At 65.5% G+C, this 53,797-nt stretch carries 42 protein-coding genes, 1 tRNA gene, 1 pseudogene and 1 riboswitch (1 of these 45 cut by a window edge); of the genes and pseudogenes, 16 read left to right on the forward strand and 28 right to left on the reverse strand.

Annotated elements, in window-relative coordinates:
- The 4 genes and pseudogenes from EH231_RS10870 to EH231_RS10885 form a co-directional block, all read right to left on the reverse strand.
- A protein-coding gene (locus tag EH231_RS10870) for a glycerol-3-phosphate 1-O-acyltransferase (protein WP_090431879.1) crosses the window boundary here: on the reverse strand, positions 1 to 1,712 show its 5' portion. It extends 664 nt beyond the left edge of the window; the window shows 1,712 of its 2,376 coding nt (coding positions 1-1,712); it begins with the start codon at positions 1,710 to 1,712; its stop codon lies beyond the left edge, outside the window.
- Complete coding sequence (locus EH231_RS10875) at positions 1,709 to 3,334, reverse strand: HAD-IB family hydrolase/lysophospholipid acyltransferase family protein (protein WP_124712400.1); 1,626 nt, start codon at positions 3,332 to 3,334, stop codon at positions 1,709 to 1,711. Before EH231_RS10875 ends, EH231_RS10870 begins: the two co-directional genes overlap by 4 nt.
- Positions 3,331 to 4,818 (reverse strand): wax ester/triacylglycerol synthase family O-acyltransferase, encoded by a 1,488-nt coding sequence (locus EH231_RS10880; protein ID WP_124712401.1) that lies wholly within the window; start codon positions 4,816 to 4,818, stop codon positions 3,331 to 3,333. Before EH231_RS10880 ends, EH231_RS10875 begins: the two co-directional genes overlap by 4 nt.
- A gap of 108 nt (positions 4,819 to 4,926) precedes the next feature.
- A pseudogene (locus EH231_RS10885) lies at positions 4,927 to 5,453 on the reverse strand (group I intron-associated PD-(D/E)XK endonuclease).
- Positions 5,454 to 5,484: 31 nt separating this feature from the next.
- On the opposite strand from EH231_RS10885, the gene EH231_RS10890 reads away from it, so the two are divergent.
- Positions 5,485 to 5,560 (forward strand) — tRNA-Arg (locus EH231_RS10890).
- Between the two features lie 427 nt (positions 5,561 to 5,987).
- Here the strand turns inward: EH231_RS10890 and EH231_RS34580 are convergent.
- Positions 5,988 to 6,122, reverse strand: coding sequence for a hypothetical protein (locus EH231_RS34580; protein ID WP_277425628.1), 135 nt, complete (start codon positions 6,120 to 6,122; stop codon positions 5,988 to 5,990).
- 143 nt (positions 6,123 to 6,265) lie between these two features.
- Here EH231_RS34580 and EH231_RS10900 point away from each other — a divergent pair, with 143 nt between their 5' ends.
- Complete coding sequence (locus EH231_RS10900) at positions 6,266 to 6,754, forward strand: universal stress protein (RefSeq protein ID WP_090431886.1); 489 nt, start codon at positions 6,266 to 6,268, stop codon at positions 6,752 to 6,754.
- 12 nt (positions 6,755 to 6,766) lie between these two features.
- Here EH231_RS10900 and EH231_RS10905 read toward each other — a convergent pair whose 3' ends face one another.
- On the reverse strand, positions 6,767 to 7,600 hold the full coding sequence (locus EH231_RS10905; protein WP_090431887.1) for an MBL fold metallo-hydrolase: 834 nt from the start codon (positions 7,598 to 7,600) through the stop codon (positions 6,767 to 6,769).
- Between the two features lie 82 nt (positions 7,601 to 7,682).
- Here EH231_RS10905 and EH231_RS10910 point away from each other — a divergent pair, with 82 nt between their 5' ends.
- The 8 genes from EH231_RS10910 to EH231_RS10945 all read left to right on the forward strand — a co-directional run bounded on the left by EH231_RS10910 (position 7,683) and on the right by EH231_RS10945 (position 17,230).
- Complete coding sequence (locus EH231_RS10910; RefSeq protein WP_090431889.1) at positions 7,683 to 8,465, forward strand: FadR/GntR family transcriptional regulator; 783 nt, start codon at positions 7,683 to 7,685, stop codon at positions 8,463 to 8,465.
- 58 nt (positions 8,466 to 8,523) lie between these two features.
- Positions 8,524 to 10,149, forward strand: a complete 1,626-nt coding sequence (locus EH231_RS10915; protein ID WP_124712402.1) for a class I adenylate-forming enzyme family protein — start codon at positions 8,524 to 8,526, stop codon at positions 10,147 to 10,149.
- Entirely contained in the window at positions 10,136 to 10,909 is a 774-nt protein-coding gene (locus tag EH231_RS10920) for a class II aldolase/adducin family protein (protein ID WP_090431894.1), read from the forward strand. The genes EH231_RS10915 and EH231_RS10920 overlap by 14 nt, the downstream gene beginning before the upstream one ends.
- Positions 10,910 to 10,938: 29 nt before the next feature.
- Positions 10,939 to 12,207 (forward strand): amidohydrolase family protein, encoded by a 1,269-nt coding sequence (locus EH231_RS10925; RefSeq protein WP_124712403.1) that lies wholly within the window; start codon positions 10,939 to 10,941, stop codon positions 12,205 to 12,207.
- Positions 12,208 to 12,210: 3 nt separating this feature from the next.
- The gene (locus EH231_RS10930) at positions 12,211 to 13,170 is read left to right on the forward strand and encodes a D-2-hydroxyacid dehydrogenase family protein (protein WP_206429649.1); all 960 of its coding nucleotides are present in this window, start codon (positions 12,211 to 12,213) and stop codon (positions 13,168 to 13,170) included.
- A 157-nt stretch (positions 13,171 to 13,327) separates the two neighbouring features.
- The gene (locus EH231_RS10935; RefSeq protein WP_420891959.1) at positions 13,328 to 13,768 is read left to right on the forward strand and encodes an MmpS family transport accessory protein; all 441 of its coding nucleotides are present in this window, start codon (positions 13,328 to 13,330) and stop codon (positions 13,766 to 13,768) included.
- Positions 13,765 to 16,641 (forward strand): MMPL/RND family transporter, encoded by a 2,877-nt coding sequence (locus EH231_RS10940; protein ID WP_124712404.1) that lies wholly within the window; start codon positions 13,765 to 13,767, stop codon positions 16,639 to 16,641. The genes EH231_RS10935 and EH231_RS10940 overlap by 4 nt, the downstream gene beginning before the upstream one ends.
- Before the next feature lie 22 nt (positions 16,642 to 16,663).
- Positions 16,664 to 17,230, forward strand: coding sequence for a TetR/AcrR family transcriptional regulator (locus tag EH231_RS10945; RefSeq protein ID WP_090431900.1), 567 nt, complete (start codon positions 16,664 to 16,666; stop codon positions 17,228 to 17,230).
- Between the two features lie 19 nt (positions 17,231 to 17,249).
- Here EH231_RS10945 and EH231_RS10950 read toward each other — a convergent pair whose 3' ends face one another.
- The 10 genes from EH231_RS10950 to prpD form a co-directional block, all read right to left on the reverse strand.
- A complete protein-coding gene (locus EH231_RS10950) occupies positions 17,250 to 17,897 on the reverse strand; it encodes a dihydrofolate reductase family protein (RefSeq protein ID WP_124712405.1) in 648 nt (215 codons plus the stop codon).
- A gap of 79 nt (positions 17,898 to 17,976) precedes the next feature.
- A complete protein-coding gene (mbtM, locus tag EH231_RS10955) occupies positions 17,977 to 19,542 on the reverse strand; it encodes a long-chain-fatty acid--ACP ligase MbtM (RefSeq protein ID WP_124712406.1) in 1,566 nt (521 codons plus the stop codon).
- Positions 19,539 to 19,802 carry an acyl carrier protein gene (locus EH231_RS10960; RefSeq protein ID WP_124712407.1) on the reverse strand — a complete coding sequence of 88 codons (264 nt, stop codon included), beginning with the start codon at positions 19,800 to 19,802 and terminating at the stop codon, positions 19,539 to 19,541. The genes mbtM and EH231_RS10960 overlap by 4 nt, the downstream gene beginning before the upstream one ends.
- 107 nt (positions 19,803 to 19,909) lie before the next feature.
- Positions 19,910 to 20,506 carry a GNAT family N-acetyltransferase gene (locus EH231_RS10965; RefSeq protein WP_124714246.1) on the reverse strand — a complete coding sequence of 199 codons (597 nt, stop codon included), beginning with the start codon at positions 20,504 to 20,506 and terminating at the stop codon, positions 19,910 to 19,912.
- A gap of 628 nt (positions 20,507 to 21,134) precedes the next feature.
- The gene (gene folP / locus EH231_RS10970) at positions 21,135 to 21,959 is read right to left on the reverse strand and encodes a dihydropteroate synthase (protein ID WP_241177926.1); all 825 of its coding nucleotides are present in this window, start codon (positions 21,957 to 21,959) and stop codon (positions 21,135 to 21,137) included.
- Positions 21,960 to 21,970: 11 nt separating this feature from the next.
- Positions 21,971 to 22,867, reverse strand: a complete 897-nt coding sequence (locus EH231_RS10975; protein WP_124714248.1) for a mycobacterial-type methylenetetrahydrofolate reductase — start codon at positions 22,865 to 22,867, stop codon at positions 21,971 to 21,973.
- Positions 22,868 to 22,922: 55 nt separating this feature from the next.
- A complete protein-coding gene (locus tag EH231_RS10980; protein ID WP_124712408.1) occupies positions 22,923 to 26,315 on the reverse strand; it encodes a pyruvate carboxylase in 3,393 nt (1,130 codons plus the stop codon).
- Between the two features lie 25 nt (positions 26,316 to 26,340).
- Positions 26,341 to 27,474, reverse strand: a complete 1,134-nt coding sequence (locus tag EH231_RS10985) for a bifunctional 2-methylcitrate synthase/citrate synthase (RefSeq protein ID WP_090431910.1) — start codon at positions 27,472 to 27,474, stop codon at positions 26,341 to 26,343.
- Complete coding sequence (gene prpB / locus EH231_RS10990; RefSeq protein ID WP_090431912.1) at positions 27,471 to 28,391, reverse strand: methylisocitrate lyase; 921 nt, start codon at positions 28,389 to 28,391, stop codon at positions 27,471 to 27,473. Before prpB ends, EH231_RS10985 begins: the two co-directional genes overlap by 4 nt.
- A gap of 124 nt (positions 28,392 to 28,515) precedes the next feature.
- The gene (gene prpD / locus EH231_RS10995; RefSeq protein ID WP_164480844.1) at positions 28,516 to 30,021 is read right to left on the reverse strand and encodes a 2-methylcitrate dehydratase PrpD; all 1,506 of its coding nucleotides are present in this window, start codon (positions 30,019 to 30,021) and stop codon (positions 28,516 to 28,518) included.
- A 120-nt stretch (positions 30,022 to 30,141) separates the two neighbouring features.
- Between prpD and EH231_RS11000 the strand changes: the two genes are divergently transcribed.
- Complete coding sequence (locus tag EH231_RS11000; RefSeq protein ID WP_090431916.1) at positions 30,142 to 31,548, forward strand: short-chain fatty acyl-CoA regulator family protein; 1,407 nt, start codon at positions 30,142 to 30,144, stop codon at positions 31,546 to 31,548.
- A gap of 42 nt (positions 31,549 to 31,590) precedes the next feature.
- Entirely contained in the window at positions 31,591 to 32,298 is a 708-nt protein-coding gene (locus EH231_RS11005; protein ID WP_164480845.1) for a zf-HC2 domain-containing protein, read from the forward strand.
- A gap of 4 nt (positions 32,299 to 32,302) precedes the next feature.
- Here the strand turns inward: EH231_RS11005 and EH231_RS11010 are convergent, their stop codons facing one another.
- On the reverse strand, positions 32,303 to 32,935 hold the full coding sequence (locus EH231_RS11010; protein ID WP_090431921.1) for a DUF5134 domain-containing protein: 633 nt from the start codon (positions 32,933 to 32,935) through the stop codon (positions 32,303 to 32,305).
- 163 nt (positions 32,936 to 33,098) lie between these two features.
- Between EH231_RS11010 and EH231_RS11015 the strand changes: the two genes are divergently transcribed.
- The gene (locus EH231_RS11015; protein ID WP_420891960.1) at positions 33,099 to 35,054 is read left to right on the forward strand and encodes a cytochrome c oxidase assembly protein; all 1,956 of its coding nucleotides are present in this window, start codon (positions 33,099 to 33,101) and stop codon (positions 35,052 to 35,054) included.
- A 380-nt stretch (positions 35,055 to 35,434) separates the two neighbouring features.
- The gene (locus EH231_RS11020; RefSeq protein WP_124712410.1) at positions 35,435 to 35,920 is read left to right on the forward strand and encodes a hypothetical protein; all 486 of its coding nucleotides are present in this window, start codon (positions 35,435 to 35,437) and stop codon (positions 35,918 to 35,920) included.
- Here EH231_RS11020 and EH231_RS11025 read toward each other — a convergent pair.
- A complete protein-coding gene (locus EH231_RS11025) occupies positions 35,884 to 38,196 on the reverse strand; it encodes a heavy metal translocating P-type ATPase (protein WP_124712411.1) in 2,313 nt (770 codons plus the stop codon). The two genes, EH231_RS11020 and EH231_RS11025, sit on opposite strands and share 37 nt — an antisense overlap.
- Positions 38,197 to 38,280: 84 nt before the next feature.
- Between EH231_RS11025 and sigC the strand changes: the two genes are divergently transcribed.
- Positions 38,281 to 38,847 (forward strand): RNA polymerase sigma factor SigC, encoded by a 567-nt coding sequence (sigC, locus tag EH231_RS11030; protein ID WP_090431938.1) that lies wholly within the window; start codon positions 38,281 to 38,283, stop codon positions 38,845 to 38,847.
- A gap of 37 nt (positions 38,848 to 38,884) precedes the next feature.
- Here the strand turns inward: sigC and EH231_RS11035 are convergent, their stop codons facing one another.
- From EH231_RS11035 to EH231_RS11065, 7 genes are all read right to left on the reverse strand, one after another.
- Positions 38,885 to 39,247: a cation transporter gene (locus EH231_RS11035; protein ID WP_234927220.1), complete on the reverse strand. Its 363-nt coding sequence runs from the start codon at positions 39,245 to 39,247 to the stop codon at positions 38,885 to 38,887.
- Positions 39,248 to 39,250: 3 nt separating this feature from the next.
- Positions 39,251 to 43,474, reverse strand: coding sequence for an AMP-binding protein (locus EH231_RS11040; RefSeq protein ID WP_124712412.1), 4,224 nt, complete (start codon positions 43,472 to 43,474; stop codon positions 39,251 to 39,253).
- A complete protein-coding gene (locus EH231_RS11045; RefSeq protein ID WP_090431942.1) occupies positions 43,461 to 43,694 on the reverse strand; it encodes an acyl carrier protein in 234 nt (77 codons plus the stop codon). The genes EH231_RS11040 and EH231_RS11045 overlap by 14 nt, the downstream gene beginning before the upstream one ends.
- A 4-nt stretch (positions 43,695 to 43,698) precedes the next feature.
- A complete protein-coding gene (gene fadD10 / locus EH231_RS11050; RefSeq protein ID WP_124712413.1) occupies positions 43,699 to 45,270 on the reverse strand; it encodes a fatty acid--CoA ligase FadD10 in 1,572 nt (523 codons plus the stop codon).
- A gap of 28 nt (positions 45,271 to 45,298) precedes the next feature.
- On the reverse strand, positions 45,299 to 45,853 hold the full coding sequence (locus EH231_RS11055) for an FcoT family thioesterase (protein WP_090431944.1): 555 nt from the start codon (positions 45,851 to 45,853) through the stop codon (positions 45,299 to 45,301).
- A gap of 2 nt (positions 45,854 to 45,855) precedes the next feature.
- The gene (scoE, locus tag EH231_RS11060) at positions 45,856 to 46,725 is read right to left on the reverse strand and encodes a (3R)-3-[(carboxymethyl)amino]fatty acid oxygenase/decarboxylase (RefSeq protein ID WP_124712414.1); all 870 of its coding nucleotides are present in this window, start codon (positions 46,723 to 46,725) and stop codon (positions 45,856 to 45,858) included.
- Between the two features lie 79 nt (positions 46,726 to 46,804).
- Positions 46,805 to 48,274 (reverse strand): PPE family protein, encoded by a 1,470-nt coding sequence (locus EH231_RS11065; RefSeq protein ID WP_124712415.1) that lies wholly within the window; start codon positions 48,272 to 48,274, stop codon positions 46,805 to 46,807.
- 189 nt (positions 48,275 to 48,463) lie between these two features.
- Between EH231_RS11065 and EH231_RS11070 the strand changes: the two genes are divergently transcribed.
- Positions 48,464 to 49,273: a class I SAM-dependent methyltransferase gene (locus tag EH231_RS11070; protein ID WP_124712416.1), complete on the forward strand. Its 810-nt coding sequence runs from the start codon at positions 48,464 to 48,466 to the stop codon at positions 49,271 to 49,273.
- Positions 49,274 to 49,351: 78 nt separating this feature from the next.
- Here the strand turns inward: EH231_RS11070 and metE are convergent, their stop codons facing one another.
- The 3 genes from metE to EH231_RS11085 form a co-directional block, all read right to left on the reverse strand.
- Positions 49,352 to 51,634, reverse strand: a complete 2,283-nt coding sequence (gene metE, locus EH231_RS11075; RefSeq protein ID WP_164480848.1) for a 5-methyltetrahydropteroyltriglutamate--homocysteine S-methyltransferase — start codon at positions 51,632 to 51,634, stop codon at positions 49,352 to 49,354.
- 144 nt (positions 51,635 to 51,778) lie between these two features.
- Positions 51,779 to 51,958: riboswitch (cobalamin riboswitch) on the reverse strand.
- An 83-nt stretch (positions 51,959 to 52,041) separates the two neighbouring features.
- Positions 52,042 to 52,716 carry a sensor domain-containing protein gene (locus EH231_RS11080; RefSeq protein ID WP_090431950.1) on the reverse strand — a complete coding sequence of 225 codons (675 nt, stop codon included), beginning with the start codon at positions 52,714 to 52,716 and terminating at the stop codon, positions 52,042 to 52,044.
- A 58-nt stretch (positions 52,717 to 52,774) separates the two neighbouring features.
- Positions 52,775 to 53,368 (reverse strand): Rv2240c family protein, encoded by a 594-nt coding sequence (locus tag EH231_RS11085; protein ID WP_234939962.1) that lies wholly within the window; start codon positions 53,366 to 53,368, stop codon positions 52,775 to 52,777.
- Between the last annotated feature and the right edge of the window lie 429 nt (positions 53,369 to 53,797).

The following is a 53,797-nucleotide window of genomic DNA, read 5'->3' on the forward strand; positions in this document are numbered from 1 at the left end:
TTGCGGTAGAACGCCGCTTCCAGTTCATCCTCGGGGGCAATCCGCCACACCGGTTCGCGCCCACTGTCGACCAACGTCACCGGGTGACCGCCGGAGAGAGCGTCGACGGCCGAGCGCACTCCCTCTGCAGTCCGCAGCCGCAGTGCACTGTTGGTCATCGGGGTGTTCTTGCGTTCCAGGTAATCCAGTGAGTCCTGCAGCGTGTGGTGCAGCTGATCGAGGGTCAGGGCGACCCCTCGGGCGCCCAGCAGCAGCGCCGAGACCAGGTTGGTCGCGCTGACCGGGGTGACCCGCAGAATCCGCCAGGCCACCTCGAACGCCATCTTCTGCATCGCCAGGCGTTTGGCCGCCTCGTCGTGGGCCATGTCGCCGCCCGGCTCACCGAGGTGCTCACGCATCGAAACCGCTTCGGGGAAGCGGACATAGATCTTGCCGTAGTTGCGTTCGCCCTGCGCCTTGATGAAGTTGTACAGCCAGCTCAGGCCCTCGGGCGTCTTCTCGCCGCCGCGGGCGTACGCGGCGTACTCGGCGGTCTCGTGCAGCTGGTCGAAACTGATCGACACCGGCTGCAGCAGGATGTCCTCACTGCGGCCGTCGAGGTAGGCATTGGCGACATAGGCGAGCAGACCGAGCTTGGGCGGCAACATCTTTCCGGTCCGTGACCGGGTGCCCTCGATGGACCAGTTCAGGTTGAACCGCTTCTCCACGATGTAGCCGACGTACTGGCGCAGCACGTACTTGTACAGCGGGTCATCGAGTTTGCGCCGCAGGAAGATGACGCCGGAATGCCGGAACAGCGGACCCATCAGGCCGAACGACAGGTTGATCCCGGCGAATGTGTACACCGGCGGCAGCCGGTTCTCCTGCATGGCCACCGGGACGATCACCCCGTCGAGATACGAACGGTGGGAGAACAGCAGCACCGCCGGATGTTGTTCCAGGGCATGGCGCATCGACTCGATCTCGGAGCGGTCGTAGTCGATGCGCGGATCGAATCCGCGGCTGAAGATGGCCCGGCCCAAAGTTGGGATCAGGTCCACCGAGAACCGGCTCCACCCGGTGGAGAGCTCGTCGAGCATCTCCCCGGCCTTCTCCACCGTCGCGCCGGGAATCTGTTCCAGGCCTTGACGGAAACGTGCGGAGTCGAGCATCTCCGGCTTGACCAGCCGCGGCGACTTGTACTCGGGGCCGAGCAGGCGAAGCTCCACCCGCTCGATCGCCAGCGCCGCCCGCCGAAGGACGAATCGTGCGAATTCCCTTGGGTTTTCCGCGACCGTGGTCTCGCTCCACTGCTTACGCAGCTCCGATACCTTGGCCGGCTCACCGGCGACGACCCGGGCCCGCGTCGGGTTCTTGCGCAGGATGCGCCGCTGCAGGATTTCCGGCGGCCGGTAGGTGTCGCGGCCCGAGATCAACCCGACCACTTTCAACCGGGTGGGCAACCCGGCGGGCACCCAGAACACCCGGACCGGGACCACCAGCCGGTCCTCGTCCGATTCCAACTCCTCGACCAGCCGGGCCACCACCCCGGGCGCGGGCTCGTCGGTGGCCGGCAGCTGCAGGACCTCGACGGTCGAGTCGGGGTGTTCGCGCCGCTGCGTCTTGAGCCAGTCGTTGAGCAGTTCCAGTTCGGCCGGCGACGACACCGATGCCAGCACCAGTGCATCGTCGGTGGTGCTGAAGCTGGGGAAATCGTCGAGCCCCGCGGTCACGGTCGACCCTTGGAGGTCGATCGCGACGACGAGGTATCCGGTTTGGGCGCAGCCTTTTTCGCGGGCGCCTTCTTCGCCGGTGCCTTCTTGGCGGCCCGGCGCGGTGCGGCCTTCTTGGCCGGGGTGGCGCGGGCGTAGACGTCGAACACCGGCAATTCGTCCTCCGGCCAGGATTTCAGTGTGTCGAGGTAGATCTGACGGACCTCGGCGATGCGGTCGGACAGGTTGTCGACGGTCCAGTCCTCAACCGATATCGGCGGGTACACCGCGACATCCACCTTGCCGGGGTTGAACGTGCTGGAATCGCGGGCAGCGATCACCTCGGCGTTGCGGATCACGATCGGGACGATCGGAATACCCGCAGCCATGGCGATGCGGAACGGGCCCTTTTTGAACGGGCCGACCTCAGTGGTGTCGAGCCGGGTGCCCTCGGGGGCAATCAGGATCGACAAGCCTTTGCGGGCAAGCTCTTCGATCCTGTGCAGGCTTTCGACGGCCTTCTCCGGATCGTCGCGATCGATGAACGCCGCGTCCATCACCTTGCCCAGTGGTCCCATCAGCGGGTTCTTCTCGAGCTCCTTTTTCCCGACGCCGGTGAAGTCCACCCCGACCAGCCGGCCCGCGATCATCGGGTCGGCCTGGTTGCGGTGATTGAAGATGAACACCGCGGGGCGCTGCGCGGTCAGGTTCTCCTCGCCGAGGATGTTGAGCTCGATGCCCGTGGTGAGCATCAGCAGCTTGCTCCAGTTCGACGTGAAGAAGTTGACCCCGGTGCGCTTGTTGCGGGTGAGCAGCCCGAGTCCGATCGCGCCGGCGGCGACGGTCGGAATGGTGGCCAGACTGGCGAGCGTGCGTAGTTGCGCGACGGGGCTGCTGCCACTGCGGCTGCTGAACTTCAGGACGGGCCAGCCACGTTTGGCGGCCACGGCGGCCAGCTTGCCTGCCGGATTGGTCGGCCGCGGATTGCCCACCAGGTACATCAGGGCGACGTCCTCGTCACCATCGGCGTAGAAGTAACTCTTGGTCAGGTCCACCCCGTTGGCCGCCGAGAAGTTCTGCACCGCACGGGCTTTGCCGGGACCCCAGATGACCGGCCTCATCACCTCCCCGGTGATCAGGCCGTCCTCGTCGGTCTCGAACTTGTTGCAGAGCACGTTGTCGATGCCGAGAAAGCGCGCCACCGGCTCCACCTGAACCGTCAGCGCAGAAGAACTCAGCACCACGGTGTGGCCACGGGCCATGTGGGCGCGCACCATCGCGCGCATCTCCGGATACATGCGGCCCTTCACGTGCTGGACGAACAGCCGCTCGCCCAGCTCGTCGAGGTCGCTGAGCGAGTTGCCGTTCAGCATCCGGGCGCCCTTGCCGATCAGGTCCTCGAACTCTGAGCGCCCCAGCTGGTGATTGAGCCCCGCCTGCACCATCCCGATGAACTCGCCGATGCTCATCTGACCGCGACGCAATCGATCCTGCGTCATCAGCACGCCCGTGAACCCGGCTACCAGTGTCCCGTCGAGGTCGAAGAAGGCCCCGATCTCCGGGCCTTCCGGACTCGCCTCGATCTCAGCCAGCGACCCCGGCAGCCTCTGCTTGGATTTGCCTGTCTGCCCTGGTGACGTCACTGTGCGGCGCTCCCGTTCGACGACGCGTTTTCAGCCTCTGGTGGCACCGTGGCCGCGAAGGTGACCGGTTCGGCGCGCCCGTCGCCCCCGAGCGCGAGCACCTCGTTGAAGCCGTCGAGCAGGCACTGCGCGAACAGGGCCTCGTCGGTGATCGCCGCGCGGTCGTAGCGCGTGGTCACGGTGAAGTACCCCGATCGCGAGATCAGCACCGCCATGATCGCGACACCGGGCAGCGGGCCAATTCCGTAGTGCCGCAAGATCTTCGCTCCGGCGATGAACGTGTCGCCGGCATACATCGCGACGTTGCTGGCCTGCACGTCGGAGTTCACCACCGAGCCGGCGACCGACTCCAGGATGTTGTCCGGTAGCAGACTCAGAACCGGAGCGATGGCGCCCACGATGTCGATCGCACGTTCTTCACGCTTGGTGGTCATCTGGGCCCGAACGGCTCTGATCCGTAGCTCCGGATCGGCGATGCCGACCGGGGCGGCCAGATTGACTCCCGCGAATCGGTTGCCACCGGCCGGGTCATCCTCGGAACGCAGGTTGACCGGCACCGCCATCGGCAAGTCCTCGATCGGGACTCCCATCGCCTCGTGGTAGAGCCGCAGCGCGCCGCACAGGCCAGCCAGGTAGGCGTCGTTGATCGAACCACCGGCGGCCTTGGCGGCACTCCGCAGGTCACCGAATGGGATGTCGATCGCCTCGGTCCGCGAGGACAAGCTGCGCCGACGCAGCAGCGGCGACCGTTCGGCCGCAGGCCGATTCACCCGGGCTCCCGACATCGCGTACTCGACGACTCCGCTGACCGCCGATACCGGGTCCCGCACCGTCCGGTTGGCGGCGCGCGCGGCCCCGCCGATCAGGCCGAGCACACCACCGGCGATCTTGCCGGGAAGCCGCCCGAGCCCTTCCCGCATGAGATCGTTGGGCGACAGGTCCTGAGGAATGGGCAACGGCGCCATCTGCCGAGGCTCGGGGTCGCGTTCCAAGTCGTAGATGTTGGCGAACATCTCGATGGCGCCCACCCCGTCGGTCACCGCATGACTGAGGTGCAGGATCGTGGCTGCGCGCCCGCCTTCGAGCCCTTCGACCAGCGTCGCACTCCACAGCGGGCGCGTGATGTCCATCGGTGTCTGCAGCGCGATCTCGGCCAGGTCGAACAAGTCCCGGAGTGTGCCCGGGGAAGGCACTCTCATGCGCCGGACATGGAAGTCGAGGTTGAAGTCAGGATCGACCACCCACCGGGGCGACGCCGTCGGCAGCGTCGGCATGACGACCTTCTGCCGCAGCCGTAGGACATTGCGGGACGCGTTGTCGAACCGGGTGCGGAACCGCTCCCAATCTGGGGTGGTGTCGAGGATTTCGAGGCCGACGATGCCCGATCGCGTCCGGGGATTCGCCTCGCCGCGATGCAGCAGCTGGTCCACTGCACCCAGTTTCTCGGGCAGTCCGGCCGCGTCCACCTCCGGCACGTCGCTCATAGCGTGGTCCCTCTCCCCTCCCCTGGCCACCAAGTGCAGCGTCCACGCTAGTCCGCCTCCGGCTCCGCGGGAGGGCTTTGCCGGTCGTCCGTCGCGCGTCACCGCCCTTCACGCCGAGGTACGAGTTTCGCCGATCGGCGGGAGGTGTTTGTCCGGTAGGTCGCGAAACGAGGCGGCCGCCAAAATCCGTTTCTGCTGACCGTTCTTAGTCGGCGTGATCCGGAGATTGACGGAGACGCCGTGATCGGTGGGCCGGATGTAGTAGCACTCGTCGGTGTCCGGACAGTAGATGAAGATGACGTCGATCGCGTCCTTGTCGATGGGCGTGCTGTGCGCGCCGTGGCGATCGGCCCAGGTGGACCGGAGGTTGAGTTTGACCGCTCCCGCTCGTGCCGACCGGTGTACTTCACCTGAATGCGGTGAAAGGTGCCTGCCGCGTACGCCACAAGGTCGAACGGCGCATGCTCGGTCGCGGGGAACAGCACGTAAAAACCCTTGCCTACCAGGTCGGCATGCGCTTTGGCGACGCCGAGGTCGCCTTTGTCTTTGGTGTGATGTCGACCCACTGACCCGCTCGTTTCATCGGTCGCGGTTCGAGCAGCCCACGTGCTGCATATCCGTTTCGGCAACGACACCGACGCGGTGTAAATTGTGGTGGTCCGACTTGCCCCCGTGGCGCAACGGATAGCGCATCCGGTTTCTACCCGGTCGGTTGCAGGTTCGAATCCTGTCGGGGGTGCCATGTCTCGTTCGTTTGACGTGTGCTTCTCGTTCTTGAGCGCACCGTACCCCGCACATCCGACAACTCCATGTCGGTCGACTGCTCGCTCAATACGAGGGTGAGCCTGAATCTCACGTCGCTCGTCTGATTAACGCGCTAGCCAGCAGGCTCGTTTCGACGTTAGCCTCGCCGGCGTTCCCGTTCGGCGAAAGCGTCAAGCGCAGCAAGAACTTCAGATGACCGCCCCACTCGGTTGTGCGGTCCATTGGAGCTCTTGCGCCAAGAGCACAGCGCTCACAGGGCGGCGGGTCAGCAAATCGGCGACCTTCCACACCGCGGAATCGGGCCGTGCGGCGATTACGTCGTTCCACTTTCCCGGATATCGCGCAGATCGGTGACTATTTGTCGCCCGTTGGCGATAGCCAGAACGGTAGCTTCCGGGAAGCGCTCAACGAACGGCGCTGCGTCCCCCGTCGCGGTAGCTCGTCAGCGCCGCGAAGTTTGCGCCGGTGTCGGCCAGCAGTCCGGCGGAGACCGGAAGCGTGACCTGACCGTTTACTCGGCGCATATGCCCGAGAACCACTCTCCATCTGTATGACGTCGGCTGATTGTTGACACCTGTGTCGGTTGATCCTTGACACGGCGCGGGGCAGAAATTCCATCGGCGGACGATTGGCGTGCGTTAATGTCCTGTTTGTCCTGGTAAGCCGACAGTTCGGAGCTGACATGAGCACGTATCGGACGATTGTGGTCGGGACCGACGGGTCCGACTCGTCGTTACGTGCGGTCGACCGCGCCGCCATGGTCGCCGCGCAGGAGAACGCGAAGCTCATCGTCGCGAGTGCTCATCAACCCGTGGCCGAAAAGGGCGGCTGGTCGCGACCGCCGTCGCCCGATCATGTGGTCGATACCCGTGCGGAGGACAGCCTCAAGAGCGAGGGCTACCGGATGCACGGCGCCGCCCCGGTCTACGAGATCCTCCAGGTGGCGCGCGACCGGGCCAAGGCCGCCGGCGCCTCGGACATCGTCGAGCGGGCGGTCGAAGGTGCCCCGGTCGACGCCCTGGTGAAACTCGCCAAAGAGGTCGATGCGGATCTGATCGTCGTCGGCGACATCGGCCTGGACTCCGTCGCCGGCCGCCTGTTGGGCTCGGTGCCCGCCACCATCGCCCGCCGGGTCAAGATCGACATCCTCATCGTCCACACCGCGGTCTGAGACGCTCGCGGTCTAGGCCGACACCCAGATCAGCCTGTCGTCGTCGGCGACGACGGTGCCCGCGGTCGGGGCCGCGAAATGCGTTCCGAACAACAGTGCCTGCTCATCGACGATGCCCTGCAGCAGACGGGCGCGGGTCACCGCGGCAGCTGCCGGATCGTCATCGGGAAGGGCCTGCACCTCGGGGTGGGTGATCTGGATCGGATGGTGGATGACGTCACCGCCGATGATCGCCACCTCCCCATCGGATTCGATCCGAACCGCGGCATGCCCCGCGGTGTGACCAGGGGTGGCCAACAGCCGGATCTCGTCGGTGATCGCGTGGTCCGAGTCGGTCAGACGCAGGACATCGTGCGCGACAAGCGGTTCGACGGTCTCGGAGGCGGCGCGGTTCGGCGCCGAGGACTGGAGCCATGACGTGTACTCGTCGGCGGTGAGCAGGTATGTCGCGTTGGGATAGGTGGGGACCCAGGCACCGTCACGCTGGGAGGTATTGCGCCCGGCATGGTCGAGGTGAAGGTGAGTGCAGACGACGGTGGTCACATCGCCGGGGGTGAATCCGGCCGCGGCCAACGACTGCCCGTACTGGTCGGGATCCATGGGGATCTGATACGGCAGTTCGTGGCCCTCCCCGAAACAGCAGTCCACCACCACGAGCTCGTCACCGGATTCGATGACGAACGACTGGATCGCCACCAGCAGGTTGCCCGCGTCATCGACATAATGCGGCTGAAGCCAGCTCGGGAGCTCGGACGGAAGCCCGCGAAACAGCCGGTCAGGCCGGGTCGGCACCACCGTCTCCAGCACGGAGTGAACCGTCAACGCGCCGATCGTCCACTTCTGCATGGCTCACCGTATGAGACAAATCATTTGGATACAAGGCTCCGCGTGGCCCCATCAACGGCACACCATCTGGCACACTCGATACGTGGCGCAGCCAAACGTCCGGTTCCAGCGACTTGCCGAACAGGTCGCCGACCAGTTGCGGCGCCGGATCCTCACCGGGGAACTGCCCGACGGCACGATCCTGCCCAAGGAAGACGAACTTCTCGTCGAGTATCCGATCAGCAAGCCGTCCCTGCGCGAGGCGATGCGCATCCTCGAGGCCGAGGGGCTGTTGACGGTACGGCGCGGCAAGCTCGGCGGCGCGGTGGTCCACCGACCAGACGCAGCAAACCTCGCATACACAATGGGGTTGGTGCTCGGCGCCGGGCAGGTCGGCCTCGCCGACGTGGGCACGGCCCTGCTGCAGGTCGAGCCGGCATGTGCCGCGCTCTGCGCCCAGCGCCCGGACCGGAAGCGCACCGTTGTACCTATTCTCCGCGAATTGCACGAAGAATCGGTCAGATCGGTTGCCGATCTGCTGCAGGCCACCTCGGCGAGCCGCCGGTATCACGAAGCGCTGGTGCGCCATTGCGGAAACGAGACGATGATCATCCTGGCGGGCGCGCTGGAGGCGCTGTGGTCAGCTCATGAGCAAAACTGGTCGGCGCAGGTGACGGACCACTCGACCGTGCCCGTCGAGGAGCGCCGAGCGGTACTGGAAGACCACCGGCAGGTGATCGACGCGATCGACATGGGTGACGCACAGCGAGCCCGCGATCTGGCCGCGGCTCATCTGATCAACGCCCAGCAGTACCCGGGAGTCGACGGGGTCGTCGATCCGACGATGGTGCGCACATGGGCGCAGTCCAGTCCCCGACGACCGTGATCACAGCCGACAACGATGTGACCGTTGACACAAGTTCTTATTTTCATATGATTTGGTGATGAAGGTCGGCGACGTCGCCGTTGACGTAGTAGACGCGGCCCACTATCGGTCGGCCGGGTGGTGGTCGGACCGCACGATCTCGCAGACCGTGCGCGGTCACGCACTGGCCCACCCCGACAAGCCGGCCTATGTGGACCACCCTGCCGCCACCTATACCTGGCGTGAATTCGACGAGGCCGCAACGTCACTCGCGGCCCAGCTGGCGGGCGCCGGGGTTCACCCGGGTGACCGGGTCGCCGTGTGGCACGGCGACACCGCCGCCATTCATGTGCTGTTCGTGGCGATCGAACGATGCGGCGGCGTCGTTGTCGGGATCGGCGCCCGCGCCGGGACGCGCGAGGCCACCCAGATCTTGCGCACCACCGAGCCGCGCCTGCTGATCAGCGACGCGGCGCGGCAGGCCTCGGCGCAGGCCACCGTCGCCGGCCTCGCTCCGCAACTCGACCTCGCCGCCGTGGTCCTACGCTCCGAGCGCGATGGCCTGTCCATCGACACCCACACTCCCCCGTGTGCGCCCGACGACGCCGCGGCGGTCGGCCCCGACGACGTGTTCCTGATCAACTCGACCTCGGGGACCACCGGCCTACCCAAATGTGTTGTACACACCCAGAACCGGTGGCACTACTTCCATCAGCAGGCGGTCGCCAACGGCGCACTGAGCGCCGACGACGTCTTCCTGCCCGTCATCCCGGCCCCGTTCGGGTTCGGCATCTGGACCGCCCACACCACCCCGATCTACCTCGGCGTCACCACGGTCCTGCTCGAGCGATTCGACGCGGCGGCCGCGTGCGAGGCGATCGCCCATCACCGCGTCAGCGTGTTGTGCTGTGTCAGTACCCAATTGATGATGATCATGGCCGACCGGGCATCGCGCGAGAACGACCTGAGCTCGTTGCGCGTGGTCTTCACCGGGGGTGAGGCGCTGCCCTATCAGCGCGCCGCCGACTTCGAGGAACTCACCCGCGCCACCATCCTGCAGTTCTACGGCTCCAACGAAACCGGCCTGCTGAGCGGGACGACGCTGCACGATTCCCGGGAGCGCAGGCTGCGCACCGCCGGAAGGCTGGTGCCGGAGATGGCGGTGCGCCTGTTCGACGGCGATGACGACGTGACCTCGACGGGCCGTGGGCAACCGGCCTGCCGCGGACCGGCCACCAGCCTGGGCTATCTCGGCGGCGTCGACCACGACAAGCTGTACACCCCGGACGGCTGGATGAGGATGGGCGACGTCTGCGAGGTCGACTCCGACGGCTACCTTTCGGTCACCGGTCGCACCTCGGACTTCATCGTGCGCGGCGGCAAGAACATCAGTGCCGGCGAGGTCGAGGATGCGGTGACGACGCATCCGGCCGTGGCCGTGGCTGCTGCGGTGGCGATGCCCGACCCTGTCTTCGGCGAGAAGGTCTGCATCTACATAGAACCCGTAGCACCTGCCAACAACCACGTCATCGATCTCCCTGGGCTCGTCGAACACCTCCTGGCCCAGGGCATGTCGAAGGAACTGCTCCCCGAGCGGCTCATCGTGCTCGACGAGTTGCCCCGGTCGTCAGGCGGGAAGATCGCCAAAGGGCAACTACGCGAAGATATCCGGACGCGGTTGGGAGACGACTATGAACGTCGGTGAGATGCGCCAGGGCGGGTTGAAAGTTTGGTCGCCATCGGTCACCCCTCCGATCGGCGTCGACCTGTCCGAAGAACAGGCGCTCGCCGTAGCGTTCCGGCACCTGGCCGCCATCGGATTCGCCGAGAACATGGCCGGCCACATCACCTGGCAGCCTGAGGGCCGCACCGAGATGCTGGTCAATCCGTGGGGACTGTGGTGGCAGGAGCTCACCGCATCCGACATCTGCGTGGTCGACGAGAACGCCGCCGTGGTGCGCGGCCGCTGGGATGTCACCCCGGCCATCCACATCCACACCGAACTGCACCGAATGCGCGATGATGCCCGCGTCGTCATCCACAACCACCCCTACTACGTGAGCCTCATCGCCGCGTTGGGGAAGCTGCCGGACCTGGTGCACCAGACCGGATCGCTGTTCCTCGACGACATGTGCTTCGTCGAAACCTATGACGGCGAGGTCGATTCGGCACCGAGGGCGCGCGAGCTCGCCGAACGGATCGGCACCGCCAATCTCACCATCCTGGCCAACCACGGCGTCATCACCACCGGAGGCACCGTGGCCGAGGCCGTGTACCGGGCCGCGTCGATCGACCGGGTGTGCAAACTGGCCTACCAGGTGATGCTCACCGGCCGGGAGTCGACGGCGATGAACCGCTCAGACATGTACGGCATGAAGGCCTCGCTCATCGAGCGGGCCGCCGACGTCTACTGGGCCGGCGCGGCCCGCATGACCATCAAGGCCGACCCCGACGTGCTCAGCTAGTTCCCGGACCCTGAAGGAGACCACGCCCCATGAAGTCCATCGACGAGCTCGCCGGCAATCTCAACTTCACCACCGCGCAGCAAGGTGCCGAACGCACGGTCACATTTCTTCCCGAACCGCAACGGGCCGAACGTCTGTACACCGTGATCTCGGTCGACGATCACATCGTCGAGCCGCCCGACACATTCACCGGCCGGGTGCCACGCAAGTTCGCCGACCGTGCCCCGAAGGTCGTCGACACCGAGAACGGCGGGCAGACCTGGATGTACGACGGGCAGTCCTTACCCAATGTCGGCTTCAACGCCGTGGTCGGCCGGCCGGTCTCCGAATACGGTTTCGAGCCGGCGCGGTTCGACGAAATGCGCCGCGGCGCCTGGGACATTCACGAACGCGTCAAAGACATGGATCTCAACGGCGTCTACGCGTCGCTCAACTTCCCGTCGTTCCTCCCCGGGTTCGCCGGCCAGCGACTGCAGCAGGTGACCAAAGACCGGGATCTGGCGATGGCCGCGGTGCGGGCCTGGAACGACTGGCACCTCGAAGCGTGGGCCGGGTCCTATCCCGACCGGATCATCCCGTGCCAGCTGCCGTGGCTACTCGACCCTGAAGTCGGCGCCCAGATGATCTACGAGAACGCCGAACGCGGTTTCCACGCCGTGACATTCAGCGAGAATCCCGCCATGCTCGGGCTGCCGACCATCCACTCCGGCTACTGGGAGCCGATGATGGCGGCATGTGCCGAGACGGGCACCGTTGTCAATCTGCACATCGGGTCCTCGGGCTCGGCACCATCCACCACCGACGATGCTCCGCCGGATGTTCAGGGTGTGTTGTTCTTCGCCTACGCCATCACCGCCGCGGTCGACTGGCTCTACTCAGGTCTGCCCAGCCGCTACCCGGACCTCAAGATCTGCCTGTCCGAAGGTGGAATCGGTTGGGTGGCAGGCCTGCTCGACCGGCTCGACCACATGCTCAGCTACCACCAGATGTACGGAACCTGGAAGGCGCTGGGCGAGAGCCTCTCCCCTGCCGAGGTGTTCACCAGGAACTTCTGGTTCTGCGCGGTCGAAGACCAGTCATCGTTCGTGCAGCACGAACGGATCGGCACCGGCAACATTCTGCTCGAAGCCGACTACCCGCATTGCGACTCCACCTGGCCGCACACCCAGGCCACCATCCACGAACAGATCCAGGGCCTGCCCGCCGAGGTGATCCGGAAGATCACCTGGGAGAACGCATCCCGGCTCTACCAGCATCCGGTGCCACCGGCGGTGCAGAGCGATCCGAACGCCTACTGATCCATGACCCGACCGCTGCGCATCGCCGTTCTCGACGACTACCAGGGGATCGCCGACACCGTCGACTGGACGCCCATACCCCGCGCCCCCGAAATCACGTCACTGCGGGAACACATCGCACCCGGCCCGGCCCTGGTCGAGACTCTGGCCGGCCACGAGGTCGTCGTCGCGATGCGGGAACGCACCCCGATCGACGCGACGCTGCTCGCCCAGTTACCCGACCTGAAGCTTCTCGTGACCACCGGACCGTTCAACGCCGCCATCGACGTGGCCGCCGCGCACCGACTCGGTATCACCGTGTCGGGCACCGGCGGGGCGATCACCCCGACGGTCGAACACACCTGGGCACTGATCCTGGGACTGCAGCGACATCTGGTCGTCGAGGATCAGCGCATCCGCGACGGGCTGTGGCAGAGCACGATCGGCGGCGACCTGCACGGGGCGACCCTGGGGCTGGTCGGAGTGGGCCGGATCGGCAGTCGCGTCGCCGCGATCGGGACGGCATTCGGCATGAACGTCATCGCGTGGAGCCCCAACCTCACCGACGAGCGTGCGGCCACAGCCGGCGTGGTCCGGGTGGAGCGGGAGGCGCTGTTCGCCGACGCCGACGTAGTGTCGCTGCACATGGTGCTCGCAGAGACGACCCGCGGCCTGATCGGCACCGCCGAACTGGGCGCGATGAGGCCGTCGGCGATCCTGGTGAACACCTCGCGCGGCGGTCTGATCGACGAGCCCGCGTTGGTCGACGCACTGCGCGGCAGCCAGATCCGCGGTGCGGCCCTCGATGTCTACCAGCAGGAGCCCCTGCCCGCGCAGCACCCCTTGACCACTCTGTCCAACACTTTGCTGACCCCGCACCTCGGCTACGTCACCGAGGGCGTGATGAAGACCTTCTACCGGGACATTGTCGAGGACATAGCGGCTTATTGCGCGGGTTCCCCGGTGCGTTTGCTCCCCGGCTAGAGGGCTGAAAAATTCCCCTCAAAAGGTAACTGTGAGGAAGATCAACATTCCTGAATGGAACGTTGTCGATCCACTAAGGGACTGTTACGTTCAGCCGGTTAAAAGCGCGGTCGGAGGGTTCCGTCGGCGTGCGCCGTACCGGAGAGGTGGATTTACCGTGGCTGCGGTGTTTCGGCTTGCGAGCCGCTTCTGGATCCCATTGGTGCTCGTGGCCGCGCTTGCGATCAGCGGATTCGCGATGAACCGCATGCACGGAATCTTCGGTACCCACATCAACACCGAACCGGGACAGTCCGCCGGTGACGACATCGTGGAGTTCAACCCGAAGCGCGTCGTCTACGAGATCGAGGGTCCCAGCGGCACGAGCGGCCATGTCAGCTACCTGGACGCCGACGCCCAGCCCCACACCGAGAATTTCACCTCGCTGCCGTGGCGGCACGAGGTTGTCACCACCCTGCCCACGGTGTTCGCCAATGTGGTTGCCCAAGGAGATAGCGAAGTGATCAGCTGCCGGATCGTCGTCAACGGCGAAGTCCGCGACGAGCAGACCGTGAACCAGCACGACGCGCAGGCCTTCTGCTTGGACAAGGCAGCATGAGCAACCACAGCGCCGCCCCCGCACACTCGGACAACCCCTCGCACAAGGGCATCGCCCGCGTCATCCGCGTCGCCGCGATCCCGATCATCCTGGCGTGGGTCGTACTCGTCGTCGTCCTCAACGCCCTGGTCCCCCAACTCGAGGTCGTCGGCCACGAGCACGCTGTGTCCCTGTCGCCCCAGGACGCACCGGCCCTGGTGGCGATGAAGAAGATCGGCGATCGCTTCGATCAATTCGACTCCGACACGATCGCGATGGTTGTACTGGAGGGCGAGCGGCCGCTCGGCACCGAGGCTCATCACTACTATGACGAGTTGGTCCGCACACTGCAGGCCGACACGAAACACGTTCAGCACGTGCAGAATTACTGGGGCGACCTGATCACCGCGGCCGGATCCCAGAGCACGGACGGCAAGGCCGCCTACGTCCAGGTGAACCTCGCAGGCAACCAGGGCGAGACACTGGCCAACGAATCGGTCGCCTCCGTCCGCAAGATCATCGACGAATCCAATCCGCCCGCAGGCGTGAAAGCCTATGTCACCGGCCAAGGTCCGCTCACCACGGACATGAACGAAGCCGGCGACAAGAGCATGGTCAAGATCACCTTCGTCACGATCGCCGTGATCGCGGTGATGCTGATCGTCGTGTATCGGTCGATCGCCACGATGCTGCTGATGCTCATCGTGGTGCTGCTGGAGATGTCGGCCGCGCGCGGTGTCGTGGCGGCCATCGGCCACGCCGGCCTGCTCGGCCTGTCGACGTTCTCGGTGAGCCTGCTGACGTCGTTGGCCATCGCGGCCGGAACCGACTACGCGATCTTCCTCGTCGGCCGATATCAGGAGGCGAGACAGAAGGGCGAGGAACGAGAAGACGCCTACTACACCGCGTTTCACGGTGTCGGGCACGTCATCCTCGGCTCGGGTCTCACCGTTGCCGGCGCCATGCTGTGCCTGCATTTCACCCGGTTGAACTACTTCAGTTCGATGGGTATCCCCAGTTCCATCGGCATGTCAGTGGTGGTGCTGGCCTCACTCACACTCGCACCGGCGATGCTGGTGGTCGGCAGTCGATTCGGTCTGCTCGACGCCAAACGTGAGATCCGGTCGCGCGGTTGGCGCAGGCTCGGCACCTCGGTGGTGCGCTGGCCCGTTCCGATCCTGGCCGCGGCCATCGCGGTGGCACTCGTCGGACTGCTGGCCCTGCCCGGTTATAAGACCTCCTACAACGAGCGCCTCTACATCCCCAAGGATCTGCCGTCCAACGTCGGATACGCCGCCGCCGAAAGACATTTCACCGCGGCGCGGATGAACCCCGATCTGCTGCTGGTCGATGCGGGCCGGGATCTGCGCAACCCCGCCGACATGATCGTGCTGGACAAGATCGCCAGGGAGCTGATCCGCGTCCCCGGCGTCGCACGCGTACAGAGCATCACCCGGCCGCTGGGCCGCCCCATCGCGCACAGCTCCGTGCCGTTCCAAGTGAGTATGCAATCGGTGTCCATGACCGAGAACCTGCAGTTCCTGCGTGAACGCATGGGCGACATGAACACGCTCACCGACGATCTCGGCCGGATGATCGTGATCATGGAGAACATGCTGGGCCTGATGAACCGGATGACCGACATCACCCATGAACTCACGGCCAGCATGAACGACATGCAGGTCAGCACCAACGAAATGCGGGATCACATGGCTGATTTCGACGATTTCATGCGGCCGATGCGGAACTATCTGTACTGGGAACCGCACTGCTATGACATCCCGATGTGTCATTCCATGCGTTCGTTGTTCGACGGGCTCGACGGCATCGACACCATGACCGAAACCCTCTCGGAATCGGTGAAGAACATGAACGAGATGGATCAGCTGATGCCGCAGTTGGTGGCGCAACTGCCACCGATGATCGCCATCTCGAAGTCCATGCAGGGCACGATGAAAACAATGTTCAGCACGTTCAACGGGCTGATCGACCAGATCGGCAAGATGACCGACACCGCGTCGGTGATGGGCCAGGCGTTCGACGACGCCCGCAACGACGACTCCTTCTACCTGCCGCCCGAGGCCTTCGACAACCCGGACTTCAAACGCGGTCTGGCTCTGATGGTTTCGCCAGATGGCCAGGCTGCACAGTTCATCATCACCCACGACGTCGATCCGGCCACCTCAGAAGGCATTTCGCATGTCGAGCCGATCCTGAAGACGGCCAGGGAGGCGATCAAGACGACGCCGCTGGCCGACGCCAAGATCTACCTCGGCGGCACCGCGGCGACCTACAAGGACATCCAGGTCGGCGCCCAGTGGGATCTGCTGATCTCGGCCTGCGGCGCGATCACGTTGATCTTCATCGTGATGCTGTTGATCACCCGCGCGCTGATCGCGTCGTTCGTCATCGTCGGCACCGTGATCGTGTCCCTGGCCGCATCGTTCGGCCTGTCGGTCCTGGTGTGGCAGTACCTACTCGGGATCGACCTGCACTGGATGACCTTGGCGTTCTCGGTGATCATCCTGCTAGCGGTCGGATCGGACTACAACCTGCTGGTGGTCTCGCGGATGAAGGAGGAGATCAGCGCGGGTATCAACACCGGCATCATCCGGGCCATGGGCGCCACCGGCGGCGTGGTCACCGCGGCCGGCCTGGTGTTCGCGTTCACGATGGCCTCGATGGCCACCAGTGATCTGATCGCGATCGGACAGGGCGGGACCACCATCGGCCTGGGCCTGCTGTTCGACACCCTCGTCGTTCGCTCGCTGATGACACCGACGATTGCCGCGATCCTCGGCCGCTGGTTCTGGTGGCCGCTGCCGGTGCGTCAGCGTCCGGCGCGTTTCCTCTCCGATCGGACCGCACCGATACCGGTGGCGAGAATGTCGTGACCCGCGTCGATACCATCGACGCATGAGCACAGGCGAGCTCTCGGCCACCCAGTCGCGCACCCGTGGTGCGATCATCGAGGCCGCCGCCGTCGTCCTAGCTGACGACCGGACCGCGACGTTGCCCGATATCGCCAAGGCGGCCGGGGTCGGCCGCACCACGGTGCACCGTTATTTTCCCGACCGGGAAAGCCTGATCAACGCGACAATTCTCGACTCGGTGCAGGTGGTGACCAACGCCGTGGCCGCTGCCGCACCTGAGGACGGCTGCGCGATCGAGGCGATGCGGCGCGTCATCAACGCGATGATCTCGGTCGGTAACCGGCTGCTGTTCCTTTTCGACGACCCCAACGTTCTTCGTGGCCTGCCACCCGAGGTGGTGCCCGACAACAGCTATCTCACCACCCTGATCGAACGCGGCCAGGCCGAAGGCGTGTTCGATCCGGAATCGAGCACACAATGGCTCGAACACGCGCTCTACGGTCTGGTGATGTGGGCGTGCCAGGACTCCAAGGACGGCCTGATGCCGCAGCACGCGGCCGCGCCCGCCGTCATCCGCACCTTCGAGCGCGGGGTGCGTTGCCGCGATTGACGCGGTACCTGCCGGACAGTCACCTCCGCCAGAACAGGTGATGGGTGACCGCGCCTCCGGGGCTGGGCACGACGTCGTGGTGGAACCGGTCGTTCAACTCATCGGGTGACTCCCACAGACGCGACCCGCTGCCCAACTCGGCGGGCGACACCGCCACATGCAAGGTGTCGACCAGGTCGGCGTCGAGGAACTCCCGGATGGTGCTCGCTCCCCCGCCCAGCCGAACATCCTTGTCCTGCGCGGCGGCCCGGGCCTGCTCCAGCACGGTCGCCGGATCGGCGTTGACGAAGTGGAACGTGGTGTCGGACAGGCTGAACGACGGCCGCTCGTGGTGGGTCAGGACGAACACCGGGGTATGGAACGGCGGCACGTCACCCCACCAGCCCTGCCAATCGTGGTCCTGCCATGGGCCACGGTAGGGACTGAACTTGTTGCGGCCCATGATCTCGGCGCCGATGTTGTTGGCGAAGTCCCGGGTGAGGTAATCGTCGAGGCCCCGACTGCCGCCAGGCTCCGTCCGGTTGGGCCAGCTTGCCGTCGCGCCGGCCCAGGCGAACATCTTGCCCGGGTCGGCATGACCGAACGGGCGCTCAAAGCTCTGATCGTCGCCGGCGCCGAATCCGTCGCTGGAGACGTTGAAATTCTGGACTTTGAGCAGTTGGGTCACGTGGTCTCTCCCGTTCGGTCAGCAGTGGATGCTGATTGGACTCGGGACGAGGGTAAAACTCATCGCGCGGACCAGGCGGCTACCGCGCCGCCTCCAGTTGGCGACGGACCTCGAGGCGCCGGAGTTTTCCTGACGACGTGCGTGGCAACGATCCCGGCGACATCAGCACGACGTCGGCAGGCGTGACGCCGCACACCGACACGACCCGCCGGATCACCGCGCTGCGGGTGGTGTCCTGCTCGGTCCCGATGAACTCCGCTGCCACCAGAAGCCGCGATTGCGCGGCGCCGGATTCGGTGCCGACCGCGACCACCGCTCCTTCACGGACGCCGTCCACCTCGCCGACGACCTGCTCGATCTCGGTCGGGAAAATGTTGCGCCCAGCGATCGTGATGATCTCTTTCAGGCGGCCACAGATCACCAGCGCACCGTCGACGAGGTAGCCGATGTCGCCGGTCGGGAACCATTGGCCGTTGCTGCCCGCGTCGGCAGGTGTATCCCCCAGGTAGGACGTCATCATCGACGAACCGCGGATTTCGACTTCCCCGGATTCACCGGTCTCGTCGTGTGCAGACGGGACGATACGAATCTCCATGCCCGGCACCGGACGACCCAGCAGTGCGTAGCGCCGGGCGGTGTCCGCAGCGTCCGGAATGTCGATGCGCAGGCCTTCCCCGGGCGCGGGGATGGTCACCGCGCAGGTCGACTCGGCCATTCCGTATGAGGGCGCCATGGCGCCCGCGTCGAAGCCGAACCGGCTCATGCCGATGGCAAATCGATCGACTCCCGCACAGTCGACGGGTTCACCACCGTTGATCGCTATCCGCAGTGCGCCGAGATCGACGTCGGAGACGCGGTTGGCGAATCGGCCGAGCACTGAGTAACCGAAGTTCGGACCCGCAGTCAGGGTGGCGCGTGATTCGGACAGCCATTCGGCCCACCGGAGCGGCGCGGCCGAGAACGCGCCCGTCGGGGCCAGCCACAGTGACCCGCCGGACATTGTCGATGTCAGCACCATCGCCAGGCCCATGTCGTGGTAGATCGGCAACCAGGAACACCCGACGTCGTTGTGGCCCAGCGATAATCGCTGGCTGACGGACAGGATGTTGTTGAGCACGGCCTCCGGTGCCAGCACTGCAGTGCGTGGAGTTCCGGTGGATCCGGCGGTCCCCTGCAGGATGGCCACGTCGGCACTGTCGGGATACCGCAGATGCGTCGATGTCGGCGTGCGGGCGGCATCGGCGATGTCGCACACCGCCAGCGGGGACCCTGCGTCCTGAAGCAGTTGCAGGGTGGCGCCGTAGCTGAACACCGTGGTCACGCCGATACTGCGGAACCGGGCCAACGTCGCCTGCGCCCACTCCGATGGTTCGGCGCCGCGTTGGGGACGCGGAAGGATGGACACCCCCGAACCTGCCAGCCACGAACCCTGAATGGCGGCAATCAATTCCACTGTCGGTTCGCCGACCAGTCCCACCGCACCAGGCTGGTCCCGGCCCAGCAGATAGGCCGCAATGCTCTCGGCGATTCCGTGCACCTCGGGCCACGGACGCCGCTGCCAGGTATCGGTCTCGCGATCCAGGACCACCAGGTCGTGCGGTGAGCCGACCATTGCCTCGCGCAGGGCTCCTGCGAGCGGGTTCACGCTGCGCTCCTGCGGTCGATCACCGACTGCAGATCGCCGACGGTCCGGCAGGTGATGAGGTCTTCCTCGCTGAGTTGCACACCGAACTTCTCCTCGATGCTCACCAGGCCCACGGCGAACGACACCGAGTCCATCCCGAGGTCGTCGACGAGGCGCGTACTGGCACTGAGTGACTGACATGGCAGTTCGAGATCGTCACGCAGGATGGAGACCAGCCCGTCGGTAACAGCGGGCGATGTCGGTGAATTGGTATCGGTCATATGTGAGTATCCGGCTGGTCGATGAGACCAAGCCTCACCTTTCGTTTCCGGTACGGATCAATTGATTTGGAACCGGCTGTCGAGCAGCCGGATTGAACAATCTGGCCTCAAGCCATCCATTTCCGGGCGGTGTCCCGGTCGAGTTGGTAGAGCGCCATCCTGCGGTTGGGCATCTCATGCTCGCCGAGGAACCGGCACCCGGCGAATTCGCACAACCCCCGCACCGTTGCGTTGCGGTGATCCGGGTCGAACATGATCCGCTGACAGTCGGGATCGGCGGCCAGGACGCTTGCGACGATTTTGGGCAGCAGCATCGGTCCGAGTCCCCTGTTGACCAATTCCTCGTCGGCAATCGCGCCGTGCAGCCCCAGATCGTGCGGCTCACTGTCGTACCGATCGGCGATGGAATCTTTGGCGGCACGGTAGATTTCGAGGTAGCCGCGGTCCACCCCGCCGATGCTCAGGACGAGTGGTAGTGAATAGTCGCCCTCGACCTGCGCTTTCAGATGATTGCGCCAGCGCTCGACCGGCCAATCATATTCCCAGGTCTCGGCCAGGTGCGGCCGATTCATCCACTCGGCGATCAGCGTGGCGTCGTCATCGGTGGCCACCCGAACCTTGCTCGGCCGCAACAGTTGTGGAACTGGTGGCCCCGGGGCTTGCCGTACAGCGTCGGAAACGTCTGTGAGTTCCCGTGGAAGCACCGGATAGTCCGGTGAGTCGCCATCGTGGCGCACCAGGGATTCGGCCATAGCGCCTCCTGTCCGCGATGACACGTCGGTCACGCGCCGCGCTGCGTTCGAGCACGCGCATCACCAATTACGCTGTGCTGCAGCACTTCATCGCACGTCAAATGCCCATCCCCCTATGTTCGGCGCAGGTCAGAGGACGCCACCCATGTGTGTGCGCCACGCCCAGACCGCAGCCTCCTCAGATCAGCGAGGGTGACACTAACCAAATCTCGTCCAGTGGTGGGAAGTCCCTTTCCGCACACAGTCCGAGCGCTGATGAAACCAAAAATATCCGTCAATATTCGGTGTGGTTTCAAAAACGCAGTACAACAGCTCTTTTCGCACCCTCAGGGGTGCTGCAAGCGTCAGTCCACGACGGCCACACTTCGACTCGCGGGCGAGCCCGATGCGATGCAATCGGTATATCTCCGCGAACGCCCCCGCCAAACGAGTGGGGTGGTTGTGGTCGGTTTTCTCCGTCGGGGGCGCGTCTCAGCCAATTCCGCATCGGCGCACCCACACCAGGTGTGGGCTATCCCACACTTCGCGGCTCGCGTTCGCCCGAATCGGCTCTCAGTCGCCATCCAGGATCTATCCGGCGTCACGGTACCGGCGGCGATCCCCAGATCGCCTGCAGCATTGCGATGGTGTCCATTGTCTCGACGACATCATGAACTCGGATGACATCGACGCCCGCCGACCATGCGGGCGCGACAACGGCCAGCGATCCCGCCAGGCGGCCGTCCACTGCGCGTCCGGTGACGTTGCCGACGAACGATTTTCGGCTCACCCCGACCAACACCAGAAAACCGTGATCGCAGAGCTCAGGAAGCCGGCGCAGCAACTCCAGGTTATGTCGAGGGGATTTGCCGAATCCGATGCCCGGATCGATCCACACCGGAGCGGCACCGCCTGCGGCAGCCGTCTGCGCGACACCGGTGACAAAGCCCGTCACCTCGCTGACCACATCCTCGTACTCCGGGAAGCCTTCGGCGAGGACGGGAACCGTGTGCGCGTGCATGCTCACGTAACCGACGCCGAGCCGCCCCGCAACGTCGCAGAGCTTGCCCGAGACGTCGTTGATGATGCCGGCACCGGCCCGCACCGCTTCTTCGGCCACCTCACGATTGCGCGTGTCCACCGAGACCGTGCCCAGGTGGGCGAGCCCAGCGACGACTGGAAGCACGCGGTTGCGTTCCTCATCGATCGACACCGGTGTCGCACCCGGGCGAGTGGACTCTCCACCCACGTCCACCGCCCACGCCCCGGCTTCGAACATCCTTTGCCCTGCCGCGATCGCCAGTGCGGTGACGTCGAATCTGCTGTCGACCCAGAAAGAATCGGGAGTCGCGTTCAGCACCCCCATCACTTTCATCCGGGCCGGGCCGGTACGCGGCGATACCGTGACGCGACGGCGCTGGTTCATCTGCGACCCGATCACGACATCTGGGCGGGCGACCAGTAGGCCAACATCTCGGCGAACGTTTCGAACGCCGGCCGGGAAACACCGTATGGGGCCTCAAAATGAAGACTCAGCGGGTATCCGAGATCGACCACCCCGTCGATGACCCGCTTGTACAGGTCGATCAGTTGTCTCCGCTTTGCGTCGGGCTCGCTCGCCGCCAGCCCTTTCACGAAGGCCTGCTCCTGCACAACGGCGCGATTGCCCGGGTCCTGGATCAGCCAATCGATGAGGCCGACCCTGTCCTCCAGCTTCGGAACGAAACCGAACGACAGCAAGATCTCCGGCCGGTGGTCGCTCTCTCGGGTGAACTGCTTCAGGAACCCGACCACCGCATCCGAATAGAGGAGCTGGGTCATGGCGAACGTGGCTCCCTTGTCGCATTTGAACGCGAAGCGGGCCTGCTCAGCGGTCCGGGTCGGGATCAGGATCACCCCGCGGTTCTCGACGAGACCGTCGAATTTCGACAATGCGTCCGTCGGTGCGACGCCGGAACCTTCGCCGTCGCTCATCGTGCGTGGCACGCCGACGAAGATGACTCCATCGAAACCCGCCGCAGTCAAGTCGTTCAGCCGATCCCGCAATACCGCCTCGTCGGAGAATGACGTGACCTGTGTGCACAACCCACGCACGCCCGGGAGGTGGGGCTGGATGGCCGACCAGTGATCGAGGACGTCCATCTTGGGCTTCATCTCGATGGGGCGGTCACCATCCTCGGCGATCATCGCCGGGATCATGACGTGGCCGAGCTGTCCCCCTACACCGCTCTCCGTGGCCAGTCGCGCCACCTTGTGCGCCTCGTCCGCCGCATGGCCGGCTCCACGGTCGAGGTTCGGTGGCACCAACTCGAGCGCAACGGTATTCAAGGGCACAGCTACCTCCGATTGCAGCAGCGAATCCTCCAGCCGGGTCAAAGCGTTCACCGGGCTAGCTGACAACGACGAGTAGATCGCCGCCTTCGACTTGCGCGGTCCGCGCGACCGCGATCCGCTTCACCGTGCCGGATTCAGGCGCGGTGATGGCGGCTTCCATCTTCATGGCCTCGATCGTCGCGATGGATTGGCCCGCCTCGACGACCTGGCCCTCAACAACATTGACGGACACCACCCCGGCGAAGGGCGCACCGATATGGCCGGTGTTGGCCCGGTCTGCCTTCTCGGCAGTCGGGACCTCGCTGGCGATGCCGCGGTCACGCACCACAATCGGCCGCAGTTGCCCGTTCAGGATGCACATCACGGTACGCATACCGCGCTCGTCGGCTTCCGAGATCGCCTCAAGTCCGATCAGCAATTCGACGCCGGGATCCAGTTTGACCCGGTGTTCTTCGCCATGGCGCAGACCGTAGAAGAACTGATTGGCGCTCAGTCGTGAGGTGTCACCGTACTCGTCGCGATGCGCCTCGAACTCGGCGGTGGGCCCGGGGAACAACAGCCGGTTCAGAGCCGCCTGCCGCTTGGGACCTGGTGCGGCCAGCAATGTTTCATCCTCGTCAGACAAGTCCTGTTCCGGCTTGGCCGGACCGCGACCGTTGAGTGCATTGGTGCGCAGGGGTTCTGGCCACCCGCCCGGAGGGTCTCCGAGTTCACCGCGCAGAAACCCGATCACGCTGTCCGGTATGTCGAAGCGAACCGGGTCCGCCGCGAACTCGTCGGCACCCACACCCGCTCCGACCAAAGCCAGCGCCAAGTCCCCCACCACCTTGCTCGACGGGGTGACTTTCACCAGGCGACCCAATACCCGGTCAGCGGCAGCGTAATTCACTTCGATGTCCTCGAACCGGTCGCCCAGACCCAGCGCGATGGCCTGCTGCCGCAGATTGCTCAGCTGGCCGCCGGGAATCTCGTGACGGTAGACGCGGCCGGTGGGGAATGCAGGACCCGACGCTGCGACGTCGAACGGCGCGTACACGCGACGCAGTGCCTCCCAGTACGGCTCAAGGTCACAGACCGCGTCCAGCGACAGACCGGTGTCGAGCGGGCTGTGAGCGGCGGCCGCCACGATTGATGACAGCGAAGGCTGACTTGTGGTGCCGGCCAACGGTGCTGCGGCACCGTCGACGGCATCGGCGCCGGCAGTCCACGCCGCGACGTAGGTGGCCAGTTGGCCGCCGGGAGTGTCGTGGGTGTGCACGTGCACCGGAAGGTCGAACCGCGACTTCAGGGCCGAGACCAAAGTCGCGGCGGCCGGTGCTCGCAGCAACCCCGCCATGTCCTTGACCGCCAACACATGCGCCCCGGCGTCGATGATCTGCTCGGCCAAGCGCAGGTAGTAGTCGAGCGTGTAGAGACGTTCACCGGGGTCGGAGAGGTCGCCGGTGTACGACATCGCGACTTCGGCGATGGTCGTCCCGGTGCGGCGGACCGCGTCGATGGCCGGACGCATCGAATCGACGTTGTTGAGTGCGTCGAAGATCCGGAAGATGTCGATACCCGTCGCCGCCGCCTCATCCACGAACGCGCGCGTGACCGTCTCCGGGTAGGGCGTGTAGCCCACCGTGTTCCGGCCCCGCAACAGCATCTGCAGACAGATGTTGGGCAGTGCTTCGCGCAGCGCGGCCAACCGCTCCCACGGGTCCTGCTTGAGGAAGCGCAGCGAGACGTCGTAGGTCGCACCGCCCCAGCACTCCACCGACAGCAGCTGCGGCATCATCCGTGCGATGTAGGGGGCGACGCGTATCAGTCCGCTGGTACGCACCCTGGTGGCCAGCAACGATTGGTGGGCATCGCGGAAGGTGGTGTCGGTGACCGCGACTGCCTTGCTGTTCCGCAGCCAGGCTGCGAAACCTTCGGGCCCCAGTTCACTCAGCCGCTGCTTGGACCCCGACGGCGGTGCCACACCCAGATCGCACGCGGGCAGCTTGTCGCGTGGATAGACCGCGCAGGGCCGTGGCCCGTGCGGCTGATTGACCGTCACATCGGCCAGGTAGTTGAGGATCCGGGTGCCACGATCCGCGCTGCCGCGCGCGGTGAGCAACTGTGGTCGTTGCTCGATGAACGACGTCGTCACCCGGCCGGCGACGAAGTCGGGATCGTCCAGAACTGCTGCCAGGAAGGGAATGTTGGTGGCCACCCCGCGAATCCGGAACTCCGCCACGGCCCGTCGCGCGCGGGCCACAGCCGTCGGGAAATCACGGCCGCGGCAGCTCAGCTTCACCAGCATGGAATCGAAATGCGCACTCACCTCGGCGCCGAGGTTGGTGCCGCCGTCCAGGCGGACACCGGCACCACCCGGTGAGCGGTAGCCGGTGATGCGCCCGGTGTCCGGGCGAAACCCGTTCGCCGGGTCCTCTGTGGTGATCCTGCATTGCAGGGCCGCACCCCGGATCCGAATCCCGTCCTGGGTGAGTCCGAGATCTGACAGTGATTCTCCACCGGCGATCCGCAGCTGACTCGACACCAGGTCGACATCGGTAACCTCTTCGGTCACCGTGTGCTCCACCTGGATCCGGGGATTCATCTCGATGAACGTATGATTCCCGCGCTCGTCGAGCAGGAACTCCACCGTGCCCGCGCAGCTGTAGCCGATCTGTCGGGCCAATGCCACCGCGTCCGCGCAAATCCGATCCCGCAGAACCGGATCGAGATTCGGCGCCGGTGCCAGCTCGATCACCTTCTGGTGTCGCCGCTGCAGACTGCAGTCACGCTCGTAGAGGTGGATCACGTTGCCGTGGGTATCGGCGAGGATCTGAACCTCGATGTGACGCGGGTTGATCACCGCTTGCTCGAGGAACACGGCCGGGTCCCCGAAGGCGGACTGCGCTTCGCGACTGGCGGCCTCGATCGCTTCCCGCAACTCGGCCGATTCGTTGACGCGGCGCATCCCGCGGCCCCCGCCGCCGGCGACGGCCTTGACGAACACGGGGAAGCTCATCGATTCCGCTGCGGCCAGGAGTTCCTCGGGAGAACTCGACGGAGCCGAGGACATCAGCACTGGCAGTCCCGCCTTGCGGGCCTCGGCAATGGCTCTCGCCTTGTTCCCGGTCAGTTCGAGCACATCAGCCGACGGTCCCACGAAGGTGATCCCCGCCTGCGCGCAGGCCCTGGCCAGTTCCGGATTCTCCGAAAGGAACCCGTAACCCGGATAGACGGCATCGGCACCCGCGTGCCGGGCCACCCGGATGATCTCGTCGACCGAAAGATAGGCACGGACCGGATGCCCTTGGGCACCTATCTGATACGACTCATCAGCCTTCAGCCGATGCTGAGAATTACGGTCCTCGTGAGGATAGACGGCAACCGTCGAGAGCCCGAGTTCGTAGGCCGCGCGAAACGCACGGATGGCGATCTCTCCCCGGTTGGCGACCAGAACCTTGTCGACCACTGTTTCCTTCCAGAGCTTCCGCGTGCTAGGCCAGGGCCCGCTGCGGATGCCCGCTGTAGTCGCTGAGCGGCCGGATCAGAGCGTTCGACGCGGCCTGCTCCATGATGTGAGCGGTCCAGCCCGTGATCCGGCTCATCACGAAGATCGGTGTGAAGCAGGGGATGTCGAACCCCATCAGGTAGTAGGCGGGGCCGGTCGGAAAGTCCAGATTCGGCTTGATCTTGGTGGCCGCGAACATCGCGCTCTCCAAGACGTTGTAGATGTCCAGCCAGCGCTGTCCGTCCCGAACTTCGGACACACGCGCCAGCGCGGCCTTCATGGTGGGCACGCGGGAGTCACCATTCTTGTAGACCCGGTGACCGAATCCCATCACCTTGTCCTTGCGTGACAGCTTGCCGTGCAGCCATTCCGGGGCGCGGTCGGCCGAACCGATTTCGAGCATGTCGTGCATGACGACTTCGTTGGCACCGCCGTGCAGCGAGCCCTTCAAGGCGCCGATGGCCGCGGTGACCGCGCTGTAGATGTCGGACTGCGTCGAGGTGACCACCCGGGCGGCGAAGGTGGATGCGTTGAAGCTGTGCTCGGCGTAGAGGACCATCGACTGCTCGAATGCCTTGACCACAGCGGGTTCCGGAATCTCTCCGAAGCACATGTGCAGGAAGTTCTCCGAGTAACCCATGTGGCTGTGCGGGGCGATGGGTTCGAGGCCCCGCCGGCGGCGCATGTCTGCCGCGACGATCGTGGGCAGGACCGCATACATCCGCAGAGCCTTGGCCATGTTGGCCGAGGGGCTGCTGTCGTCTTCTTCGGGATCCTCGGCGCCCAGGTAGCTGATCGCAGTGCGCACCACGTCCATCGGATGGCAGTTGTCCGGCAGCTTTGCCAGCAGCGACTGCATCGAGCGGTCGATCCGGCGGGAGGCCCGCTCACGCTGGGCGAACAGGGCCAGCTCCTGATCGGTGGGTAATTCACCCTGCCACAACAGGTATGCCACCTGCTCGAAGCTGCATTGCGCTGCCAGATCCTGCACCGGGTAACCGCGGTAGGTCAGCGTGTTGGTCTCGGGCACCACCTTGGAGATGGCGGTGGTGTCGACCACCACGCCGGCCAAGCCCTTGTGGATGCTCGGTTTGGCTGTGTCGTTCGCGGTAACGGTCATGGTGTCGCCCCTTGCAGCGAAAAATTGAAGATGTCCGAGTCGAACTGGTTGTAGTCGTTGTAACGCAGGAGTTCGTAGAGCCGGCTTCGGTGTTGCATCTGATCGAGAAGACCGGATTGCGTACCTGCCGAGGCAATTTCGCGAAGACCGACCTCGACGGCATGCATAGCCAGGCGCAGCGTGGTGACCGGGTAGATCACCGCGTTGTATCCGATCTCGGACAACTGGCCGGTCGTCAGCAGTTCGGACTTTCCGAATTCGGTCATGTTGGCCAGCAACGGCACGTCCACGGCCTCCCGGAACTGCTCGAAATCGGCCGGGGTGTGCAGCGCCTCGGTGAAGATCAGGTCGGCACCCGCGTCGGCGTAAGCCTTGGCCCGGTCGATCGCCGCGGAGATCCCCTCGATCCCCGCGGCATCGGTACGCGCACAAATGACGAAATCGGGGTCACGACGGGCCGAGACCGCTGCCCGCAGCCGCTTGACCATCTCGGCCGTCTCGACGACTGCCTTACCGTCGAGATGTCCGCACCGCTTGGGATTCACCTGGTCTTCCAAGTGAAGTCCGGCCAGGCCGGCATCTTCGAGCAGCGTCACCGTACGGGCGGCGCTCATCGGTTCACCGAACCCGGTGTCGGCATCGATCAACGTCGGAAGATCTGTGCTCGAAGCGATCTGGGCACCTCGCCCGGCCACCTCGGTCAGCGTGGTCAGCCCGATGTCCGGCAGGCCCAGGTCGGCGGACAGAACCGCGCCCGAGACGTAGACGCCGTCGAAGCCGATCTCGGTGACGAGCTTGGCCACCAGCGGGGAGAACGCACCGGGGAAGCGCAGGAGCCGGCCGGATTCCAAACCGCGTCGGAACTTCCGGCGCTTCTCGGCGGCGGAAGCGGCAGAGCCGAGCAAGCCAGCGCTCATCGGTGCTGTCCTCTCTTCGCGCAAGCGCTCATCGGTGCTGTCCTCTCTTCGCGCAAGCGCTCATCGGTGCTGTCCTCTCTTCGCGCAAGCGCTCATCGGTGCTGTCCTCTCTTCGCGCAAGCGCTCATCGGAAAATCCCCGAGGGAACCGTCGGCGCCTTGTCCAACACCCGCGGATCGACCCGGACATTGAGCGCGCCGAGCCCGCCCGACTTGGTCGCCGAAACGTCCTCGACAGCACTCAGGAACCGTTGCTGCTCTTCGGCTTCAACGACACCGTCGGCCAGTTCTGCGAACTTGGCGACGTACTGTTCGCGCTCGAACGGCCGCGCCCCCAACGGGTGAGCGTCGGCGACGGCGAGTTCGTCGACGATGGTCTCGCCGCTCTTGAGGGTGACGACGGCTTTCGCACCGAACGCCTTCTCGGCCGGTTCATTCGAGTGGTAACGCCGCGTCCACTCCGGATCCTCGACTGTGGAGATCTTGCGCCACAGCTCGATGGTGTCGGGCCGGTGCGCCCGCTCGGGGGCATACGACCGCTCGTGGTGCCAGGTCCCGTCCTGCAAGGCGACGGCGAAGATGTACATCACCGAGTGGTCGAGCGTCTCGCGGGACGCATCCGGATCGAATTTCTGCGGATCATTGGACCCGGTACCGATCACGACGTGGGTGTGATTGCTGGTGTGCAGCACGATCGTGGCGATCTGATCCAGGTCGCCGATGCGCTCGCGCATCCGCCGCGCCAGGTCGATCGGCGCCTGGCTCTGGTACTCCGCCGAGTGTTCCTTGGTGTATGTGTCCAGGATGGCGCGCTTGGGTTCACCCGGTCCGGGCAGCGGGACCCGGTAGGTGTGCTCGGGGCCGGCGAGCATCCAGGCGATCACGCCGTCCTCGCCCTCCCAGATCGGTGCCGGCGAACCCTCGCCGCGCATCGCGCGGTCCACGGCCTCGATGGCGACCTTGCCCGCCCACGCGGGCGCATAGGCCTTCCAGCTGGAGATCAGACCCTTGCGCGACTGGCGGGTGGCGGTGGTCAGGTGCAGGGCCTGACCGATTGCGGCGTAGATGGTTTCGGGATCCAGCCGCAGCATGGTGCCCAGCCCGGCGGCGACTGACGGGCCCAGATGGGCGACGTGGTCGATCTTGTGTCGGTGCAGGCAGATTCCCTTGACCAGGTCGACCTGCACCTCGTAGGCGGTCGCGATGCCGCGGATCAGGTCGGTGCCGCTCACGCCGAGCTGCTGCGCCACGGCGACGAGGGCGGGGATGTTGTCACCGGGGTGGGAGTATTCGGCGGCCAGGAACGTGTCGTGGAAGTCCAGTTCGCGGACTGCGACACCGTTGGCCCAGGCCGCCCATTCGGGCGAGACCGTGCCGTCGACGCCGAACACGGTGGCACCCCGCGGTGTCTTGTGCGCGAGGGCCTGGGCACGGGCCACCGTCACCGGCCGGCGGATCACCGACGCAGCCGACACCGCGGCGTTGTCGATGATGCGGTTGATCACCATCGCCTCGGTCTCGGGTGGGACGGCTACCGGGTCGGCCGCGATCTCGGCGATCTTCCAAGCCAAGTGTTCGCTGCGCGGGAAGTCTTCGGCGCTGCGCCGGGTTCTGACGTCATGTTCAAGCATGATCCGCACGGTACGCAGATGCGATCACCAGGGAAACCACCTGTAAATGCGTATTTTTGTGTCCTTTGGCGGCCGTTTTTGCGAATCTTGTGAAACCCGGTCGGGGTAGCCTCGTCAGCGGTGACCAAGACATTCGCCGGCGCCCGTCTGCGACGGCTGCGCGACGAGAGGGGCCTCACGCAGGTCGCGCTGGCGCGTGCCCTGGGACTGTCGACGAGCTACGTCAACCAACTCGAGAACGACCAGCGGCCGATCACGGTCCCGGTGTTGTTGGCCCTGTCCGACCGCTTCGATCTGCCGACTCAGTACTTCGCCCCCGATGCCGACGCGCGGTTGGTGTCTGACCTGCGCGAAGTCCTGGCCGACGGTGCCACCACCGCCCAGATCGAAGAGCTTGTCGCGCGCATGCCCGAGGTCGGCCAGGCCATGGTGAGCATGCATCGCCGCCTGCACGATGCCACCGCGGAACTGGAGGCCGTGCACGGTCGGGCCAACCTGGACGCGCAGGCGGGTGCGCAGCAACCCATGCCTTTCGAAGAGGTACGCGACTTCTTCTACGACCGCCGCAATTACGTCGACGCGCTCGACCGCGCCGCCGAGGATCTCTTCGCCCGCCACCGCCTACAGATCGGCGGCCTCGACCGGCAACTGGCCGAGCTGCTGTCCTCGGAGTACGGCATCTCGGTGATCGTGGACGACGGAGATGTGCTGGGCCCCAGCGTGAAACGCCGGTACCGGCCCGAGGTCGGGACGCTGTACGTGGCGCGGTGGTTGTTGCCCGGCCAGCGCGCTTTTCAGCTCGCCACCCAGATGGCCTTGTTGGTGCACTCCGAACTGATCAGCACCATCGTTGCCACCGACGACCGATTGAGCTCAGAGGCAAGGGATGTGGCGCGGATCGGGCTGGCCAACTACTTCGCCGGCGCCCTGCTGCTCCCCTACCGGATGTTCCTGTCCGCCGCCGAGGAGTTGCGGTACGACATCGATCAGCTCGCCCGTCGCTTCGAGGTGGGATTCGAGACGATCTGCCATCGCCTGTCCACCCTGCAGCGGCCGGATGCGCGCGGTGTTCCGTTCATCTTCGTCCGGACCGACAGTGCCGGAAACATATCGAAACGTCAGTCCGCCACTGCTTTTCACTTCTCCCGGGTCGGCGGGAACTGCCCACTGTGGGTGGTGCACCACGCGTTCTCCCGTCCTGGCGAGTTCCTGACCCAGGTGGCGCAGATGCCGGACGGCCGCAGCTACTTCTGGATCGCGAAGACGTCGGCCGCTGTCCCGAGCCGGTACCTGGGAACGCCCAAGAGCTTCGCCATCGGCCTCGGCTGCGATCTGAGCCACGCCGACAAGCTGGTGTATTCGGTGGGCATCGATCTGAACGATCCCGAAGCCACAGTGCCCATCGGAGCGGGTTGCCGGATCTGTGACCGCCCGGCCTGCCCGCAACGCGCCTTCCCGTATGTGGGCAGGCCCGTGCACGTCGACCCGCAGACCAGCAGCAATCTGCCCTACTCACCGACAGCCTGAGCAGGTGTGCAATCCACGAGGTCAATGCGGGAGAATGGGCCGGTGGACTGCGTGGTGGCACGAGAGGCGCTTTCGGCACGCCTCGATGGGGAGCGTGAGCCGGTCCCCTCTGCGCGCGTCGACGAGCATCTGCGTGGTTGCCCGGACTGCGCCACCTGGTACGACAAGGCCGGATCCCTGGCCCTGCAACTGCGCGATCTGGCCAACACCGGATTGATCGGCGCTGTGGGTGGACGCCCGAACCGCAGAACCAGTGCGCTGAGCGGACTCTGGCACCGGGTGAGCCCGCACCTGCTGGTCACCGCAATCGTCGTCATCGGGATCGCCCAGGTGGGTTTGGCGATCGCGCAAGCTGTCGGCATCAATTTCGGGATGGTTGCCGCACATCACGGATCGGCCAGCGGAGCCCACTTGCTGAACGAGTCCACGGCATGGTCGGCGGCGCTGGGAATCGCGACGATCGCGATGGCCTTCCGCCGTCGGATCGCGCCCGGTCTCGCCTGTGTGCTGGTGATCTACTGCGCATTTCTCGGCTATTACGTCGTGTCCGACGCGCTGGCGGGACTCGTGACCCCGGTCCGGGTACTGAGTCATGTGCCGGTGGCGTTGGCGGCGATCGTTTCGATCTGGGCGTCGCGCACCAAGCGCCCGCACGATCCGTCACCCAAGGCGCGTGGTGACGACGACGAATCGGGCCCGGCCGCGCCGGCCAGTCGTCATCTCCGCGCAGCGGATGACCCCGCCGCCTGAGCCGCTACAACATCACGCCGAACATGATCGCCATGCCGGCCGCCATCATTGCCCGGCACAGCGTTCCGAAATGCGAGAACGGCGGCGTTTCGGCCCGGTGACGTGCCGCGAAGTAGCGGTGCAGCCACACGGCGGCGGCGATCACGAAACCGATGGTCAACAGCCAGTTGATGGTGGGAATCCAGAGCGGCTGTACCGAGACGTGTTCCATGGCCATCGCGGTGCCACCGTGCGCGCCCATGTGCATCGCATGCATCTCGTGGCCACCCGCGGCGACCGTTTCTGGCTGGCGCGCAAGCACATTGCCGTTCATGGCGGCATACATCCAGGCCATCGCCAACATCATCGCGGCGTGATACCCGTCGACCACCCGTCCTTGAGTCGTCCCGGACCTCAGCAATCCGGCCAGGAACCAGACGGCGGCGGCAAGGAAGAAGTACATCGGGCCGAGTGTGGGCAGCTCGGCCCCACGCGGCCAGGCCATGACCATCATCGCGATGGCCATCGCCAGGTGGAGCAGCTGGCTCACGGCGGCGCCCGGGCGGCCACGGGAGCCCAGCAGGGCATAGGTGCACTCAACCGCGCTCAGGGCGAACAACACCGTTACCACCCAGCGGAGCGCGAGATCGGCGATCATTCGGGGTCCTGTCTTCGAGAGTGTCGGGGTGCGGTCGTCCTCTGTCGTTGGTCGCGGATGCGGGCGCCGAAGTTCCCGCACCCGTCAGCACTACGACGCATTGTCGTAGAATCGCATGGCCGCGACGTTTTGTTCGTTTCCGCGGCGGAAGGCCGGTTCGACTATGGCGCGTGTGCGCATGTCCACTGCGGCCGGGGTGTGGCGGGGACGCCTGGCACTGCTCGGCATCGCCGCAGGTTGCACTGTGGTGCTGTTCATGAGCGCCGTGCAACTGGGCCCGCAACGGCTGGCCGCGGCGGGGATCGCCGACCCGGGAACGGCCACCAGCGCAGCTCGGTTGCTCGGACACTGGGCAGGGACCTTGGCGGGTGCGCTCTGCGTCGGAGCGCTCATCTGGATTGTGACGACCGCGACACCTCGCGACGACGGGCGAATCGACGCGGCATCCTTCTCGGCGCACCTGCTCGTCGAACGCATCGCCATCGTCTGGGCCTGCTGCGCCACCGCGATGGTGGTGGTCTCGGCGTCCGCCGACGCGGGAATTCCCATCGGCCGGCTTGTCGCCGGTCCCGGCCTCGGCAGCACCATCGCGGCGTCAGAGGTCGCACGCGGCTGGTGCGTGACAGCGATGTGCGCGCTGGTGTTGGCCGTCGGCGTGCGTTTCACTCTCCGCTGGATGGGTCATTGTGTGGCACTGCTGCCGGCGTTGATCGGAGTGGTCGCAGTACCGGTGACCGGCAATGCCGGGCAGGGCCCGGACCATGACATCGCCACCAGCGCCGTGATCGTCTTCGCAGTGGCGGTCGCGGCTCTGGCCGGAACGAAAATCGCTTCAACCGGACAGCGAGACGTCGTGTTCCGACGCCGGGTGCAGGTGGTGCAGCTGACGTGCGGGGCGGTCGCCATCGTCTACGGCGCCGTCCTGGCCACGCTGATGTTGCGCGGATTGCCGATCCTGGGGTCCGCCTACGGGCGGGCCGTGGTGGTCGCCGGGGTGCTGCTGGTACTGGTGTGGATCGGCGACGGGATGCTACTTCTGACGCGCCGTGCCCCGTCACGGTTGGTCGACACCGTATCTGCGGGCGCGATGGTCATCGTCACCGCCGCGTTGGCGCTCGCCGCGAACAGCGTTCCGCCCCGGTTCACCGTTCACGAGTTCTCCACGTGGGACATCTTTTTGGGCTATCAGCTCGATACACCCCCGAGCCCGGTCACCCTGATCACCGAGTGGCGGTTCGATCCGCTGATCGGAACGGCAGCCATCGTGCTCGGGCTGGGCTATCTCGTCGCGGTGGCGCAGCTGCGGCGACGCGGTGACAAGTGGCCGGTCGGACGCACGATCGCCTGGTCCCTGGGTTGCGCGGCCTTGCTGATCACCACGAGTTCCGGAGTGCGTGCCTACGGATCGGCGATGTTCAGCGTGCACATGGGTGAGCACATGGCACTGAACATGTTCGTCCCCGTGCTGCTGGTGCTCGGCGCACCCGTCACCCTCGCGCTACGGGTTCTGCCCGCCGCGCCGAAAGGTGAGGCACCGGGGCCTCGCGAATGGTTGGTGTGGTTCGTACATGCGCCCGTGACCCGGTTCCTGTCGCACCCCGTGACGGCCTTCCTCTTGTTTGTCGGCTCGCTGTACCTCGTCTACTTCACGCCCCTGTTCGACACCTTGATCCGGTATCACTGGGGCCACGAGTTCATGAGCGTGCACTTCCTGCTCACCGGCTACCTGTATTACTGGGGCATCATCGGCATCGACCCCGGACCGCGGCGACTCCCCTTCCTGGGGCGGCTCGGGCTCCTGTTCGCCGTGATGCCCTTCCACGCCTTCTTCGGTATCGCCACCATGACGATGACGTCATCGCTGGGTGAGAGCTTCTACCGGTCTGTCAATCTGCCTTGGTTGCAGAGCATTTCGGATGACCAACACCTCGGTGGCGCCATCGCGTGGGGTTCCAGCGAGCTGCCGGTTGTCATCGTGGTGATCGCGCTGGTGGCCCAGTGGGCACGCCAGGATCGCCGGGCGGGAGCGCGTGAGGACCGCCACAGCGACCGCGGGTACGACGACGAACTCGATGCCTACAACGCGATGCTGCACGAACTGTCCCGCACCCGGCGCTGAACCGCGACCCAGGTTGGAACCGATTCGGCCGGACCGAGCGACCCCGGGACCTAGTCGGCGGCGTCAGAACCGCAGGTGCAGTTGCTCCCGCAGGTGCAGTTTTCGCACGTACAGTTCGGGTTGTCGCACTTCGCCGACTCGACTGTTTCATTGCTGGTCATGCATATGAGGCTACGCCCGGTAGGTCTCGATCAGGCCGCAAAAGGAACTAATCTCGCTGTGCTCCCGACCAATCACCGGGGCCATCGAGATCCACACCGCACGACCATCCGTCGATCCCACAGGTCGCCGGTCGGCAGTACCACGAGAGGTAGAAGGATGCACTGCTCCCCCATGGTCAATGTCAGCCGGTCAAATGCGTTGATGAACGGGGAATCTCGATGACTTCGAGCAAGATCACCGACACTGTCGAAACCGAGTTGCGGGCCATCGAGCGCCGGGTCTTCGAGGATGTGTGGATCAGCACCGCACGGGCCCGCGTGCTGGGAGCACTTGCCGCCGGCTTGGCGGCGACGGCCGTGGCATTGCGCGTGACCGGCGACGTTTCCGCCGGCGCGACCCGCAACGGGCACTGGATATCCCTGGTGGCGATCGCCCTGTTCACCCTCGCGGCTTCGGTGTCGGCTTTCGCCCTGGTGCGGCGCCGATTTCGGTGGTGCTGTCTGGCGACGTGCGCATCGGCGCTGGCCACTGTGGACGGCGCGGGCGCGTTTTGGTGGCATCACACCGCACACACCGCCTCCTGGGTTCCGGCGGCACTGGGCACCCTGTGCGCCGTCGCATTGACCGCCACCTGGCTGGGTGTCTGCCTGGCCCCGCTGAACTCGTCTCAGCCGGACATGCGCGCCGCCGGCACCGGCGGCTGAGGATCCGAATCCCTGAACGAGTTCGCTTGGACGGTGCCGTAATTGCGCAACCGCAGGCTGTTCGACACGACCAGGAAAGATGACACCGCCATCGCGGCGCCGGCGATCAACGGGTTCAGCAGACCTGCTGCGGCGATCGGGATCGCCGCGATGTTGTACCCGAAGGCCCAGATCATGTTGACCCTGATGGTCCGCATCGTCGCGCGGGCCAGGCCCAACGCCTGCGGTACCGAATCGAGGTTGTCCCGGACGAGGATGATGTCGGCCGCGCCGATGGCTACATCGGTTCCCCGGCCGATGGCCAGGCCCAGGTCGGCACAGGCCAACGCCGGACCGTCGTTGATCCCGTCGCCGACCATGGCCACCACCCGGCCCTGATCGCGCAGCTTCTCGATCGCGCCGACCTTGTCCTCGGGCAGTACCTCGGCGACCACGTCGTCGATGCCCACCGCCGCGCCGATCGCAGCGGCGGTGGCGGCGTTGTCCCCCGTCAGCAGCATGGTCTTCATACCCTCGGCATGAAGGTGAGCAATGGCACCGGCCGCCGACTCCTTGACGGCGTCAGCGACGCTGATGGCACCGCAGACGGTGTCGCCTGAGGCGACGAATACGACTGTCTGGCCCTGTGACTCGCCCGACCTGCGGGCCGCGGCAAGATTGGCGGGCACCACCCGGTCCCGGGTCACCCAGGTGGGACGCCCGACGACCACGGCCACACCGTCCACCGAACCGGCCACGCCGTGGCCGGCGAGCGCCTGGAAGTCCTCCACCGCGGCGAGCTCACGGTCCGCGCAGGCAGTGACGATCGCATGGGCCACAGGATGTTCGGACGCCGACTCGACGGCCGCCGCGTACCCGAGAACCTCGTCCTCGCTCCATCCGTCGGCCGCGACGACGGTGATGACCTGAGGTTGTCCGGTGGTCAGCGTCCCGGTCTTGTCGAACACGACCGTGTCGACGGCGCGGATCGCCTCCAAGGCGCGGTGTCCCTTGAGGAAGATCCCCAGCTGAGCGCCGCGGCCCGATGCCACCATCATCGCGGTCGGGGTCGCCAGCCCCAGCGCGCAGGGGCAGGCGATCACCAGGACTGCCAAGGCGGCCGACACCGCCCGGTTGACATCGCCGTCGACCAACAGCCAGCCGATGGCGGTGGCCGCGGCGATCACGAGCACACACGGCACGAACACCGCGGCGATGCGGTCCGCCAGCCTCTGCGCGTCGGCTTTCTGCGCCTGCGCCTGCTCCACCAGGCGGACCATCCCGGCGAACCGGGTGTCCGGTCCCACGGCGGCGGCCTCGACGATCAGGCGGCCGTCGAGGACCACGGTGCCACCCACGACGCTCGAACCTTCGTGTGTCTGCACCGGTTTCGACTCGCCGGTCATCGCGCTGACGTCGACCGCGGCCGCCCCGCTCACCACAAGACCGTCCGCGGCGATGGCCTCACCGGGACGAACGACGAAGCGCTGGCCTTCTTTGAGCTCGTCTGCGGGCAGCACGAGTTCGCCGCCGTCGGCAAGCAGCACCGTCACCGACTTGGCGCCGAGCGCCGCGAGTGCCCGCAGGGCTCCCCCCGCGCGGGAGCGGGCCCGGGCCTCGAAGTAGCGGCCGGCGAGCACGAAAACCGTTACCCCCGCTGCGACCTCGAGGTAGATGGCGTCGCTACCGAGCAGCGCCTGCCATATGCCCGCGGCGTGGTAGGTCTGGTGGTCGAAGAAGATCGTGTACATCGACCACACGGTGGCGGCGGTGACACCGATGGAGATCAAGGTCTCCATCGTCGAGGTGCCGTGCCGGGCGTTGCGAAGCGCACTCCGGTGGAACGGCCACGCGGCCCACGTGACGATCGGTGCCGCCAACGCCGTGAGCACCCACTGCCACCCGGTGAATCTGGTGTCGGGCACCACGGCAAACATCACCGACAGATCCGCCAGCGGGATGAACAGCACGGCGGCTATCGCCAGGCGCCGGAGCAGGCTGCGGGCATGATCGGCATCGGGGTCGACGTCGGCTGTGGAACGCTCGACGCGGGGCGCGGCCTGATAGCCGGCCTTCTCGATGACCGCGCACAGCTGCTCGACGCCGATGTCCGCGGTGGCTTCGACAGTGGCGACGCGTGTGGCGAAGTTCACTGACGCGCGCACGCCGTCGACCTTGTTGAGTTTGTTCTCCACACGGGCAGCGCAGGCCCCGCACGACATTCCCGTGACGTCCAGCGCAATGCGCTGGGCCACCTCTTTGTCGGGGACAGTTGCTGTTGTCACCACCACTCCCATTGCTCGCTCACCACACCGGTGGCATACGTCACCGATTAGATAGTCGCTTGGGCCCGATGCCGAGTTCCCGGGCGTCATCGAATAATGTCGATGGCTGTGACTACCGAACGCGGCGAGGACCACGTTACGCGGCTGGCCTTCGCCGCCGGCCGCGGTGACTCGGCGGCGCTCGAGCAGTTCATCCGGGCAACCCAGACCGACGTCTGGCGAACCGTCGCCTACTTGGGCGATTCCGGGTCGGCCGACGACCTGACGCAAGAAACCTTCATGCGCGCGATCACCGCGCTCCCCCGGTTCAGTGGCCGGTCGTCCGCCCGTACCTGGCTGCTGTCGATCGCTCGGCGCGTGGTGGTCGATCAGATTCGGCACAAGCAGAGCCGGCCGCGTACCCAGCACGGAGTGGATGTCGAGCAGGTCCTAGAGAGCTACCGCCCGGTCGGTGGCTTCGAGAAGATGGTGGAGATCCGCCTCCTGCTGGACGGACTGGACCCCGATCGGCGGCACGCGCTGCTGCTCACCCAGGTCCTCGGGTTGTCCTATGCGGAAGCCGCCGAGGTGTGTGGCTGCCCGGTGGGCACCATCCGTTCACGCGTGGCGCGCGCTCGCGAAGATCTGATCGCGGCCGCCGAGCGGGACGACCTGACCGGCTAGCTCACCCGGCCCCACGTCGACAGTTCCCGACAGATTCTCAGCCGCCCATGTGCCCGACGGTCACCCAGCGGATGGCCCTGGCGACCATCGAGGGGCGTTTCTGGGGCGCTCCATCAGGCGTGGATTCCGCGTCGTCATCGTCGACGGCGGTGCGCTCCTCGGCGCGGTAACCGGCCTGCTCAACCGCGTCACAGAGGTCGGCGACGCTGATGTCGTGGCGGGCGTCGATGGTCGCGATCTTGGTGGAGATGTCCACCGAGGCATGTACTCCGTCGATCTTGTTCAGCTTGTTCTCGACCCGGCGCGAGCACGCTCCGCAGGACATGCCGGTCACGTCGAGCCGGATCCGTCTGGCGCGTGCTGTCTCGTCACTGTGCGCGGCCATGTCTGTCACTGCCATCCCTCACTGTCTGGTGGTGTCTGGTTGATAGGTCGTCGGGCAACCGCGTTGAGTTCCCGACCATGTCTGGGCGAGCAGTGCCTGCACGGGCGGCGGTGTCGCCACCAGCTCACCGACGGTGCGGATCCCCAGCGGCAGAACAGGATATGCGGCCAGGTACTCCGCATACGAGCGTCCACCGAGCCTCATGCCCAAGCCGATCCAGGCGTCGATCACCGACCAGCGCCGCGGATCGGCCTTCGCCCAATCACTTTCATCCAGCCGTCGCTTCCATTCGTGACTGTCGACCTCTTCGGCGGCCACGGTGCCGAGCAATTCCCGATACCCCACCGCCTGTCCGCGCAGCACATCGATCCCGCGGCCCAGTTCCTCGGGCCCGCCGAACTCCGGCAACCTGCCCAGAATGCTTCCCGCCGCCGCGCGGCCGGTAGTCACTTCTTCGGTCAATTCGACTGCCGGATAAGCCTGTAACGCATGGCAGGCATCGGCGACCGACACCAGGATGTCGGCGGATCCGAGCAGCCGTGCCGGTGTCCCCAGAACCCGGGGCAATCGCACGATCGTGAAGTCGAGCTCTCCGCTCACCCCGTCCACCGCCAATTCCGCGAGTGCCTTGGAGGCTGCGTACGGGTATGGCGCCCGACGCGGATCGACCACCTGCGGCGCGCCGACATCCCCATTGACGACATAAGTGGAAAGGTGCACCAGCCTCGTACCGGAAGCCGCGCATGTCTGCGCCATGGCTGCCACCAATTCCACATTGGCTGAACGAAGTTCGCGATACGGGACCACCACATTGGTGTTTCCGACGCAGTTGACGAGAGTCCGGGCTCCGGTCTCCCGGATCAGCGCTCCCAGCTCGGCCGGACCGAATCCGGAGACGAGGTGCTCGATCCGCACACCCGGCGTATCCCGGAGTTCCGTCCAGACCCGGTCGGCGGGAGGTGCTGACCTCATGGCCAGCACCACATCGGGCCGTGGCACGGCCGACCGCGTCAGCTCCAGAATCGCTTCCGCGAAACCGGATCCCAGAACTCCGGACGCGCCCGCAACCAGGATCGGTCCGTCGTCTCGACGGGCTGAGGATCGCCGTGGGCTCGACACCGCAGGGGAGGCCCGCATCGACAGACCGGTGAAGTCACGTTCGATCTCCGCGGCGGTGGTGCCGTCCATCCAGCCGTCGATCATCGACGCGTCATCCACCAGGTTGGCCGCGGTATCGGCACTGATCAGATCCAGAATCGACACCTGCCGACCGAGATATCTGCGAGTATCGGGCAGGATCCGGACGAGGTCCAGCGACCCGATGCCCTCGTACAGCAGCGACGTCCCGGGCATGATCGGGCGCCCCAGGTGGGCACTCCACATTCCGGCGAGACCGGCCGCCCGCTCGCCGGCGTCGGCGTCGAGGCGCCCGCCCGGGGCGGACCCGGGCGATGTTGGCAGCCTTGCGGTGTCGATCTTTCCGTTGGGTTTCCTGGGGATGCGCGCGACGCCGGAAATGCCGAACGACGGGACCCGCGAATCCACCAGGACGCGGCGGATACCTGCTGCCGCAGCGGGGTCTTCGTCACCATCACGGGTCCGCCGAGTCTCGAACCAGACTCCCAGGCCCTCGTCGTGAAGCTCGACGGCGACGTCGACCACCGTCGGGTCCGCCGCGATGCGTCGGGTGATCGCAGCGGTGTCGACGCGCTTGCCCGAGATCTTGACGAGTGCGTCCTTACGGCCTGCGAACACCGGGTACCCGGCGCCGTCCATCGTCACCCGATCGGCAGTCGCAAAGGTGCGCTGCCGCCGGCCGCCAGCCGGGGTGACCGACCCGAAGCCGGCACCGTCCAGGCCGAGATAGCCATCGGCAACCAGGCCCCCCACCACGACGACCTCACCGAAAGCGATCACCACCGTGTTCGGAACGATCGGCCGCCCCAGTCGACGGCGCGCATCGCGCTCGACCACCCGGCCTCGATCGATGATCGGCAGGTAGGTCACCACGACCGTGGTCTCTGTCGGGCCATAGCTCGACACCAGCGAGACCCTCTCGGCGGCAGCGGTATCGACCCACTTGTCGACAGCGCTCGGGCGGACGGGCTCGCCGCCGATCACAATCTGTCGTAGCCGAGAGTGGCCGATGCCGGTGATCGTGTCGACGTCCTCGCACCACAGATGCCACAACGCGGTGGGCAGATCCACGACGGTCGCGCCGCATGCCACCAGATCCTTGGCCAGCGTCTGCAGATCACCGGATTTCACCGCCGCCGAACGAATGAGTGCCGCTCCGCTCACAGCGGCACCGAAGACCTCTTCGACGCTGATATCCGATGTCAGCGATGCACATTGGAGGATGGTGTCGCCCGGTCCCCAGCCGTAGGCCCGGACCATCCCGACGCAGAACAGCGCGAGCGAACCATGACTGACGTGCACGAGTTTGGGTTCCCCGGTCGATCCGGACGTGGGCATCAGGTAGGCGGTCCTGGCGGCGAGGTGCGGGTCCGTCGCGGTCTGCTCGACCCGCGCCTCGACCAGACGCCGACGCTCTCCGCCGATGCTTCTCGCGACATTCGCCGAATCGACCTCGACGATGTGCGCTGAGATGCCGTTGCCGTCTTCGTTGATTCGTTCGGCCCGCGCCACCGCCTGATCGTCGCGGTCACAGACGCTGTAACCACAGCCCGCCAGGTGACACGCGATCATGAGATCGATCGTCTTGTCGGTGTCGTCGTCGGTGAACACCACCACATCGCCTGGCGCCACATCGCTTTCAATGAGCCAGGCGATCCAGGGATCGACATGGGCTCGGCGTTCGCGACATTCAGCGACGGACTCAGGTCGATCGAGGAACCACGCGGGTGCCACCGGCTCCTCGGGTTCGGGTGCCTGCGAAACCGAACGCGGCATCCCGTCGGCGGTGATCACGCACCACTCGCCGACGGTCATCGCGATCGGGGAATCCCACATCGTCGTCATGGATTTCAGGGCGGTAGCGACCCGTCCAGCAATACCTGCGCCGTTCTGCCGTGGCAGATCGGGTCTGTTCCAGATGTTGAGGGTGAGCGTGCGCCGTTGCGCGTTCAGCACGGCCGCGACGGTCATGCCCTCGACCGGACCGATATCCGACGTCACGGGCGCCTCAGCCAGGAACGGCGCCAGTTCGGGCGCACAGGGCTCACGCAGAAAATTGAGCGTCAAGGTCTCCACGGAGGTGGTCCGGTTGATCGCCAGATACATTCGGCGGTAATGCTCTTCACGCAACCAGCGGCGCCGACCGGCCTTGACGTAGCCCCGATCCACCGCGCGTACGACGTCCGCCACCGATGCAAAGGGCACGAACCGGACCTGCTGCGCCATCGAGTTGACCAGACACGTGGCGACATCGAGGTCATGGTCGCCGAAGCGGTTGTCGACCGCATGCACCAGAAGACGCTCGGTGGTGCGATGAACACTCGCATCCACCGCCGTTGCCGCCGCCGCGACCAGCACGTTGAGCGGGACGCTCTCACGGTCGGCCAGGGCAAGGATCTCGTCGTAGTCATCCCCGCGGATCACCACGGATTCGGTGAGAACTCCCCTGGCCGCCGTTGCCGGAGCGTCGGCGCCGTGCCGGTGGCCCGCCTCTCCGGCGGCCGCGGTGAGCTCTTGCCGCACAACAGAGGTGAGTCGCTCGAGTGATTCATCGACGCGGCTCGCCTCTCGGCGATGTGCGTTGACAACGTCGGTCAGGCCGCTACGGACGCAATCGTCGGCGGCCAGGCCGCTACCGGCGAGGAAGCGCCCCAAGTGGGCTTCGATGATACCGATGGCTCCGCCATCGAGCAGGATGTGGTGCGCCTGGGCATCGACACCACACACCAGGCCGCTGCCGTCGACATACACGGTGTAGCGCGCCAATGGCTTTGCGAGAACGCCGGATCCCCACTCGTCGGCCAGCGTCGCGCTTTCGTCATCACCGCACACCCGGACGAGGTCATCGGTGTCCAGCCTGGGTACGAGATCCGGGTATCCACCGAGCTCAGCCGGCTCCGCCAGAACACACAATTGAACAGGGTTGGCGAGGACGGTCTTCCGCAGAGCGGTCAGGAATTCCGCCTGCGGTATCGGCTGGAACCGATAACGCCTGCCGATCAGATACAGGTGGGGATCGTCGTCCTGCGACACCCCATTGAAGATGTTCTGCTGGGATCGGCTCAGCGGAATACGTTGCGTATCCGGGCCTTCAGACAGGTTCACCCAGCTTCTCCAACTCCCGAACCCACCCTGCGATCGACAGGTTGTCCGCCAGCCGCCGCGGTACGTCCGACTCCCGATCGATGCCGAGTTGCTTCATCAACAGCACGAATCGAACCGAGTCCAGTCCGAGATCCCTCAGATCTGTCGCATCGCCGTCGAGGAAGTCCGACTCATCGACATAGAGCACCTCCGAAAGCGCAGCGAGGACTCTGTTCCTCACACACTCAGCCACCGGCTACCGCGCCCAGGGAGGCCCGCATGATCTTGCCGGACTGGGTTCGTGGGATCTGCTCCACGAACCCGATGGTCGAGGGCCTGGCCATCGGCTCCGACTCCTGCCGGAACCGCGCGGCGATGGCATGTTTGAGCTTCCTGGCCGCTGATTCATCCAGCGTCGTCGATGCGACCACCGCCAGCCCCACGAGCGCGCCGAACTCCTCGTCGGGGATCTCGTAACAGGCGGCCTCGCCGACGCCGGCAACCCCCTCGGCAATTCGATCGACCTCGTCGGGCGCGATGTTGACGCCCCCGGAGATGATCATCTCCGAGGATCTGCCCCGGATGTAGAAGTAACCGTCGTCATGGCGGTCGAGAAGGTCTCCGGTGTTCACCCATCCGTCAACCCGAACTTCGGCAGTCCGGTCGGGATTGCCCCAGTACCCCAACATGTTCGCCGGCGACTTGATCCACAGTGTGCCGGACGCGGCCGAGTCAGCGCCCGAACGCGACGGAGGTCCGCTGCCGTCGCCATCCAGGTGAACTTCCACGCCGGGATAGGGCCGGCCAACCGCGCCGGCTTCCATTCTGGCGATCGACCCGTCATCGGTGGGGAGACACAGTGCGGTGCAACCTGTTTCACTGAGCCCATAAACTTGGGCGGTACGAACTCCCGCCGCCTCGACAAACCTGACGTCGGAGGCGACCGCGCGGGATCCGCCATAGCCCACCATGCGTAGCGACGGCGGGACCGGCATTCCGGTGGATCGCAATTCGGACACCAGCCGGGTCAGCAGCGTGGGGACCAGGCATGTCGTCGCGACGTCATTCGCAGTGAGGATCTCGGCGATGGACGACGTATTCTCGCCGCCGGTGATGCACAACCCGCCCTGCATCAGACAGTTGAGGATCCACCACAGACCACCGATGTGAGTCGCGGGCAGCGGCGAGTACGTCGCCTCGCCGACGATCCAGTCAACCCAGGTCAACTGCTCACGCTGCAGAATGTCGGCAACGGAGTAGAAGGTCCGGTTGGGCAGCAGCACTGCTTTCGGGGTTCCTGTGGTGCCACTGGTGAAGATCATCGCCAGCGGATCATCGGCTCCCCCGACAGAAACAGGGGGTACCGGATGTGAGACCGGATCACCGGCGCGGTCAGCAGAGCCGTGGTCGATCTCGACAGCGAAGGTTGGGATCGCCTGGAGCGCGGCTGATAACTCGGTGGTGTGCAGGCGACAGCCCGGTGCGATCAGTATCGCAGCGGGAGTGGTGATCTCACCGAACCGGTTCATGGCCGCCGCAGGCATTCCGCCGTCCACCATGACCGCGATGGCCCCTGCTCTTGCGCAGGCCAGAACCGACAGATAGGTCTCGGGACCGTTGTCCGAGATGACGAACACACGGCTTCCTCGCGTGACTGAGCGTGAGCCGAGAACAGCGGCGAGCCTGTCCACTTCGGCCATGAGGTCCCGGTAGAGAATGACGCTGGATCCGTCGCAGCGACGTAGGGCGATCGCGTCGGGACGCTGTCTCGCCCTCTCGCTGATGCGTTCCAGCACCGTGGATGGTGGGTGTGCCATTGCTGTGAAGCCGCTCTCCGTGCAGGTGTCAGGGGATATTCAGGGCAGCCAGTTCGACTTCGCCGGACGCGGCCCCACCGTCCTCATCCCAGAATTCGACGGTGCACGGAATCTTGAGATAGCGAATCGTTCGATCGACGACCTCGAAGTCCTTGCACAGCAACCGTGCCGAGAACTTGTGGGACTTGATCGGGCGCTTGAACCGTGATGCCGTGGTCTTGATCAACATGCTGGGCAGTTGGTAGTTGAAGTAATCCTCGATCGACCAGCCCCGGAATTCGGGTATCTGTTCGTTGAGGATTGCCGGTGCGAACGCGCTGTACGCGAGTTGGTTGAAGCACAGGACCCATTCGGCAGCGTTGAAGTGGCCGGTGTCGCGAATGTACGCGGGCTCCTTGATGCTGAAGTTCCCGACGGCGAACACAGAGGTCTCCGTGGCTTCGTACTCCGCGTCGAGCAGATAGCGACACCCCTTGTAGGAATAGGGTTCCAGCACTTTGACCAGCAGATCCTCCGCGATCGGCGCCATGTGTGTGATGCCGTATCCACTCGTTGCCACAGACAGCGTCTCGGCGGTGCTCATGGTCATACCCCATATCCCGGTGTCGTGAGGCCGTCCAGCATGGTCAGCCGATGAGTCGTCAATGTTCCTGGTGTCGTGCCGTGTTTCGCCCGGTGCATCAGGACCCGGTTGTCCCACAACACAACATCGCCGACCTCATAGTGTTGGGCATGGATGAACGGCGACATGAAATCCGGATCGAGCTGTCCGGTGGCAGTCATGAGTTGTTGCAGAACAGCAGGATCCAGCACGTCTCCGTGCCCGTCCTCGATCTTGGTGGTGCCTGACGCGCAGATGTAGAGGATCTCCTGGCCGGTCTTCGGGTGCCTGATCACCGTCGGCCATTTGATCGGAGGTGTGGTCTTGGAGATCTCGTCCCAGACCTCGCCGATCGGCTTGTACACGTCATGCGGGCGAATCTTGATGTGGCGCCGTGGATCATGGGTTGCGAACGTGCCGCGAACCGGGTCACGCACAGCGTCGGGAAGGGACTCCCACACCTTGTTGAGGTCGATGAAGTAGGTTCCACGGTCGCTTCCGGGCACCGCCAGCGGCACCACCATCGAGAATGCGAACGGTTCGGGCATGAACATGTAGTCGATGTGCCAGAAGGCTCCGGTCCTGGGTACTCCGTGCCCTTCCTCTGTCGAGGAAACGAAGATCTCCGGGTGGTCCTTGTGGTGATAGATCGGCTCGTAGTACGTGACGACGTCGCCGACGATTCGCCCCAACTGGAGGAACTCTTCCGGTGCAGGATGAACGTCTTTCAGAACGACCAGCTTGTGCTGATAGACGATCTCCCGAATCTCTTCCCGGGTGATGTCATCGAGATTCTTGGGGTCGATTCCCGTGACTTGCGCCCCGAGTCCCTCCCCTTTCACATTCAGCGTCATGTCTTCTCCTCGTGCGGCACCGCGCTGCACCGTTGTGCGACTAAAGGATTGGTCGAATCAAACCGGTTGAAAGTTCCCGCTATTCGCGTCGCCCATCTAAATCGCCCAACCAGGTGCCAGGGAGCATCGGGACGGATTCCCCGGCGGGCGCATGCCGCACCATCCCTGAGGCAGTTGCGCTCGAGGCGACCGGTACGGCCCCGGAGAAGCCGAGGGTGGTCGCCCCTTTGTCGCTGGATGACGGCGACATGGGTCGGCTCAGGTCCTGGCCGTCGACGGTGGCGCCCACGGTTTCGGTGGGGGCCAGAAACTCGTACCGGTAGCTTCGGGCCCGGTCTCGTTTCCGGCCGGTCTGCCGTCGACGGCTGCGAGCGGCAGCAGCCGCCCTTGCCGCGGCAACGGTGGCGAGGATATCTGCCATGCCATCAGTGGATTTCGCACCGGACTTGGGCCCCGATGCCACTCCCGGCGGATCGAGACCGGGGACGACGTAGCCGGCGAAGGGTACGGGTGCCGAGCTCGGTGGACTGCTACCGGCAGGCGCACCAGAGCCGGATCCGCCGGTCTGCGGAACTGCGCTGGATACCCCGGCGGGGCCCAATGCCGCACCGACGCCGACGGTCGGGGCGACGCGGTGGCCGGTGCTGACCTCGACGGGAGCAGGTGACACGCCGGGCGGCGGCATCCTGCCCTGCAGGAGCGCCAGCGCGCTCAACGCGCTGAGAGCACTGAGAGCGGGCGCGAGGAACGGCAGTAGCAGTAGCGAATACGAGGCGTAGTACGGATACCAGAGCATGTCGTACAGCACCAGCGCGATGATCGCGAGTATGGCGGCCTCGGCCGGGTTGAATCCCAGCTGCTCGAAGAGCTGTTGAAACGTCTGCAGGAGCTGTTCGGGATTGCCCGCACCGGAGATCAGGTCGGAGATCAGCCTCCAGATATCGCTCAGCGGCTGGTTGTCCGAGGTTGAGCCCGACCCATTCTGCTGTTGGCTTTGCGCTTCGCCTCCGGGCACGAGGATCGACGGGGCCGGCTGGGGTGACGGGACCGCCGCCGACGCGTTCGTCGCAATTACCTGGTAGGTCGTCATCACTTCGGCAGCCTGCAGCCACATCCGCACGTAATCGGCTTCATTGAGGGCAATCGGTATGGTGTTGAGGCCGAAGAAGTTGGTGGCCAGGAGCACCCCGTGGGTGACGTGGTTGGCTGCGAGCTCGGCCAGCGTAGGCATGGTGGCCAGTGCGCTGCTGTAGGCGGCTGCGACCGTTCCGTGCTGTGCGGCGGTCACGGCACTGTCGGCTGACGCCTGCTCCAGCCACGCGAGGTAGGGGCCATGGGCAGCCACGTACTGCGCCGCGCTGGGCCCTTCCCAGCTACTGCCTTGCACCTCCGCCAGGATCTGTGTGAGTTCCGCTGCCGCCGCGCTGTATTGAACGCTCAGCGCCTCCCACTGAGTCGCTGCGGCAAGAAGGGATCCGGGACCCGGGCCCGTGCTCAGCTGGGCAGAATGCACCTCCGGGGGCACCGCCAGCCAGTACGGCGCAGTCACGTCATCACCTCCTCACACGAGCGTCGACCGGCACCGCAGGGACCGGCACGCATTGCCTTGTCTTTGAGCTAGTCGGTCACGGCGGACAGAAAGTTCCCGAATCGTCGAGATCATCTGTCCACCGGGGCAACGACTCTCGACACAACGACGCGCATGTGCCGTAAATCGGCCGGCAGGTACGGTCGTGCCATGCCAGTCGTCGACGCCCGTCATCTGACCGCGATATCCGAAACCGCGCTGCTGACCCTGCACCAGAGGGCGACCGAGGCAGCCCGGCCCGACGGCATCATCGAGGACCCGATGGCGGTCGCACTGCGCGACAGCCTCGGCTATGACTATGAGCATTTCGGCCGGACCCACCAAGCCACCGCCCTGCGGGCCCTGGCGTTCGACGTGGCCTCACGTCGGTATCTGCGGGCACACCCCCGCGCCGGCGTGGTCGCCCTTGCCGAAGGATTGCAGACCAGCTTCTGGCGCCTCGACAACGGTGAAATGACTTGGCTTTCAGTAGACCTGGAGCCGATCGTACGGCTACGTCAGGAACTGCTCCCGTCGTCGGACAGGCTCCACTACCTGGCGCAGTCCGCGTTCGACCATTCGTGGATGGATCAGGTCGACGCCACCGACGGCGTGCTCATCACCGCCGAAGGACTGTTCCAATACCTGGACCAGGACTCGGTATTCGATCTCATCGCGGCCTGTGCCGCGAGGTTTCCCGGAGGACAGTTGATCTTCGACAGCGTCCCGCGGTTTCTGAGCTGGTACTCGCAACGACGCGGGATCAGGCTCAGCAAGCACTACACCGCACCACCGATGCCGTTCTCATTCACCGCCGACCAGTACGACGAGTTGCGTTCCATACCAGGCGTTCTCGCGGTGTACGAGCTCGACATGCCGGCGGGCCGGGGCAAGATCCTGTCCCGTGCCGCGGGCCTCGTCTACCGGTCCAGGCGGCTCGAGCGCTTCCGGGCACCGACCAACGTCGTCGAGTTCGGTTAGCCGAACGAGCGTGGGTCCTGTGCACGGGAATCGACGCGATTGCGTGCACAGGACCCACGGTCGGCCAAACAAGCGACGCTATCCTGCGCGTACCTTCGCGGTGGCGGTGACCAGGTGCTTGAGTGACTCGGTCACCTCGTCGGTGGTCCGGGTCTTCAAGCCGCAATCCGGATTGACCCAGAGTCGTTCGGCGGGGACCGCTTTGAGTGCCTCACGCAGCGACGTCGCGATCTCCTCCACGCCAGGCACACGCGGCGAGTGGATGTCGTAGACACCCGGGCCGACGCTGTTGGAGAATCCGGCGGCATTGAGGTCATCGAGCACCTCCATGTGTGAACGGGCTGCCTCGATCGACGTCACATCGGCATCCAGGTCGGCGATCGCCCCGATCACCTCACCGAACTCCGAGTAGCAGAGGTGTGTGTGGATCTGGGTGGAATCGGCCACACCGGAGGTGGAGAGCCGGAACGCGTCCACTGCCCAGCGCAGGTAGTCCTCTTTGTCCTTCGAACGCAACGGCAGAAGCTCGCGCAGCGCGGGCTCGTCGACCTGGATGATCGCGATGCCCGCCGACTGCAGGTCCACGGTCTCGTCCCGAATCGCCAGTGCCACTTGCGCTGCCGTATCTGCCAGCGGCTGATCGTCACGAACGAACGACCAGGCCAGGATGGTGACCGGCCCGGTGAGCATGCCCTTGACGGGCTTGTCGGTCAGCGACTGGGCGTAGATGATCCACTCGACCGTCATCGGCTCGGGCCGGGCTACGTCCCCGTAGAGGATCGGGGGACGCACGCACCGGCTGCCGTAGGACTGCACCCAACCGTTCTGCGTGGCGAAGAACCCGTCGAGTTGTTCGGCGAAGTACTGCACCATGTCATTGCGTTCGGGCTCACCGTGCACCAATACGTCGAGACCCAGCTGTTCCTGCAAGGCGATGACGTCGGCGATCTCGGCCTTCATCCGACGGTTGTACTCGGCGGCATCGATCTTGCCGGACCGAAGGTCGGCGCGGGCGATACGAATCGCGGAGGTCTGCGGGTACGACCCGATCGTGGTGGTGGGCAAGGCGGGCAGCTTCAACCGCTCCTGCTGAGCGGTGCGACGCTGGTCGGCCGGGCCACGCTTGGCACCGGAGGCTACGATCGACGAGATCCGTTCCCGGACTCGGCCGTTGTTCAGCCGTGGGTCGGATGTGCGCGACGCGATGGCGGCGTTGGATGCCGCGATCTCAGCCGAGATCGTGTCTCGCCCCTGGCCCAGACCACGCGCCAAGGCCACCACTTCGGTAACCTTCTCGAGCCCGAAGGCCAGCCAGCTACGCAGTGCTGCATCGATATCCGGTTCGGCATCGAGCGTGTACGGCACGTGCAGCGTCGAGCATGACGTAGACACAGCTACCGCCTTGGCGCTGCCGCGCAGGGAGTCCAGTGTTCCCAGTGCCCGATCCAGATCGGTGCGCCAGACATTGCGGCCGTCGACCACGCCGGCCACCAGAAGCTTGTCCTTCAGCTCAGGGACCGCGGCCAGGGCGGCTGCGGAGCCGGCCACCAGATCGACACCGATGGCCTCGACCGGGGTTCGAACCAGGGCAGGAAGCGCATCCGTCAGCTCTCCGAAGTACGTCGCGACGAAAATCGCCGGCCGCTTGGTCAGCCCGCCCAGCCGGGCGTAGGCTCGCTCGGCCAGTTCGGCGGCATTGTCGACCATGTCGGTCACCAACACCGGCTCGTCGAACTGAACCCACTCGACGCCGTGGTCAACCAGCACACCCAGCAGCTCGGCATAGATTTCGACGAGTTCGTCCAGCCGGGCGATGGGAGAAGGTGCGCCGACAGAGTCTTCTGCAGCCTTGGACAATGCCAAGAACGTGACGGGACCGATGATCACCGGCCGGGCCGGAACCCCTTGTGCACGTGCCTCTTCCAGCTCAGCCAGCACCTTGACCGGGTTGAGCGAGAACGACGTGTCGGGACGAAACTCCGGCACAAGATAGTGGTAGTTGGTGTCGAACCACTTGGTCATCTCCAGGGGCGCGATTTCGTCGTTACCGCGGGCCGCGGCGAAATAGCGGTCGAGATCATCGGTGATCCCACCGACCCGCGTCGGCAGTGCGCCGACCAGAACCGCGGTGTCGAGCATCTGGTCGTAGTAGGAGAAGGTGTTGACCGGGACCGAATCCAGTCCGGCCGCGACCAGCGACGCCCAGGTGTCGCGTCGCAAGGCGGCGGCCGCGGATTCGAGTTCTGCCCGATCGATACGACCCGACCAGTACTTCTCGACGGCGCGCTTGAGTTCGCGGTTCGGCCCGATTCGGGGCGACCCGAGAATGGTGGCGGTGAAGGGTGCTGCGGTTGTGCTCATGACGACGTCCTTCAACATGCGGGGATGGCCACCGCCAGGAGACATCGAACCGAAGGCGGCCACCCGCCACGGGTGAACCGCATTCGGTCACTGCCCATTCCGCGAGGCGATGAACCACCGGACGCGGCGCGCCCGGTACGGCTGGCAGGTCTTCGGACTCACAGGCACGCACGGAAACCGTGCACCTACTGGCCGTCGCTTCCCAGCCGCAGATCCCTGCGTGCCAGTGCTGATGACGGCGGTCGTTCCTGCATACCGCTGCGGGACAGTCCCGGATTCTCACCGGGTTCCCTCTCGCGTCGCATCTCAATCAGCATGCGGCGCTCGATGTCGGCACCGCAAACACCCCGGGGCCGACAGACCAGCTGCGGGGCTCAGCGTACCCGCAGTACCCCGGCGGGTACCGGTCAGCGCGGCATCGCAGCCTTGATCTTGTCCACCACATCGGCAGCCTGGGTCACCGACGAACCTGCAGGCTTACATGCCTGGATGTCCATGACGAGGTTCGCGGCCACGGCGAGGGCACGCTGGCACGCCCGGGTCTGGTCTCCTTTGGTGCGGGTAAAGGGCAGAATCAGCTCGTCGTCGGTCTTGGTGAGCTCGCCGCTCTTCCACTTGGGCAACGGTTCACCGTTGAGCGTGATGTTCACGTTGTGCTCGGTGCACTTCGACCAGCGTTCCGCCGACTGACCGAGAAAGTCCTTGGCGTCCTGAGTCGACGGGAAGATCACCGCCGACTGCACCACCAGATTGTCCCAATCGTCGTTGTCCGGCGCACGAAGCAGCACCTGGCGCATGGCGGTCCAGTGGTCCCCATAGATGGCGGACTCGTTCACCTGCCAGGCGCCGAGACAGTTCAGATTGGGCAGCAGGTTGCGGTGGTCGCTCATCTCGGTGACCGGAGGATGTGCCGTCATCCCTTCGGTCCCCATCACGGCGTTGATCTCATCGGGGCTGAGCAGCAGCCCCTCGAGCGCCGACTTGGGCACCTCTTTCGGCGGACCCTGGGGTTTGTCGCCGTTGCCGGCACAACTGGTGACCAGCAGCACGAGCATGAGCAACGAAATCGCAAGCCGGATCACGGCAATCCTTTACTGACGGCACGGTTCGCCGCGCATTTGGGTGAGTGAGTTTTCGCCGTCAGGCGTGGGTTCCCGCGGCGGCACAGGCCATCTGCGCGTTGGTGGCATCGTTGTTGAGTTGGGTGGCAGTGTCATTCAGAGACTGACCGCCGGTGCGCAGCCCCATCTTCAGGAGCAGCTTGGTAGCACCAAAAGACCATGACCGCATTGGATTTGCGATATCGGGCGAGAGTCCGGGGGTGCCTGCCGCATTCATCGCCGACGCGGCGGCTTCACGCAGCGCGGTCCGGCCACTGGTGTTCGTAGTGCTGATGGTCGGGTCCCCGTAGTCGGGGCGTTCCACACCTTCGATGGAATCCGCGAAATCGCCGTAGAACGTGGAAGCCGAATCGAGCGCGTTCGCGAACGTCGAGCAGGCCGTAACCGCAGGTACGCCAGGGTCATCCGTGCTGGCAACCGGTACGGGCACTGGGCCCGCAGCCGGCGCACCGGCTGCCACCGGAGGCAACTCGGGCGCCGCGGGCGCCGCCGGTCCCGGAATACCAACCTCATCGCCTGGTTCGGCGACTGCCGTGGGCATGGCAGCGAACCCGATGCTGAATGCGATGAGCAGCGATGCGAGCCCTCGCTCGTACACCTGAGACGACCTCAACGATTCCTCCGTCAGTCGGTAGCAGTTCGGCGCCGGGCGCCCACAGTTGGCGTCCACGCCTCATCGACGCAGCAGCCATACCCCCCGGATGCCCCTCACGGTCGGCGGTTGACATGTCCAAAAGGTGAACAACCGGCCAACCGGCTGCCTCCAAGCGTCGTCCATTGCGTGCCGTTGGTCGCCCCCTTTTCCTCATATATGTATTGCGCTGCGGCGCATGACGTTTCCCAGCAACCTCACAGGTTCGAGGACTCCAGCTGGACGGGAACGTGGCGGCAACTGTTGGGTCGTTGTTCACCGTTTCGAAACGCGACCGGTTAATGATTCGTCGCGACAGATTCCTTGGGCCCGATGGCTTCTGACGACCACGGCGCGTCGCAGAACGACAGGGCCCAAAACCACGAGAGGCGCAAGTTCACGCATGTTGAG

It is taken from the genome of Mycolicibacterium nivoides (assembly GCF_003855255.1).
Taxonomy (GTDB): Bacteria; Actinomycetota; Actinomycetes; order Mycobacteriales; family Mycobacteriaceae; genus Mycobacterium; species Mycobacterium nivoides.

Excerpts from the sequence above, each read along its gene's own strand:
- EH231_RS10880 (WP_124712401.1), bottom strand. The coding sequence starts at position 4,818 with ATGAGCGACGTGCCGGAGGTGGACGCGGCCGGACTGCCCGAGAAACTG.
- EH231_RS10900 (WP_090431886.1), top strand. The coding sequence starts at position 6,266 with ATGAGCACGTATCGGACGATTGTGGTCGGGACCGACGGGTCCGACTCG.
- EH231_RS10905 (WP_090431887.1), bottom strand. The coding sequence starts at position 7,600 with ATGCAGAAGTGGACGATCGGCGCGTTGACGGTTCACTCCGTGCTGGAG.
- EH231_RS10915 (WP_124712402.1), top strand. The coding sequence starts at position 8,524 with ATGAAGGTCGGCGACGTCGCCGTTGACGTAGTAGACGCGGCCCACTAT.
- EH231_RS10920 (WP_090431894.1), top strand. The coding sequence starts at position 10,136 with ATGAACGTCGGTGAGATGCGCCAGGGCGGGTTGAAAGTTTGGTCGCCA.
- EH231_RS10925 (WP_124712403.1), top strand. The coding sequence starts at position 10,939 with ATGAAGTCCATCGACGAGCTCGCCGGCAATCTCAACTTCACCACCGCG.
- EH231_RS10930 (WP_206429649.1), top strand. The coding sequence starts at position 12,211 with ATGACCCGACCGCTGCGCATCGCCGTTCTCGACGACTACCAGGGGATC.
- EH231_RS10940 (WP_124712404.1), top strand. The coding sequence starts at position 13,765 with ATGAGCAACCACAGCGCCGCCCCCGCACACTCGGACAACCCCTCGCAC.
- EH231_RS10945 (WP_090431900.1), top strand. The coding sequence starts at position 16,664 with ATGAGCACAGGCGAGCTCTCGGCCACCCAGTCGCGCACCCGTGGTGCG.
- EH231_RS10960 (WP_124712407.1), bottom strand. The coding sequence starts at position 19,802 with ATGACCGATACCAATTCACCGACATCGCCCGCTGTTACCGACGGGCTG.
- folP (WP_241177926.1), bottom strand. The coding sequence starts at position 21,959 with ATGAACCAGCGCCGTCGCGTCACGGTATCGCCGCGTACCGGCCCGGCC.
- EH231_RS10985 (WP_090431910.1), bottom strand. The coding sequence starts at position 27,474 with ATGACCGTTACCGCGAACGACACAGCCAAACCGAGCATCCACAAGGGC.
- prpB (WP_090431912.1), bottom strand. The coding sequence starts at position 28,391 with ATGAGCGCTGGCTTGCTCGGCTCTGCCGCTTCCGCCGCCGAGAAGCGC.
- prpD (WP_164480844.1), bottom strand. The coding sequence starts at position 30,021 with ATGCTTGAACATGACGTCAGAACCCGGCGCAGCGCCGAAGACTTCCCG.
- EH231_RS11010 (WP_090431921.1), bottom strand. The coding sequence starts at position 32,935 with ATGATCGCCGATCTCGCGCTCCGCTGGGTGGTAACGGTGTTGTTCGCC.
- EH231_RS11015 (WP_420891960.1), top strand. The coding sequence starts at position 33,099 with ATGGCGCGTGTGCGCATGTCCACTGCGGCCGGGGTGTGGCGGGGACGC.
- EH231_RS11020 (WP_124712410.1), top strand. The coding sequence starts at position 35,435 with ATGACTTCGAGCAAGATCACCGACACTGTCGAAACCGAGTTGCGGGCC.
- EH231_RS11025 (WP_124712411.1), bottom strand. The coding sequence starts at position 38,196 with ATGGGAGTGGTGGTGACAACAGCAACTGTCCCCGACAAAGAGGTGGCC.
- sigC (WP_090431938.1), top strand. The coding sequence starts at position 38,281 with ATGTCGATGGCTGTGACTACCGAACGCGGCGAGGACCACGTTACGCGG.
- EH231_RS11035 (WP_234927220.1), bottom strand. The coding sequence starts at position 39,247 with ATGGCAGTGACAGACATGGCCGCGCACAGTGACGAGACAGCACGCGCC.
- fadD10 (WP_124712413.1), bottom strand. The coding sequence starts at position 45,270 with ATGGCACACCCACCATCCACGGTGCTGGAACGCATCAGCGAGAGGGCG.
- EH231_RS11055 (WP_090431944.1), bottom strand. The coding sequence starts at position 45,853 with ATGAGCACCGCCGAGACGCTGTCTGTGGCAACGAGTGGATACGGCATC.
- scoE (WP_124712414.1), bottom strand. The coding sequence starts at position 46,725 with ATGACGCTGAATGTGAAAGGGGAGGGACTCGGGGCGCAAGTCACGGGA.
- EH231_RS11070 (WP_124712416.1), top strand. The coding sequence starts at position 48,464 with ATGCCAGTCGTCGACGCCCGTCATCTGACCGCGATATCCGAAACCGCG.
- metE (WP_164480848.1), bottom strand. The coding sequence starts at position 51,634 with ATGAGCACAACCGCAGCACCCTTCACCGCCACCATTCTCGGGTCGCCC.